At 60.7% G+C, this 55178-nt stretch carries 59 protein-coding genes and 1 pseudogene (2 of these 60 running past the window's edge); 24 read left to right on the top strand and 36 right to left on the bottom strand.

All coding sequences use genetic code 11. The annotated features are described in order from the left end of the window. Positions 1-125, top strand: the end of a protein-coding gene (locus AACY42_RS01045) for a response regulator transcription factor (protein WP_003204939.1). The gene continues 502 nt to the left of window position 1, outside the view; only the last 125 of its 627 coding nucleotides appear in the window; the start codon falls outside the window, past its left edge; its stop codon occupies positions 123-125. Between the two features lie 55 nt (positions 126-180). Here AACY42_RS01045 and AACY42_RS01040 read toward each other — a convergent pair whose 3' ends face one another. The 8 genes from AACY42_RS01040 to metG form a co-directional block, all read right to left on the bottom strand. After that, the gene (locus tag AACY42_RS01040) at positions 181-363 is read right to left on the bottom strand and encodes a PA3496 family putative envelope integrity protein (RefSeq protein WP_339475430.1); all 183 of its coding nucleotides are present in this window, start codon (positions 361-363) and stop codon (positions 181-183) included. Positions 364-470: 107 nt separating this feature from the next. Beyond that, complete coding sequence (gene nth / locus AACY42_RS01035; protein ID WP_339475428.1) at positions 471-1109, bottom strand: endonuclease III; 639 nt, start codon at positions 1107-1109, stop codon at positions 471-473. Continuing rightward, a complete protein-coding gene (locus AACY42_RS01030) occupies positions 1106-1639 on the bottom strand; it encodes an Rnf-Nqr domain containing protein (RefSeq protein WP_339475426.1) in 534 nt (177 codons plus the stop codon). The genes nth and AACY42_RS01030 overlap by 4 nt, the downstream gene beginning before the upstream one ends. Beyond that, on the bottom strand, positions 1632-2243 hold the full coding sequence (locus tag AACY42_RS01025) for an RnfABCDGE type electron transport complex subunit G (protein WP_339475424.1): 612 nt from the start codon (positions 2241-2243) through the stop codon (positions 1632-1634). The genes AACY42_RS01030 and AACY42_RS01025 overlap by 8 nt, the downstream gene beginning before the upstream one ends. Next, positions 2240-3226, bottom strand: a complete 987-nt coding sequence (locus AACY42_RS01020) for an RnfABCDGE type electron transport complex subunit D (RefSeq protein ID WP_339475421.1) — start codon at positions 3224-3226, stop codon at positions 2240-2242. The genes AACY42_RS01025 and AACY42_RS01020 overlap by 4 nt, the downstream gene beginning before the upstream one ends. Further along, the gene (gene rsxB, locus AACY42_RS01015; RefSeq protein ID WP_339475418.1) at positions 3213-4232 is read right to left on the bottom strand and encodes an electron transport complex subunit RsxB; all 1020 of its coding nucleotides are present in this window, start codon (positions 4230-4232) and stop codon (positions 3213-3215) included. Before rsxB ends, AACY42_RS01020 begins: the two co-directional genes overlap by 14 nt. Beyond that, positions 4229-4801, bottom strand: a complete 573-nt coding sequence (locus AACY42_RS01010) for an Rnf-Nqr domain containing protein (protein ID WP_339475415.1) — start codon at positions 4799-4801, stop codon at positions 4229-4231. The genes rsxB and AACY42_RS01010 overlap by 4 nt, the downstream gene beginning before the upstream one ends. Positions 4802-4931: 130 nt before the next feature. Then, the gene (gene metG, locus AACY42_RS01005) at positions 4932-6977 is read right to left on the bottom strand and encodes a methionine--tRNA ligase (protein WP_339475412.1); all 2046 of its coding nucleotides are present in this window, start codon (positions 6975-6977) and stop codon (positions 4932-4934) included. 358 nt (positions 6978-7335) lie between these two features. Between metG and apbC the strand changes: the two genes are divergently transcribed. Beyond that, positions 7336-8430: an iron-sulfur cluster carrier protein ApbC gene (gene apbC, locus AACY42_RS01000; protein ID WP_339475409.1), complete on the top strand. Its 1095-nt coding sequence runs from the start codon at positions 7336-7338 to the stop codon at positions 8428-8430. Between the two features lie 63 nt (positions 8431-8493). Here apbC and AACY42_RS00995 read toward each other — a convergent pair whose 3' ends face one another. Further along, positions 8494-9252, bottom strand: a complete 759-nt coding sequence (locus tag AACY42_RS00995) for an SDR family oxidoreductase (RefSeq protein ID WP_339475405.1) — start codon at positions 9250-9252, stop codon at positions 8494-8496. Between the two features lie 165 nt (positions 9253-9417). On the opposite strand from AACY42_RS00995, the gene AACY42_RS00990 reads away from it, so the two are divergent. From AACY42_RS00990 to groL, 4 genes are all read left to right on the top strand, one after another. Then, entirely contained in the window at positions 9418-10149 is a 732-nt protein-coding gene (locus AACY42_RS00990; RefSeq protein WP_339475402.1) for a HugZ family pyridoxamine 5'-phosphate oxidase, read from the top strand. Positions 10150-10215: 66 nt separating this feature from the next. Next, positions 10216-10692, top strand: coding sequence for an FxsA family protein (locus AACY42_RS00985; RefSeq protein ID WP_339475399.1), 477 nt, complete (start codon positions 10216-10218; stop codon positions 10690-10692). A gap of 244 nt (positions 10693-10936) precedes the next feature. Then, complete coding sequence (locus AACY42_RS00980) at positions 10937-11230, top strand: co-chaperone GroES (RefSeq protein WP_003204913.1); 294 nt, start codon at positions 10937-10939, stop codon at positions 11228-11230. A 50-nt stretch (positions 11231-11280) separates the two neighbouring features. Then, entirely contained in the window at positions 11281-12924 is a 1644-nt protein-coding gene (gene groL, locus AACY42_RS00975; protein WP_339475396.1) for a chaperonin GroEL, read from the top strand. 121 nt (positions 12925-13045) lie between these two features. On the opposite strand, the gene AACY42_RS00970 is transcribed toward groL, so the two are convergent. Then, positions 13046-13789 (bottom strand): phosphatase PAP2 family protein, encoded by a 744-nt coding sequence (locus AACY42_RS00970; protein ID WP_339475394.1) that lies wholly within the window; start codon positions 13787-13789, stop codon positions 13046-13048. 302 nt (positions 13790-14091) lie between these two features. Between AACY42_RS00970 and colR the strand changes: the two genes are divergently transcribed. From colR to AACY42_RS00945, 5 genes are all read left to right on the top strand, one after another. After that, entirely contained in the window at positions 14092-14775 is a 684-nt protein-coding gene (gene colR, locus AACY42_RS00965; protein WP_025215158.1) for a two-component system response regulator ColR, read from the top strand. Next, entirely contained in the window at positions 14765-16042 is a 1278-nt protein-coding gene (locus AACY42_RS00960) for a sensor histidine kinase (RefSeq protein ID WP_339475392.1), read from the top strand. The genes colR and AACY42_RS00960 overlap by 11 nt, the downstream gene beginning before the upstream one ends. 128 nt (positions 16043-16170) lie before the next feature. Beyond that, on the top strand, positions 16171-16839 hold the full coding sequence (locus tag AACY42_RS00955) for a class I SAM-dependent methyltransferase (protein WP_339475713.1): 669 nt from the start codon (positions 16171-16173) through the stop codon (positions 16837-16839). A 4-nt stretch (positions 16840-16843) separates the two neighbouring features. Further along, positions 16844-17554, top strand: a complete 711-nt coding sequence (locus AACY42_RS00950) for a lipopolysaccharide kinase InaA family protein (RefSeq protein WP_339475390.1) — start codon at positions 16844-16846, stop codon at positions 17552-17554. A 2-nt stretch (positions 17555-17556) separates the two neighbouring features. Beyond that, the gene (locus tag AACY42_RS00945) at positions 17557-17784 is read left to right on the top strand and encodes a hypothetical protein (RefSeq protein WP_072408671.1); all 228 of its coding nucleotides are present in this window, start codon (positions 17557-17559) and stop codon (positions 17782-17784) included. 70 nt (positions 17785-17854) lie between these two features. Here the strand turns inward: AACY42_RS00945 and AACY42_RS00940 are convergent, their stop codons facing one another. From AACY42_RS00940 to AACY42_RS00890, 11 genes are all read right to left on the bottom strand, one after another. After that, a complete protein-coding gene (locus tag AACY42_RS00940) occupies positions 17855-20881 on the bottom strand; it encodes a multidrug efflux RND transporter permease subunit (protein WP_339475384.1) in 3027 nt (1008 codons plus the stop codon). Between the two features lie 13 nt (positions 20882-20894). Next, positions 20895-22043 (bottom strand): efflux RND transporter periplasmic adaptor subunit, encoded by a 1149-nt coding sequence (locus AACY42_RS00935; protein WP_339475382.1) that lies wholly within the window; start codon positions 22041-22043, stop codon positions 20895-20897. A gap of 156 nt (positions 22044-22199) precedes the next feature. Further along, positions 22200-23297 (bottom strand): DUF1513 domain-containing protein, encoded by a 1098-nt coding sequence (locus AACY42_RS00930; protein ID WP_339475379.1) that lies wholly within the window; start codon positions 23295-23297, stop codon positions 22200-22202. A 2-nt stretch (positions 23298-23299) separates the two neighbouring features. Continuing rightward, the gene (locus AACY42_RS00925; protein ID WP_339475377.1) at positions 23300-24364 is read right to left on the bottom strand and encodes an imelysin family protein; all 1065 of its coding nucleotides are present in this window, start codon (positions 24362-24364) and stop codon (positions 23300-23302) included. A gap of 28 nt (positions 24365-24392) precedes the next feature. Beyond that, a complete protein-coding gene (locus AACY42_RS00920) occupies positions 24393-25820 on the bottom strand; it encodes a di-heme oxidoreductase family protein (protein WP_339475375.1) in 1428 nt (475 codons plus the stop codon). Between the two features lie 252 nt (positions 25821-26072). Then, a complete protein-coding gene (locus tag AACY42_RS00915; RefSeq protein WP_339475372.1) occupies positions 26073-27413 on the bottom strand; it encodes a sensor histidine kinase in 1341 nt (446 codons plus the stop codon). A 65-nt stretch (positions 27414-27478) separates the two neighbouring features. Further along, complete coding sequence (locus AACY42_RS00910; protein WP_339475370.1) at positions 27479-27916, bottom strand: Spy/CpxP family protein refolding chaperone; 438 nt, start codon at positions 27914-27916, stop codon at positions 27479-27481. Positions 27917-28168: 252 nt separating this feature from the next. Continuing rightward, positions 28169-28846, bottom strand: coding sequence for a response regulator transcription factor (locus AACY42_RS00905; RefSeq protein WP_339475368.1), 678 nt, complete (start codon positions 28844-28846; stop codon positions 28169-28171). A 7-nt stretch (positions 28847-28853) separates the two neighbouring features. Next, on the bottom strand, positions 28854-29264 hold the full coding sequence (locus tag AACY42_RS00900) for a translation initiation factor 2 (RefSeq protein WP_339475366.1): 411 nt from the start codon (positions 29262-29264) through the stop codon (positions 28854-28856). A gap of 107 nt (positions 29265-29371) precedes the next feature. Next, entirely contained in the window at positions 29372-29671 is a 300-nt protein-coding gene (locus AACY42_RS00895; RefSeq protein ID WP_339475364.1) for a YciI family protein, read from the bottom strand. Between the two features lies 1 nt (position 29672). Beyond that, positions 29673-30269 carry a septation protein A gene (locus tag AACY42_RS00890; RefSeq protein ID WP_339475362.1) on the bottom strand — a complete coding sequence of 199 codons (597 nt, stop codon included), beginning with the start codon at positions 30267-30269 and terminating at the stop codon, positions 29673-29675. An 87-nt stretch (positions 30270-30356) separates the two neighbouring features. Here AACY42_RS00890 and AACY42_RS00885 point away from each other — a divergent pair, with 87 nt between their 5' ends. From AACY42_RS00885 to rluB, 5 genes are all read left to right on the top strand, one after another. Next, positions 30357-31220, top strand: a complete 864-nt coding sequence (locus AACY42_RS00885; protein WP_339475360.1) for a PHP domain-containing protein — start codon at positions 30357-30359, stop codon at positions 31218-31220. Positions 31221-31233: 13 nt separating this feature from the next. Beyond that, a complete protein-coding gene (locus AACY42_RS00880; RefSeq protein ID WP_339475358.1) occupies positions 31234-31863 on the top strand; it encodes an L-threonylcarbamoyladenylate synthase in 630 nt (209 codons plus the stop codon). Between the two features lie 132 nt (positions 31864-31995). Further along, positions 31996-32694, top strand: coding sequence for a segregation and condensation protein A (locus AACY42_RS00875; RefSeq protein ID WP_339475711.1), 699 nt, complete (start codon positions 31996-31998; stop codon positions 32692-32694). Positions 32695-32705: 11 nt separating this feature from the next. Then, positions 32706-33653: an SMC-Scp complex subunit ScpB gene (scpB, locus tag AACY42_RS00870; protein ID WP_339475356.1), complete on the top strand. Its 948-nt coding sequence runs from the start codon at positions 32706-32708 to the stop codon at positions 33651-33653. A 309-nt stretch (positions 33654-33962) separates the two neighbouring features. Beyond that, positions 33963-35165 carry a 23S rRNA pseudouridine(2605) synthase RluB gene (gene rluB, locus AACY42_RS00865; protein WP_339475354.1) on the top strand — a complete coding sequence of 401 codons (1203 nt, stop codon included), beginning with the start codon at positions 33963-33965 and terminating at the stop codon, positions 35163-35165. A gap of 205 nt (positions 35166-35370) precedes the next feature. On the opposite strand, the gene AACY42_RS00860 is transcribed toward rluB, so the two are convergent. Then, positions 35371-36336: a leucyl aminopeptidase gene (locus tag AACY42_RS00860; RefSeq protein WP_339475351.1), complete on the bottom strand. Its 966-nt coding sequence runs from the start codon at positions 36334-36336 to the stop codon at positions 35371-35373. 92 nt (positions 36337-36428) lie between these two features. After that, the gene (locus AACY42_RS00855) at positions 36429-36566 is read right to left on the bottom strand and encodes a hypothetical protein (RefSeq protein WP_003178782.1); all 138 of its coding nucleotides are present in this window, start codon (positions 36564-36566) and stop codon (positions 36429-36431) included. 937 nt (positions 36567-37503) lie between these two features. Between AACY42_RS00855 and AACY42_RS00850 the strand changes: the two genes are divergently transcribed. Beyond that, positions 37504-38922, top strand: coding sequence for an amino acid permease (locus tag AACY42_RS00850; protein WP_339475350.1), 1419 nt, complete (start codon positions 37504-37506; stop codon positions 38920-38922). A 318-nt stretch (positions 38923-39240) separates the two neighbouring features. Then, positions 39241-39654, top strand: a complete 414-nt coding sequence (gene arfB, locus AACY42_RS00845) for an alternative ribosome rescue aminoacyl-tRNA hydrolase ArfB (RefSeq protein WP_013694088.1) — start codon at positions 39241-39243, stop codon at positions 39652-39654. Here the strand turns inward: arfB and AACY42_RS00840 are convergent. The 4 genes from AACY42_RS00840 to AACY42_RS00825 all read right to left on the bottom strand — a co-directional run bounded on the left by AACY42_RS00840 (position 39651) and on the right by AACY42_RS00825 (position 42529). Further along, on the bottom strand, positions 39651-40850 hold the full coding sequence (locus AACY42_RS00840; protein ID WP_339475346.1) for an MFS transporter: 1200 nt from the start codon (positions 40848-40850) through the stop codon (positions 39651-39653). The genes arfB and AACY42_RS00840 overlap by 4 nt on opposite strands. Before the next feature lie 102 nt (positions 40851-40952). Then, a complete protein-coding gene (locus tag AACY42_RS00835; protein WP_339475344.1) occupies positions 40953-41183 on the bottom strand; it encodes a hypothetical protein in 231 nt (76 codons plus the stop codon). A 37-nt stretch (positions 41184-41220) separates the two neighbouring features. Continuing rightward, complete coding sequence (locus AACY42_RS00830) at positions 41221-41364, bottom strand: hypothetical protein (protein WP_339475342.1); 144 nt, start codon at positions 41362-41364, stop codon at positions 41221-41223. 142 nt (positions 41365-41506) lie between these two features. Then, positions 41507-42529, bottom strand: coding sequence for a transporter (locus tag AACY42_RS00825; RefSeq protein ID WP_339475340.1), 1023 nt, complete (start codon positions 42527-42529; stop codon positions 41507-41509). 247 nt (positions 42530-42776) lie between these two features. Here AACY42_RS00825 and AACY42_RS28505 point away from each other — a divergent pair. Then, positions 42777-43517: pseudogene (locus AACY42_RS28505) on the top strand (HAMP domain-containing protein); the annotation flags it as partial. Between the two features lie 117 nt (positions 43518-43634). Then, the gene (locus AACY42_RS28500; RefSeq protein WP_445261532.1) at positions 43635-44402 is read left to right on the top strand and encodes a methyl-accepting chemotaxis protein; all 768 of its coding nucleotides are present in this window, start codon (positions 43635-43637) and stop codon (positions 44400-44402) included. Positions 44403-44481: 79 nt separating this feature from the next. On the opposite strand, the gene AACY42_RS00815 is transcribed toward AACY42_RS28500, so the two are convergent. After that, the gene (locus AACY42_RS00815) at positions 44482-44787 is read right to left on the bottom strand and encodes a PepSY domain-containing protein (protein WP_339475337.1); all 306 of its coding nucleotides are present in this window, start codon (positions 44785-44787) and stop codon (positions 44482-44484) included. A 124-nt stretch (positions 44788-44911) separates the two neighbouring features. Further along, positions 44912-46039, bottom strand: coding sequence for a glycerophosphodiester phosphodiesterase (locus AACY42_RS00810; RefSeq protein WP_339475335.1), 1128 nt, complete (start codon positions 46037-46039; stop codon positions 44912-44914). 243 nt (positions 46040-46282) lie between these two features. Here AACY42_RS00810 and AACY42_RS00805 point away from each other — a divergent pair, with 243 nt between their 5' ends. After that, positions 46283-46609, top strand: a complete 327-nt coding sequence (locus AACY42_RS00805; protein WP_339475332.1) for a DUF2025 family protein — start codon at positions 46283-46285, stop codon at positions 46607-46609. Positions 46610-46795: 186 nt separating this feature from the next. On the opposite strand, the gene AACY42_RS00800 is transcribed toward AACY42_RS00805, so the two are convergent. Both AACY42_RS00800 and AACY42_RS00795 read right to left on the bottom strand, forming a co-directional pair. Further along, positions 46796-47110, bottom strand: coding sequence for an antibiotic biosynthesis monooxygenase family protein (locus tag AACY42_RS00800; RefSeq protein WP_339475330.1), 315 nt, complete (start codon positions 47108-47110; stop codon positions 46796-46798). Further along, the gene (locus AACY42_RS00795; protein WP_339475328.1) at positions 47107-47817 is read right to left on the bottom strand and encodes a CTP synthase C-terminal region-related (seleno)protein; all 711 of its coding nucleotides are present in this window, start codon (positions 47815-47817) and stop codon (positions 47107-47109) included. The genes AACY42_RS00800 and AACY42_RS00795 overlap by 4 nt, the downstream gene beginning before the upstream one ends. A 14-nt stretch (positions 47818-47831) precedes the next feature. Here AACY42_RS00795 and AACY42_RS00790 point away from each other — a divergent pair, with 14 nt between their 5' ends. After that, positions 47832-48779, top strand: a complete 948-nt coding sequence (locus AACY42_RS00790) for a LysR family transcriptional regulator (RefSeq protein WP_339475326.1) — start codon at positions 47832-47834, stop codon at positions 48777-48779. A gap of 3 nt (positions 48780-48782) precedes the next feature. Here AACY42_RS00790 and AACY42_RS00785 read toward each other — a convergent pair whose 3' ends face one another. After that, on the bottom strand, positions 48783-49391 hold the full coding sequence (locus AACY42_RS00785; protein WP_339475324.1) for a TetR/AcrR family transcriptional regulator: 609 nt from the start codon (positions 49389-49391) through the stop codon (positions 48783-48785). 189 nt (positions 49392-49580) lie between these two features. On the opposite strand from AACY42_RS00785, the gene AACY42_RS00780 reads away from it, so the two are divergent. Continuing rightward, the gene (locus AACY42_RS00780; RefSeq protein ID WP_339475321.1) at positions 49581-50639 is read left to right on the top strand and encodes an MBL fold metallo-hydrolase; all 1059 of its coding nucleotides are present in this window, start codon (positions 49581-49583) and stop codon (positions 50637-50639) included. A 17-nt stretch (positions 50640-50656) separates the two neighbouring features. Here the strand turns inward: AACY42_RS00780 and AACY42_RS00775 are convergent, their stop codons facing one another. Next, positions 50657-50974 (bottom strand): helix-turn-helix domain-containing protein, encoded by a 318-nt coding sequence (locus tag AACY42_RS00775; RefSeq protein WP_339475319.1) that lies wholly within the window; start codon positions 50972-50974, stop codon positions 50657-50659. Positions 50975-51055: 81 nt separating this feature from the next. Continuing rightward, positions 51056-51832: an AraC family transcriptional regulator gene (locus tag AACY42_RS00770; RefSeq protein ID WP_339475316.1), complete on the bottom strand. Its 777-nt coding sequence runs from the start codon at positions 51830-51832 to the stop codon at positions 51056-51058. A 112-nt stretch (positions 51833-51944) separates the two neighbouring features. Here AACY42_RS00770 and AACY42_RS00765 point away from each other — a divergent pair, with 112 nt between their 5' ends. Continuing rightward, entirely contained in the window at positions 51945-52760 is an 816-nt protein-coding gene (locus tag AACY42_RS00765) for a sulfite exporter TauE/SafE family protein (protein ID WP_339475314.1), read from the top strand. A gap of 49 nt (positions 52761-52809) precedes the next feature. On the opposite strand, the gene AACY42_RS00760 is transcribed toward AACY42_RS00765, so the two are convergent. Together AACY42_RS00760 and AACY42_RS00755 are read right to left on the bottom strand one after the other, a co-directional pair. After that, a complete protein-coding gene (locus AACY42_RS00760) occupies positions 52810-53802 on the bottom strand; it encodes a hypothetical protein (protein WP_339475312.1) in 993 nt (330 codons plus the stop codon). A gap of 311 nt (positions 53803-54113) precedes the next feature. Next, positions 54114-55178, bottom strand: partial view of a methylaspartate mutase gene (locus tag AACY42_RS00755; protein WP_339475310.1) — the 3' portion only. 141 nt of this gene lie beyond the right edge of the window; only the last 1065 of its 1206 coding nucleotides appear in the window; the start codon falls outside the window, past its right edge; its stop codon occupies positions 54114-54116.

The following is a 55178-nucleotide window of genomic DNA, read 5'->3' as shown; positions in this document are numbered from 1 at the left end:
TCGCCGATGGAATGTTCTTGAGCAACAAGACCGTCAGTACCTACAAGACGCGCCTGTTATTGAAACTCAATGCCCGTTCGCTGGTCGACCTGATCGAACTGGCGCAGCGCAATGGGTTGGTGTGAGGTTTCGGGTCACGCGTACTCAGTAAAAAGCCTCCATCAGGGAGGCTTTTACGTGTCAGAGGTCAAAGTCATAATCGGCCAGTTGCTTCTGCAGGCGACGCTCTTCCAGCAGGTTATCAATGGTGCGGCGCTTGCTCAGGTTGGTTTTCGCCACTTCCGCGACCACAGGTTCGACGTCGTCGGCCTCAGCGGCGATGAATTCGTCTTCTACATCCAGTTGTTCTTTGCCAGCACTCATGGGTTCGACTCCAGGCTAAGACTGCCATTGGCGCTCCTTATATCGATAAACCACGGGCGGGTAAAAAAGATTTTTTCAATCGAAGGATCGATAAAAGCAATGGCGCCTCAATCGTCGGAGGTCTTGTGCTTGTATTCGCATAAATCTTCGATTCGGCAGCTGCCGCAGCGAGGCTTGCGCGCCAGGCAAACGTAGCGCCCGTGAAGGATGAGCCAGTGATGGGAGTCCAGCAGGAAATCCTTGGGAACAAATTTCATCAGTTTATTCTCGACCTCCACCACGTTTTTACCGGGGGCCAGCCCGGTGCGGTTGCTGACGCGGAAAATGTGGGTGTCGACCGCCATGGTCAACTGCCGAAACGCGGTATTGAGCACGACGTTGGCGGTTTTGCGGCCGACCCCCGGAAGGGCTTCCAGCGCCTCACGAGTCTGAGGGACCTCACTGCCGTGGCGCTCGATCAGCAGGCGGCAGGTTTCGATCACGTTTTTGGCCTTACTGTTGAACAGCCCGATGGTCTTGATGTAGTCGGACAGTCCTTCGACGCCCAAGGCGTAGATCGCCTCCGGCGTATTGGCCACCGGATAAAGTTTGGCCGTGGCTTTATTGACGCCGACGTCGGTGGACTGGGCTGACAGGATGACTGCGATCAGCAACTCGAACGGCGAGGAATAGGCCAGTTCGGTTTTCGGTTCCGGGTTGTCTTCGTGAAGGCGACGAAATATTTCCAGGCGTTTTGCGGCGTTCATGGGCGCGGCGTTTCCTCAACGGATGAATGGGGTTTGGCGACCGTCCAGGCCTGCCGGGCCGCCAACAGCAGCCCGAGCAGAATGAACCCGCCTGGGGCGAGCAGGGCCAGGGGCAGGCCGCTGCCAATCAGCCCACGCATGGCACCCAGACTGATCATCAAAAGGCCAAACTGCCCGGCCAGTCTGAGGCGTCCGGGCCAGCGAGACTCAACGAAGAAACCCTCATGCTCCAGTGCTACGCAGCTCAGGGCGGTCCAGCCAACGTAAAGGCTCAACGGTCGATACAACTCCAGCGCCCAAGCCTGGGCGACAAGGCCAATGCAGGTGGTCAGGGTCGCGGCCAATACGATGGAGGCGAGCAGCCGTTGACCGACTGTCAGGCGTTGCCGGACAAGCCCCATTGCCAAGCCATGGCTGAAAAGAACCAAAGCCCAGGCCAGCCATAACCCCAGCGCGCCAACCAGCGAATCGCTCGCGCCGACCAATGGGACGAGCAGCAGGCCGTGTGTCAGCCCCCATGGCTTATTCATTCGCAGCCACCCCCATCAACTGAGCCTTGTGCTCGTCGAAGTAACGCAGCGCATCGTGAACAGCCTGGAGGACCGCCCGGGACGTCACTGTCGCGCCTACCAGTTGATCGAACTGCCCCTGGTCCTTTTTCAAGGCCCAGCCGCTGTCATCAGGCGCCTGGCGTGATTTACCCGTGAAGGTTTGCAACCAGGCGTTCGGCCAGCCGGCAATCGCCGCGCCCAATCCGGGTGTCTCGGATTGGCGCAGGGTCTTGACGCCCAGCAACCGGCCCTGTGGATCGATGGCGACCAGCAATTCGATGCTGCCTTCATAGCCCAGCGCTTGGCTACGCAGCAGCACGGCGCTGGGTTGGCCGCTGCGAGTCGCCAGGTAGCCACCCAGCAGCGTGCTATGGGCCAGGGGCACCGAGGCTGTGACAACGGGGTGCGTCAATGGCTGGTTATCATAGTGGTCGGTGGGCAGCACCTCGAGCAAGGCCCTGTTCGCCAGCGTTTGCTGCTGGGCCTCGATGCGCCCGGCCGTGCCGAGGTGGGTGAGGTAAGTGGCACCGATACCCAGGCCGATCAACAAGGTCAGGATTGCGACGCCGAGGGGATTGTTCATGTCAGTGGCCGCCGTTGTCGCGCTTCGGCAAACCGGTCCAGCGCCGGCACGCCGAGGTTCATCAACAACACCGCGAATGCCACGCCGTCCGGGTAGCCACCCCAGGTGCGTATCAGATAGACCAGCAATCCCATGCCCGCGCCAAACAGCAGGCGAGCGAGAGGCACCTTGGCACCCGAGACCGGTTCGGTCGCGATAAAAAACGCGCCGAGCATGGTTGCGCCGCTGAACAGATGAAACAGCGGCGAGCCATGGGAGTCCGAACCCGAACCGTTCCAACACAGCAGGCTGGCGATGGACAGGCTCACCAGCATGCCCACGGGTGCATGCCAACTGAACACCCGTTGTTGCAGCAGAAACAGACCGCCCGCCAGGAAGGCCAGGTTGACCCATTCGACACCCCGGCCACCGAAACGCCCGAACGCCGGATTGTCGGCGAACAGTTCATCGACGGTCAGGTTCGTGTTGATTCGCAGGCTGTCCAGTGCGGTCGCCCCGGCCCAGGCGTCGGGCTCCGGATGAACGCCGAATACCTGCTGCAGGCCTTCAGACAGGCCCATGCCATGGAGGGCCGGCCAGTGGCTCATCTGGGACGGAAACGCCACCAGTACCAGGGCATACCCGAGCATCGCCGGGTTGAACGGGTTGCTGCCGACGCCGCCCCACAGGTGCTTGCCCAACAGCAAGGCGCAGGCGGCCGCCGTGACGGTCAGCCACCAGGGGCAATAGGCCGGCAGGGCCAGAGCCAGCAGCGTGGCGCTGACCAGGGCGCTGCCATCGTTCAGGTCGGGCTTGAATGGTCGGCGTCGCAGACGCAGCACCAACGCTTCGACTGCTAGCGCCGTAACGCCGGACAACAGCAGGTTGAGCGCCACGCCCCAGCCATGGAACCACAGCAACGCCAACACGCCGGGCAGCGTCGCCAGCAACACTCGCATCATTGCTTGGCGCAACCGGTCGTCCATGGGCTCAAGAGGCGGCATGGGCGTCCACCTGGCGTTCGGCATCCGTCACCGCTTGTTCCAATGCCTGCAGTTGTTCATCCGATGCCGTAGCTGCCCGGGCTTTGCTGAGTTCAGCGCGACGCATCGCCAGTTGGATCTTGGCCCGCTTCAGCTCGGCGCTTTGCGTCGGTGCAGGGGCTGGCGCGGTCGCGGGTATGGCATTTTCCAGTTGGCTCAGGGCCTGCTCGGCCGCTTCGAACTGGCGTTGCAGCACGATCAGTTGCGATTGCTGCTCGAAGGTTGGCGGGTGGCCGAACGCTTTCAAGGATTTGTTCAACTGCGCCCGGCTCATGGCCAGGTCGACCTTGGCTTTTTTCAAGGCGGCATCGGCCGTGGCGTTTTTTTGCGCACGCACGCGCTCCAGTGCCGCTTGTACGGGGTCGAGTGCCGGGTCCTGGGTTTGAGCCTGGGCCTGCGCTGCTCGTTGGGTTCGAGCCAGGCGTTCAGCCTGGCGCTGCTCTTCTTCGCGGCGCAGGCGGACATTGCGTTGTTTGAAGCGGCGCCGGGCATGATTGCGCTTGGCGGTTCGCGCCTGCTGTTCTTCGGCGCTGAAGGCCAGGTCGCCGACGATCGGCAGCACGTTTGCCGTCGGCAGCGGGTGCATTTCAATGCAATCGACCGGGCAGGGCGCCACGCACAGATCGCAGCCTGTGCATTCGTCGATGAGGACGGTGTGCATCAGCTTGGCGGCGCCGATAATCGCATCCACCGGACAGGCCTGGATGCATTTGGTGCAGCCGATGCATTCGGCTTCACGGATAAAAGCGATTTGCGCTGGGGCCACGCCGCGGCTGGTGTCCAGCTCCAGCACCGGTATTTTCATCAGCTCGGCCAGGGCGGCGATGGTTTCGCGGCCCCCGGGCGGACATTTATTGATCGGCTCGCCCTGGGCGATGCCTTCGGCGTAGGGCTTACACCCGGGATGGCCGCACTTGCCACATTGGGTCTGCGGCAGCAGGGCGTCGATACGTTGAATCAGGCTCATGTTTTGACCAGCCCGCGCAATCCGAGAAAGGCCACCGCCATCAGTCCGGCGCTGATCAACTGAATCGGCAGGCCCCGAAAGGGCAAGGGAATATCATTATTAAAGGTGCGCTGGCGCAGATCGTCGAACAGGCTCAGCACCAGCCAGAACCCCAGCCCGGCACCCAGACTCAGGGCAATGGCATGGCTCAGGCCTCGCTCATCCTGGCCGTTGAGCAGCGTGACGCTCAGTATGCCGGCATTACCCAGCAACAGCGGCCACAACCCCTCGAACGACATTGCCGGCCGCCAGCGTGCCAGCAGGCGCAGCAAGGGGCCAATTAGCAAAACACTCAAGGACAGCCAGGCCAACAGGCGCAGCGAGACCAGGTTTGTCGGCGCCAACAGCCCATGATCGATCAGATAGCCCAGGGTGCCAACGATCAGCATCAGGCATGCCGTCGCCAGCCCCAAGGCGTGTACCTGCGTCCTGCCATTGGCCGCCAGCAGCGGATTGACGCCCAGCGGCCAGTGCAACACCAGGTTGTTGATCAGGGCAGCGCTGAACAGCGTGAGGACGATTTCGGTCATGGGCGTGTTGGCGACAAAGGGCCTGTTACAAGATTAGGCATTATCTGGCACGCCGGGGGCGTGGGCCAGATATGAAAATCCCACAGTCACCTGCAAGGCAACTGTGGGATCGGTGCCGCAAGCGCTCGTGTTACTTGATCCGCTGGCCCGGCTTGGCACCGCTGTCAGGGCTCAAGAGGTAGATTTCCTCGCCGCCAGGGCCTGCCGCCATCACCATGCCTTCGGAGATACCAAAGCGCATTTTTCGCGGCTTGAGGTTGGCGATCATCATCGTCAACCGACCTTCGAGCTTGGCCGGGTCCGGGTAGGCACTCTTGATGCCGGAGAACACGTTGCGTTGTTCGTCGCCAATGTCCAGGGTCAGGCGCAGCAGCTTGTCGGCGCCTTCGACGGCCTCGGCCTTGACGATCAGCGCCACACGCAGGTCAACGGCGGCAAAGGCGTCGAATTCGATTTCCGGCGACAGCGGGTCCTTGGCCAGTTCGCCGTTCCCGGCAGGCGCGCCGGTGTCGGTCTGGCTGGCGGCCAGGTCTTCCTTGGAGGCGTCGGTCATGGCTTGCACCTTGGTGGCGTCGATACGGGTCATCAACGGCTTGAACGCGTTCAACTGATGGTTGCTCAGCAGCGTCTGATGATCATTCCAGGTCAGCGGCGCGACGTTGAGGAACGCCTCGGCATCGGCGGCCAGCAGCGGCAGCACCGGCTTGAGGAAAATCACCAGTTGGCGGAACAGGTTGATGCCCAGGGCGCAGATCGCCTGGACTTCGTCCTGTTTGCCTTCCTGCTTGGCCAGGGACCAGGGCGCCTTGTCGGCGATCCAGGCATTGGCGCGGTCGGCCAGGGCCATGATTTCGCGCATGGCACGGGCAAAGTCGCGGGACTCGTAGGCCTCGGCGATGCTTGGCGCCGCCGCCAGGAAGGCGTCGGTCAGTTCCGGCGCGGCGTTGCCAGCGACCAGGACTCCGGCGTTGCCCTTGTGGATGAAGCCGGCGCAACGGCTGGCAATGTTGACGACCTTGCCCACCAGGTCGGAGTTGACCTTCTGTACGAAGTCTTCGAGGTTCAGGTCCAGGTCGTCGACGCCGCGGCCGAGCTTGGCCGCGTAGTAGTAGCGTAGGTATTCCGGGGACAGGTGGTCCAGGTAGGTCCGGGCCTTGATGAAGGTGCCGCGGGACTTGGACATTTTCTGGCCGTTGACGGTCAGGTAGCCGTGGACATTGATGCCGGTCGGTTTACGGAAGCCGGCACCTTCGAGCATGGCGGGCCAGAACAGCGCGTGGAAGTTGACGATGTCCTTGCCGATGAAGTGATACAGCTCGGCGCTGGAGTCCTTGCTCCAGAACGCGTCGAAGTCCAGCTCCGGCGTGCGGTCGCACAGGTTCTTGAAACTCGCCATGTAGCCGATCGGGGCGTCCAGCCACACATAGAAATACTTGCCGGGTTCGTCGGGGATCTCGAAGCCGAAGTACGGCGCATCGCGGGAAATGTCCCACTGTTGCAGGCCGGCATCGAGCCATTCGGCGATCTTGTTGGCGACGGCGTCCTGCAGGGTGCCGCTGCGGGTCCAGGCTTGCAGCATCTGCTGGAAGTCCGGCAGCTTGAAGAAGAAGTGCTGGGAGTCCTTGAGCACCGGTGTCGCCCCGGAAATCGCCGATTTCGGGTCCTTCAGGTCGGTCGGTGCGTAGGTGGCGCCGCATTTTTCGCAGTTATCGCCGTACTGGTCTTCAGTGCCGCATTTCGGGCAGGTGCCCTTGATGAAGCGGTCGGCCAGGAACATTTTCTTTTCCGGGTCGAAATACTGGGTGATCGAACGGGTGGCGATGTGTCCGGCGTCACGCAGTTTCAGGTAGATCTGGCTCGACAGCTCACGGTTTTCTTCGGCGTGAGTGGAGTGGAAGTTGTCGAAGTCCACCAGGAACTCGGCAAAGTCGGCGCTGTGTTCAGCCTGGACGTTGGCGATCAGTTGTTCCGGGGTGATGCCTTCCTTTTCTGCGCGCAGCATGATGGCCGAACCGTGGGCGTCGTCGGCGCAGACATAAATGCATTGATTGCCGCGATGCTTCTGGAAGCGCACCCACATATCGGTCTGGATGTACTCCAGCATATGGCCGAGGTGAATCGAACCATTGGCATAGGGCAGGGCGCTGGTGACGAGGATCTTGCGTGGCTCGGACATGGGGCTCGGCTACTTGATGAAACGGAGGTCGGCCACTATAAAGCGCTGGGAAATATATTTCACCCTGCCGGCCTGTTTCCCACCGAATCCGTGGCGAGGGAGCTTGCTCCCGCTGGGCCCTGTAGGAGCTGGCGAAGCCTGCGATCTTTTGATCTTTGATCTTTCGCTTGGGATTCAATTGGCTGGGGAAAGATCGCAGCCTCGTTGCACTCGACAGCTCCTACACAGCTTCTACAGGGTCGAGCGGGGGCAAGCTCCCTCGTCACAAGAGGGTTCGTCGCCCTTAATCGGGTCGCCACGCGGGAGCGCGCGGCGTAGGATAGCGGCCTGTTTTCAAGTCTTGCTATCGGAGTTGCCCATGAGCGCCGTCAATCGCGCAGCGGTAGAAACCGTCCTTCGCCAGTACACCGACCCTTACCTGAACCAGGACCCGGTCAGCGCCGGATGCGTGCGCGCCATCGACATCCAGGGCGATCGCGTCAGTGTCCAGTTGGAAATCGGCTACGCCGCCGACCTGTTCAAGAGCGGCTGGGCGCAGATGCTGCAAATGGCGATCGAGGCCCTGGACGGGGTGAGCGCCGCCAAAGTCGACATTACCTGTGTGATCGCCGCTCACAAGGCTCAGGCTCAGGTCCCGGGGCTGGCGAACGTCAAGAACGTGATCGCTGTGGCCTCGGGCAAGGGCGGCGTGGGCAAGTCCACTACCGCGGCCAACCTGGCCCTGGCGCTGGCCCGTGAAGGGGCGAAGGTCGGGATTCTCGATGCCGACATCTACGGTCCGAGCCAGGGCATCATGTTCGGTGTTGCCGAGGGCACCCGGCCGCAGGTCAAGGACCAGAAGTGGTTCGTGCCGATCCAGTCCCATGGCGTGGAGGTCATGTCCATGGCCTTCCTGACCGACGACAACACGCCGATGGTCTGGCGTGGGCCGATGGTTTCCGGTGCCTTGCTGCAACTGGTCACGCAAACCGCGTGGGGCGACCTGGATTACCTGGTGATCGACATGCCACCGGGCACCGGCGATATCCAACTGACCCTGGCGCAGAAAGTCCCGGTGGCCGGTGCGGTGATCGTTACCACGCCTCAAGACCTGGCCTTGCTGGACGCGCGCAAGGGTGTGGAGATGTTCCGCAAGGTCAACATCCCGGTGTTGGGCGTGGTGGAGAACATGGCCGTGCACATCTGCTCGAACTGCGGGCATGCCGAGCACTTGTTCGGCGAAGGCGGCGGGGAAAAACTGGCGAGCCAATACGGCGTCGAATTGCTGGCTTCGCTGCCGCTGTCGATGCTGATCCGCGAACAGGCCGATGGCGGCAAGCCGACGGTCATCGCTGAACCGGACAGCCAGATCGCCATGGTCTATCAGGAATTGGCCCGCCACGTGGGCGCGCGGATCGTGTTGCAAGAGGCTGCGTCACCGGCGATGCCGAACATCACTATGAGCGACGATTGATCGACTGAACTGCAATTCCATGTGGGAGCAAGCCTGTGCTCCCACATTTGTTATGCGCTGGGTTTAGATCCGCAACCCGCCATCCATCTCCAGGATCCGACCGGTGTAATAGTCGTTCTCGAAAATATACGCCGCCGAATGAGCAATCTCCTCAGGTTTGCCCATGCGCTTGAGCGGGATCCCCGAGGTCATTTTTTCCAGGGCCTCGGGCTTCATGCCCAGGGTCATCTCGGTTTCGATGAAACCCGGTGCGATGCCGGCGACACGGATGCCGTAGCGTGCCAGTTCCTTGGCCCAGGTCACGGTGGCAGCGGCTACACCGGCCTTGGCCGCCGAGTAGTTAGTCTGGCCGACGTTGCCGGCGCGGGAGATCGACGAGATATTGATGATGGCGCCGCTGTTCTTCAGCTCGACCATTTTCGCCGCCACTTCACGGGTGCACAGGAATACACCGGTGAGGTTGACGTCGATCACGGCCTGCCACTGGGCCAGGCTCATCTTGGTCATTTCGCCGTCCTTGACCTTGAGCAGCAGGCCGTCACGCAGGATCCCGGCGTTGTTGATCAGGCCGTGGATCGCGCCGAAGTCCTCGGCGACCCGGGCGACCATGTCGCTGACCTGCTCCTCACTGGCAACGTTGCACAGGTACGCCTGGGCTTCGACGCCCTTGGCTACACACGCAGCAACCGCCTGGTCGAGTTTTTCCTGGTTGAGGTCCACCAGGGCGAGCTTCGCACCTTTGCCCGCGAGATACTCAGCCATGGAGCGGCCCAGGCCCTGGCAACCGCCGGTGATAATGATTACTTTGTCAGTGAGTTGCATGCTCATGTCCAGGTGGCGCAGCGGTGGAGGGGGACCTTTTGGGAGGTCTCTCGATTTGCAACGGTGTAGCCCGACTGCACGCGAGAACTGTCCCATAGGCGTACCGGAACATTACTCCAGTCTCCTGACCGTTTTCTAGACGAATTTCATAAAAGGAGTCATAAATTGAGCGTTGAAGCTGACAAGCACGCCCGGGAACTGCTGCTCAAGGAGTACCGTGGAGTGCTCGCCACTCATTCCAAATCCATGCCTGGCTTTCCGTTCGGCTCCGTGGTGCCCTATTGCCTGGACGAACAAGGCCGACCACTGATCCTGATCAGCCGTATCGCCCAGCACACTCATAATCTGCAAAAAGACCCTAAGTGTTCGATGCTGGTGGGCGAGCGGGGCGCCGAGGATGTACAAGCCGTGGGGCGCCTGACCTACCTGGCCGAGGCCCGCCAACTCGAAGACAGTACCGCCATCGAGGCTGCCGCCGAGCGTTACTACCGCTATTTCCCTGATTCGCAGAACTACCACAAGGCCCATGATTTCGATTTCTGGGTGCTCGACCCGGTGCGTCATCGCTACATTGGCGGCTTTGGCGCTATCCACTGGATCGACCAGCTCACCCTGGCCAATCCTTTCGCCAACAAAGCCGAAACCAGCATGATCGAGCACATGAATGCCGATCACGCCAAGGCCATTGCCCATTACGTGGAGCTGGCCGGCCTGCCGAAAAGCGAACCGGCGCAATTGGTGGGCATCGACAGCGAAGGCATGCACCTGCGTATAGGCCAAGGCCTGTACTGGCTGGCTTTTCCGACGCCTTGCAACACCCCGACACAAGTGCGCGAAGCCTTGGTTTATCTGGCTCACGCCGAGCAATGGCCGAAAAATGCCGAGCTCGACGCTTGAATTCACGAAAGGGCGACGTCATTTAGGGTTTCATAGCAAGGCATTCTTGCGTTGAGGAACCATTTGATGCGCCCTTTTTTGTTGCTCTTTCTGCTGTTCCCGGTGTTGGAGCTGTTCGTATTCGTCAAGGTCAGCGGTGCGATCGGGTTTTTCCCGGCGCTGCTGCTGGTCATTCTCGGCTCGATGCTCGGCGTGCTCGTGCTGCGCATTGCCGGCCTGGCCACGGCGTTGCGTGCCCGTGAAAGCCTGAACCGTGGCGAGCTGCCCGCCCAGACCATGCTCGAAGGCCTGATGCTGGCCCTGGGTGGCGGCCTGTTGATCCTTCCAGGTTTTATCAGCGACGTGCTGGGCCTGGTCATGCTGTTGCCGTTCACCCGTCGGTTGCTGGCCAATAAAATGCGCCAGCGCGCCGAAGAGCAGGCGATGCGTCAGCGCGCCTTCGCCGATGACCTCCAGCCCCGCGGCGGTCCGGCCCCGCGCGAGCCTTTGGGCCGCGAGCCCAACGTGATCGAAGGCGAATTCGAACACCGCGACTCCAAGTAAAATCCTCACCACGGCGCCATCGGGCGCCGTGTTCGTTTTGGCTGCGTGAAGTAAAAAAAATTCTACCCCCACCCTTGTAATTCACTTGTACGCCCTTATGTAACGGTCACCGCAAGGTTTCCGGTGGCGACACCGGACAGACTTCCGCGGTTCGACTGACGAACCGCACCCGGCTCTGCCGGCTTTGTTAAACCCGCCGGGACTACACCGGCCGATGAAAACCAAAAATTAGGAGAGATCGACAATGAAGCTTCGTCCTCTGCATGACCGCGTCGTCATCCGTCGCAGCGAAGAAGAGAAGAAAACCGCTGGCGGTATCGTCCTGCCAGGTTCGGCTGCTGAAAAAGCCAACCACGGTGAAGTTCTCGCTGTAGGCCCAGGCAAGGCACTGGAAAACGGTGAAGTGCGTGCACTGGCCGTGAAAGTGGGTGACAAGGTTGTGTTCGGCCCTTACTCCGGCAGCAACACAGTGAAAGTCGACGGCGAAGACCTGCTGGTGATGAGCGAGAACGAAATCCTCGCTGTCCTGGAAGGCTGATTCCCCCGCTCATTTTCCCGTTACTACAAAGTATTTAAGGATTATCGATCATGGCTGCTAAAGAAGTTAAATTCGGCGATTCCGCCCGCAAGAAAATGCTCGCCGGTGTCAACGTCCTGGCTGACGCAGTAAAAGCGACCCTGGGCCCTAAAGGCCGTAACGTGATCATCGAGAAGAGCTTCGGCGCTCCGACCATCACCAAGGACGGCGTTTCCGTAGCCAAAGAAATCGAGCTGAAAGACCGTTTCGAAAACATGGGCGCGCAGCTGGTCAAAGACGTTGCCTCCCGTGCCAACGACGACGCCGGTGACGGCACCACCACCGCGACCGTTCTGGCTCAATCGATCGTCAACGAAGGCCTCAAGGCTGTCGCTGCCGGCATGAACCCGATGGACCTCAAGCGCGGCATCGACAAGGCGACCATCGCCATCGTCAAAGAGCTTAAAGCCCTGTCCAAGCCATGCGCTGACACCAAGGCCATCGCTCAGGTCGGCACCATCTCGGCCAACTCCGACAACTCCATCGGCGACATCATTGCCGAAGCCATGGAAAAAGTCGGTAAAGAAGGCGTGATCACCGTTGAAGAAGGCTCGGGCCTGGAAAACGAACTGTCGGTTGTAGAAGGCATGCAGTTCGACCGTGGCTACCTGTCGCCGTACTTCGTCAACAAGCCGGACACCATGGTTGCCGAGCTTGAGAGCCCGCTGATCCTGCTGGTCGACAAAAAAATCTCCAACATCCGCGAAATGCTGCCAGTGCTGGAAGCCGTTGCCAAAGCCGGCCGCCCACTGCTGATCGTGGCTGAAGACGTTGAAGGCGAAGCCCTGGCGACCCTGGTCGTGAACAACATGCGTGGCATCGTTAAAGTCGCTGCCGTCAAGGCACCAGGCTTCGGCGACCGTCGCAAGGCCATGCTGCAGGACATCGCCGTACTGACCGGCGGTACCGTTATCTCCGAAGAGATCGGCCTGAGCCTGGAAAGCACCACCCTGGAGCACCTGGGTAACGCCAAGCGCGTGATCCTGTCCAAGGAAAACACCACCGTCATCGACGGTGCCGGCGTCGAGTCTGATATCCAGGCTCGCGTGACTCAGATCCGCGCACAAGTGGCCGAGACTTCGTCCGACTACGACCGTGAAAAACTGCAAGAGCGCCTGGCCAAGCTGTCTGGCGGCGTTGCAGTGATCAAGGTTGGCGCTGGTTCCGAAGTTGAAATGAAAGAGAAGAAAGCCCGCGTTGAAGACGCCCTGCACGCTACCCGCGCAGCCGTCGAAGAAGGCGTGGTACCTGGCGGTGGCGTGGCACTGGTTCGTGCCCTGCAAGCCATCAGCGAACTCAAAGGCGACAACGATGACCAGAACGTGGGCATCCAGTTGCTGCGTCGTGCTGTTGAAGCACCGCTGCGCCAGATCGTTGCAAACTCCGGCGACGAGCCAAGCGTTGTGGTCGACAAGGTCAAGCAGGGTTCGGGTAACTACGGTTACAACGCTGCTACCGGCGAATACGGCGACATGATCGAAATGGGTATCCTGGACCCAGCCAAAGTGACTCGTTCGGCTCTGCAAGCGGCTTCGTCGATTGCCAGCCTGATGATCACCACCGAGGCGATGATCGCTGAAATCAAGGAAGACGCTCCAGCTGGCGGCGGTATGCCAGACATGGGCGGCATGGGTGGCATGGGCGGCATGATGTAAGCCAGCCTTACCCCTGTAGCGAAAAACCCCGCCTGCGAAAGCAAGCGGGGTTTTTTTTGCCTTGGGTTTATCCCAGCATTGAGCTGGACCCAACTGCCACAGGGTTTGTCCGGGGCGCTTTTCAGGCGTCGACGGGCTGGCTCAATGCTACGCGATCAGCCATGACGGCCGGTCGGTACAGGATGTAGTAGTAACACCCCAGGCAGATCAGCCAACAGAACACCGCCGTCCACACATTGTGGGAAAAGAAGTGCGCCCCTTGCATCATCCGACCCACGGAGAAGACTGTTCCCAAAGTAAAAGCGAATACTAGGACCTGACGGGCCAGGCGCGGGCGGCGGTCGCGCAGGACGAAGAACAGCGCAAACAGCGTGAACCCGGTGGCGGCGTGACCGCCGGGCCAGCATCGACCGGGTTTGTTCGTGGCCGGACGTGGGCTCAGCAGCTCGCTATAGGTTTCCTTGCCGCCGAATTCTTTCAGGCTCCAGGGGCATTGCACCGCCGTCACCGCTTTCATCGGCGTGACGAAGGACGTCGCCAGTGCCAGGGACAGCACCAGGCAACCGAGTTCGCGCTTGAACGGTTTGAGCCGGGTGATGAAGAACGAGCTGATGAGTCCCACGACCGCCAGCACGGAGAATACGATAACCACCTGTTTGGCTCGATCGTGCAGGATGTCTTCCAGAAAAAAACTGTGCCGACCGATGAATCCACCCGACATCGGGTCGTAAAACAGCTTGGCCACGTCCATGTCCAGCGTGGTCAACTCCAGCAACACCAGCGTCGCTGCGACAACGGCAGGCAGGCCCAGGGCAACCCAGAAATTCAGGGGTCTGGAAGCAGGGCGGATGGCGGTGGAGACCATGGCAGTACCTTTGGTGGAGGTTTTCGTAAGCAACGCGTCGCGCAGTCTGGTCTGCGTTGCGTCGGGGCGGTGTGAATGTTGGGTGAAAAACTCGTCAATGCCCGCACAGTCTTGCTCCTGGGCTCACTCAACCTTTGTGGGCGCTTGCTCGCGAAAGCGTCGATCCAGCATTGATGCCGGCTGACCCACCGCTATCGCGAGCAAGCTCGCGCCTACAGCCGATACAATCCTAGCCGTAAGCCAGACTTGGCCGTAAGCTGCGCGGGCCAAGATGGCCGTTAACTGTGTACGCAGAGGTGCCCATGCGAATTTTATTGGTCGAAGACAACCGAGACATCCTGGCCAACCTGGCCGATTACCTGGGGCTCAAGGGCTACACCGTCGATTGTGCCCAGGACGGTTTGTCGGGGTTGCACCTGGCCGCGACCGAACACTACGACCTGATCGTGCTCGACATCATGCTGCCGGGCATCGACGGCTACACCTTGTGCAAGCGCCTGCGCGAAGACGCCCGGCGTGATACGCCGGTGATCATGCTCACCGCCCGGGATCAGTTGGACGATCGTCTGCAGGGCTTCAAGTCCGGGGCCGATGACTACCTGATCAAACCGTTTGCCCTGTCGGAGCTGGCGGCGCGGATCGAAGCCGTCATGCGTCGGGCCCAGGGCGGTGGCCGCCGAGCCTTGCAGGTCGGCGACCTGAGCTACGACCTCGATACCCTGGAAGTGACGCGTGAAGGCAAGCTGCTCAAGCTCAACCCTGTAGGCCTCAAGCTGCTGGCGGTACTGATGCAGAAAAGTCCTCACGTGCTGCGTCGAGAAATCCTCGAAGAAGCGTTGTGGGGCGATGATTGCCCGGACAGCGACAGCCTGCGCAGCCACGTCCATCAACTGCGCCAGGTAATCGACAAGCCGTTCGACAAACCGTTATTGCACACCGTACATGGCGTCGGCTATCGCTTGGCCGAGGGTCGGGATGGAGTTTAAGCAGAGCCTCGCCCAACGGATCATCATCGCCTTTGCGCTGATGAGCGCATTGGTGGCTGGCGCTTTCGCCATGGGTATCGTAGCGACGGTCCACTTGGTTGAAGAGAAACTGATTTCTGCCGGGCTTGGCGGCGATCTGCAACGCTTGCTGTTGATGGACAGTGTCTCGGACTGGAACCATCGCCCGGAACCCGACCAATTGTTTTATTTCAGCGGTGGTCCAGGTGACTTCGAGTTGCCCAAGGACCTGCGCCATCTGGAGCGTGGTTTCCACGAAGTGTTTCGCGAGCAGTTGTCGTATCACGCCATGGTCGAGATCGTTGACGGTCGGCATTACGTGTTGCTGCAGGACCAGAGCGACTTCGAAGAGCGCGAGCGGGTGCTGTTCGCCGTGGTGCTGGTGGGCTTTGTGCTCAGCCTGGCACTGGCGGTATTTTTAGGCTGGGTCCTGGCACGCCGGGTGATAGCGCCGGTGGTTCGCCTGGCCCGGCAAGTGCGCCATCGCGATCAGCTCCTGGGTTTGGCTCCGCCGCTGGCCCCGGATTATGCTGCCGATGAAGTCGGTGAACTGGCCGTGGCATTCGACGCAACACTGGGGCGCTTGCGCCAGGCCCTGAGCCGTGAACGACTGTTCACCAGCGACGTGAGTCACGAGTTGCGCACGCCCTTGATGGTCCTGGCGACTTCTTGCGAACTGCTGCTGGAAAACCCAGCACTGGACCCGCGCGGCCGCACGCAGGCCGAGCGTATCAATCGGGCCAGTGAAGAAATGCGCGAACTGGTGCAAACCTTCCTGATGCTCGCCAGGGCCCAGCGCGAAGACAACGGCATGTCGCCTCGGCTGAGCCTTGCACCGGTGGCTGAAAATCTCCTCGGGGTGTGGCGCGACCCCATCGAATCCAAAGGCTTGACGCTGATCTTCGAACCGGGGGAAACCCTCGACACCCTGTATAACGCCACGTTCCTGACCGCCGTCATGGGCAACCTGCTGCGAAATGCCTTGCACTACACCGACCGGGGGTTCATCCGTCTCTCGTTGTCTGCTACCGGCTTCGTGGTCGAGGACAGCGGCGTAGGCATCCCGGAGGAGAAGCGCGAGGCGATGTTCGAGCCATTCGTGCGCGGCAACGAAAAGCGCGGCGAGGGGCTGGGGTTGGGGCTGTCACTGGTGCAACGGATTTGCGAGAACCAGGGCTGGACGGTGAGTCTCAGCACGATGGAGCCCAATGGTTGCCGTTTCGAGGTGGAGCTGAATCCGAAGGCATGATCGCTCAGGTTGGAAAAATCCTGTAAAGACTCGGTCATTTACATGACAAAGTTTTCACAACGAGATGACCTGACCCTGACATGTTGATTCATAAGGTGGGAGCTATTCACTCATGGAGGCTCCCATCGATGCCCGACCCTATCAAACTCGATTTCTCCGAAAAGTACGATGAGCAGCATGCCCAGAGGTACTTCGATAAACATCGAAGCAGCTTGAGTCGCCGTCTTTCCAACCGGCGAGACCAGCAACTGGCACGACGCGCATTGGCACTCGTGGGTGATCCAGGCTTGGTGTTGGATTTGCCGTGCGGTGCCGGGCGCTTCTGGCCCTTGTTGGCCGAAAAACTGAACCGGGTCATCATTGGCGCGGACAATTCCGAGGCCATGCTCAAGACCGCAATGGAGGCTCAACCGGCCGATGTTGTGAAACGGGTACAACCCTTGCACACTTCTGCGTTCGACATCGCCTTGCCTGATAACGCCGTCGACAGCATTTTTTGCATGCGCCTGTTGCACCACATTGGTGAACCCGCGCATCGACGGGCGATTCTTAGGGAATTCCAGCGTGTCAGCCGCGACAGCGTGATCGTTTCGTTGTGGGTCGATGGCAATTTCAAGGCCTGGAAGCGCAAGCGCCAGGAACGCACTCGTGGGCAAAAAGGCTACCAGAATCGATTTGTGTTACCGGTGGCTACAATAGAGGAGGAGTTTCGGCAGGCAGGGTTTCGCATTCAGGAACGACTGGATTTTCTACCGCTCTATGCCATGTGGCGAGTTTATGTATTACGCAAGAGGTAAAGGCATGGGTGTGCAGGCAGTAGAGGGATCAACGGTTTTCCCCGGTGACTTTGAACATTTCTGGAGTCAGCAGGGTGAGTGGGTGGAAGAGCCCAATGTACGTCGCGGCGGTGAAAGCGGCGTACAACGTATCAAGAGCAAGGACGGCAAACTGCTTTATGCCAAGCGTCAGACCGGACATATTTATCGCAGCTGGTTGCACCCATTCGGTAGACCGACGGTGCTGCGCGAGCAAGACGCACTTCTGGCGTTGACCCGATTGGGTGTTCGCGTCCCCCAGCTCATTTTCTGTAGCGCCCAGCGGGACCCGGTTCACAAGTGGCGTGCGCTGCTGGTGACCCAGGCACTGGAAGGATTTGAAGAGATCGAGCACTGGTATGCCGGGGGAGGGCGCGAGCGCCATGGCGAAGCCGTGCATGATCAAATCCTCCTGGCGCTGGCTGAAAACCTGGCGCGCATGCACAAGGGCCGTTGGCAACATGGCTGTATCTACATCAAACATGTCTTTGTACGCGTGACCGGGGAAGGCGAGGCGGCCAAGGCCGAAGTGGCTTTGCTCGATTTTGAGAAGTGTCGCCAGCGCCTGACCGCCCAGCGTGCAGCCTCCCATGACCTGAAGCAGTTGCGGCGCCACTCGTCGTTTAGCGACGTTGACTGGAAAAAACTCGTCTACTTTTACGAGGCGGCGTTTGGCAGCGCTATCAAAGGTTTATAGCGATGAAATTAGAAATTGCTAGAGGTTTGTTTTTAGTTGGAGCCCTGGCAGTTGCATCGATGGCGGTGGCTGTGTGGGAGCAGCCACGCTCGCAGATCCTCAGTGCGTCCAGTGCGGGGGCGCATTGTCCCCTGCCGCGCGTGGCCAAGGCCAGCGAGGCGATCCGACCGGACGATGATCTGCTGCTGTTCATGTTCAGCCTGTCCCAAGGGATGAGGCCGCAGAGTTGAGCGACATGAAGCCAAGATAAAGGCCTCGCTTGTGCGAGGCCTTTTTTTTTGGATTCCAAACCACACAGCGTCAGGCCTTGTCCGGCTTGGCCAGCAGCGTGTAGACGCAAGGCAACACGAACAACGTGAACAAGGTGCCAATCGACATTCCGGTAGCGATCACCGTGCCGATGTCGAAACGGCTCACCGCCCCGGCGCCTGTGGCGAAGATGAGCGGCACCATGCCGAACACCATTGCAGCGGTGGTCATCAGTACTGGCCGCAGACGAATCGACGCGGCTTGTTCCACGGCTTCCCGAGGTGTCAGGTTCTGTTCCCTGCGCAGCTGGTTGGCGAATTCGACAATCAGGATCCCATGCTTGCTGATCAGGCCAATCAGCGTCACCAGCCCCACCTGGGTATAGATGTTCATGCTCGACCAGCCGAGGAACAGCGGAATCAAGGCGCCGCAAATCGACAGCGGCACGGTCACCAGGATCACCAGCGGGTCCCGGAAGCTTTCGAACTGCGCGGCCAGTACCAGGAAGATGATCGCCAGTGCCAGGGCAAAGGTCACCCACAACGCGCTGCCTTCCTGTACGAATTGGCGCGACGCCCCGGCGTAATCGAAGGCGAACCCCACCGGCGCTTCCTCCCGGGCGATCTGGCGGACGGTCTCGATCGCCTCGCCCATGCTCACGACAGGGAAGCCCGAAATCGTCACCGCATTGAGCTGCTGGAACTGGTTCAGTTGTCGCGGTCGCGCCCGGTCGCTGACCTTGATCAGGGTCGACAGGGGGAGTGATTCACCTTTGGCATTTTTCACGTAGTAGTTGTTCAACCAGTCCGGGTTGTCCCGGAAGGGGCGTTCGACCTGGGCAATGACCTTGTAGCTGCGGCCTTCGAGGGTGAAGCGGTTGATCTCGGCCTCACCCAGCAGTGTCGCCAGGGTACCGCCCAGGTCCTGCATCGATACGCCCATCTGGGCGGCCTTGGCGCGATCGATATCCACCACGACTTCGGGCTTGTCGAACGCCAGGTCAATGTCCATGAAGGCGAACTTGCCGGATTCCAATGCGCGCTTTTTGACCCGGTCGGCAATTTCCAGCAGCGTCGCATAGTCCTTCGGCGAGTTGATCACGAACGCAAACGGCAGGCCTTCGCCGGTGCCCGGCAGCGAGGGCAGGTTGAAGCCGAAGATCTGCAAGCCCGGCACGCTTTCCAGCTTGGCCTGGACCTCTGGCAGGATTTCCATTTGGGTGCGGCTGCGTTCGTTCCAGGGCTTGAGCAGGAAGCCACCGATGCCCGACTGCACGCCGTTGTAGCCGTTGATCTGGAACGAGGAGTAGTACTCCGGGAACTCCTTGAAGATGGTAATGAAGTGATCGGTGTACGTGTTCAGGTAGTTGAGGTTGGTGGGTTGCGGGGCGTTGGCCATCATGAAGATGATGCCCTGGTCCTCGTCGGGGGCCAGTTCGGACTTGGTGAACATGATCAGCACCGGGATCAGCAGCAGGACAATCACGGCGAACACCAGTACCACCGGGCGGGTGTTGAGCGTGCCGTGAAGCATGCGCTGGTAACGGCGCTTCAGGCGCTCGAAAACCATGTCCAGCCGATGGGCCAGCCCCGAGGGGTTCTCATCGTGGCGCAGGAGCATGGCGCACATCATGGGTGACAAGGTCAGGGCGACGATCCCGGAGATCACCACCGCGCCGGCCAGGGTCAATGCGAACTCCTTGAACAAAGCGCCCGTCAGGCCCTCGAGCAAGCCGATCGGCGCGTAAACCGCCGCCAGGGTGATGGTCATCGAGACCACCGGCATGGCGATTTCCCGGGCTCCTTCTATCGCGGCGTCGAACGGGGTCTTGCCTTCCTCGATGTGCCGGTGAATGTTTTCCACCACCACGATGGCGTCGTCCACCACCAGACCGATGGCGAGCACCATGGCCAGCAGGGTCAGGAGGTTCATCGAGTAGCCCATCAACTGCATGAAGAACATCACGCCGATCATCGACAGGGGGATGGTCACCACCGGGATGACCACCGAACGCAGGGCACCGAGGAACAGGAACACCACGACAATGACGATCAGCACCGCCTCGAACAGGGTTTTCACCACCTCGTCGATGGAGGCCTGGATGAACAGGGTAGCGTCGTAGGCGATCTCGGCCTTGAGGTTGGCCGGGAGCTGGGCCTCTATGTCCGGCATGATCTTGCGCACTTCCTTGATCACATCCAGCGGGTTCGCGCCGGGCGTGGCCTTGATCCCGATGTACACCGAGGGTGTGCCACCAAAGGAGCTGATGCTGTCGTAGTTCTCGGCGCCCATTTCCACGCGGGCCACGTCCCGCAGCAACACGCGGCTGTCGCCGTCGGTCTTGAGCGGGATCGCGCCGAAGGCCTCGGCGGATTTGAGTTCCGTATTGGCGTTGATGCTGGTGACCACATACTCGCCTTTCACTTCGCCGGCAGCGGAGAGGAAGTTGTGCTGACGCACGGCATTGGTCACGTCGGCGGCAGTCAGGCCGAAGCCGGCGAGCTTGACCGGGTCCAGCCACAGGCGCATGGCAAAGACCTGGTTGCCGAGGATCTCCGCCTCAGCCATGCCAGGCAGGGTCGCCAGTTTGGGCTGGATCACCCGTGACAGGTAATCGGTGATCTGTGGGTTGCTCAGTTCCTTGCTGAAGAAGCTGATGTACATCAGTGCCGAGGCATCGGCGGCCTCGCGGCTGAGGACGGGGTCCTCGGCATCCTGGGGCAGTTGGTTCTTGACCTCGTTGGCCTTGGCCAGCAGTTCGGTAAAGAGCCGGTCGCTGTTGGAGCCGATGCGGGCATAGACCGAAATCACCGAGAAGTTCTGGCGGCTGACCGAGGTCATGTAGTCGATGCCCTCGGCACTGGCCAGGCTTTGCTGCATCGGCTGGGTGATGTAGCCCTGGATGGTTTCGGCGTTGGCCCCGGGGTAGGCGGTGGTCACCGTGATCAGGGCGTTCTCCATTTGTGGATACTGGCGCAAGGGCAACTTGCTCCAGGCCTGGAAGCCCAGTAGCACGATCAACAGGCTGACCACGGTGGCGAGCACCGGACGGCGGATGAACGGATCGGTAAAAGCCATGGGGGTTCCTTGATCAGTCCGCGCGCGGCGGGCTGTTCTGTTCGGTCAGGGTCTTGTCGTCGCTGATGGCGATCGGCGTACCGTTATCGAGCTTGAGCTGGCCGGCGATCACGACTTGCTCGCCGCTCTGCACGCCTTTGGTAACCAGCACCTGTCCGTCGCGTCGCTCGCCGGTTTCTACGAAACGCCGTTCAGCGATCAGGACCGGCTGGCCCTTGTCGTCGTTCTCGACATTGCCGTCGGCGGTTTTCTTCTGGCTCACCACGTACATGGAGTTGCCGTAAAGGGTGTAGGTCACGGCGCTTTCCGGCACGACGATGCCGGCGGCCCCGTCCGGCAGGATCACCTGCAGGTTGGCGAACATCCCGGGCAGCAGCTTGCCGTCGGGGTTAGCCAGGGTGGCGCGCACCAGTACGTTGCGGGTGCTGTCCTCGACCTTGGGGTTGATCGCGCTGATGGTGGCGACGAAGTTTTGCTCGGGATAGGCCGAGACGCTGACGTTGACCGACTGGGCAACGGCGAGCCTGGGCACGGTTTGCTCAGGGACGTAGAAGTCTACGTAAAGGCTGCTGAGGTCCTGCAGGGTGGCGATCACCGTGCCGCTGGCCAGGTAGTCGCCCACGTCCACCTGACGAATGCCGATGGTGCCGCTGAAGGGTGCCAGAATCTGTTTTTTGGCCAGCGAAGCCTTGAGCTGGTTGACCGTGGCCCGGCTCTTCTTCAGTTGCGCCGAAAGCCGGTCGAACTCGCCCTTGGAGATCGCCTGGCTGCCCACCAGTTGTCGGCCGCGACCGAAATCCAGTTGCGCCAGGCCAAGGTCGGCCTCGGCGGTTTCCAGCAGGGCGCTTTCGACTTCACTGTCCAGTTGCAGGAGCGGCTGGCCGGCCTTGACCTTCTGCCCAGACTGGAACTGCAGCTTTTGCACGGTCCCGGCGATTTCCAGGCTCAGGTCCACGCCTTGCAGCGCCTTGAGGCTGCCAACGGTGGGCAGACGAGCCTGCCAGGGTTGCTGGGCGGCCGTGGCCACGGCCACGTTCACCGGCGGTTTGGGTGCAGAAAACATCTGGATCTGCTGGTAGACGGAGAAGGCCTTGTAGCCGGCGAGCAACAGCACCACCAGCAGGACAACACCCAACATGATCAGCATGCGGCGTCGCAGCATGTTCCACTTCCTTGGAAAAGAGCTGAGAGAAAATACAGATAGACGGGCACATTACTCCGAGTGTGCGGGCTATTCCAGATCTTGGCGGGCGCGTGGCGCGGGGGATTTTTTTGAAAAAACAGGGTGCTCGGCACCGAGGGTGCTTTGCTCCCTGGCTCAGGCCAGATGCAAATGGTTGTCCCAGAGCCCTGCCGGCAGATCCAGTGGTTTTGCAACCAGTTGTGTCTGTCGGCAATCGTAATAGCGGCAACGCCCTTGGCCCGACGTCACGACAAACCCGTCACCCACCGCGCCCACGCCGGCACAGTCCGGCAGCGGCGCATCCAGGCGTACTTCGCCGCTGTCCAGGTCCCAGATGAAGAAGCGGTTGCCACGAGGAGCGGTCAGGGCCACCAGGCGCAGATCGCTGTGCACGGCGACGCTGGCGGTGTAGTGCCCCATGGCCTGCAATTGATCTTCGGGCACCGGGAACGCATGGAATGGCTGGCCCGGCCGCTTGATCGCCAGCAGTTCCGAGGACTCGTGGGCCGCGCCCATGAACTGCTGGCCGGAGACGATGGTGCCGTCGCTGGCGATGCCCAGGTGGCGCACGCTGTTCATCGACTGGGTGAGGGTTTCCTTGCTCAGCAGGGTGGCGTCACGTTGCATCAGTACCAGGCTCGGCTCCATGGCGTCGAGGTTCATTTCGACCCGGCTTTCGGCCTCGGTGCGAATGCCGCCATTGGCCACCACCAGCGTTTCGCCATCGGGCATCCATGAGACTTGGTGCGGACCGATACCGTGGGTGGACATCTCGCCGCTGTGCACCAGCCGCTCGCCTTCGAAACGGTACACGCCCAACAGGCCGCGTCCCGGGTCGGTGGTGTCGTTCTCAGTGGCATACAGCCATTCGCCGCTTTTGTGGATCACCGCGTGGCCATAGAAATGCCGGTTCGGCAACGAGGTGATGGTTTGCAGCAGCGTCCCGTCGCGCAGGTTGATCAGGTAGCTTTCGGTACCTGGGCGACGGGCGACGAACAGCGCAATCGGCTGGGTCGGATGATTGATGATGTCATGGCAACGCTGGCCGACCTGGGTGGCGAACACCCGGGTGCCATCCAGCCGATAGCCGACGGCGTAGTGCTTGCCGTCGCCATCGTCCCGTGCCGAAAGCAAGAGTGGGTGTTTGTCCTTTTGCTTGAACAGCGTCCAGCCGCCCAGAGTGACGGCGCCGAGCAGCAAGCTGCCCAGTGCCAGGACCTGACGTCGAAACATGATCAGTCACCGTCGTTGGCATTGAAGCCCAGTTGAATACCCAGCGCCTTGGCCAGTTCACCTTCGTGCAGGCGATGGACGACGTTGAGGCTGTCATACAAATCGTTGAGTTGCTGGCGCCCGGCATCGTCGTTGAGCATTTCGGTCAATGAGCGCTGACTGCTGGTAAACAGTTTCAACGAGGCATCGTAGGCGGCGTCGATCTTGTCCGCCAACGGCTTCTGGTCGCTGGGCAGCAGGCCGCGCAGGCCCTTGTTGTCCACGCCCACCCAGACGGTCCTGGCCGCGCTCAGGCTGGCCTCCAGGCCTTGCAACGACGACTGGCTGCGCCAGGCATCGGCCTGGAACGGCTGTGGTACGCCTTTGCTCTGGCGGCCCATCGGTGTGCCGAGTTTTTTCTTCAGCGTATCCAGGGCGGTGACCTGGACGCGCAGCAGATCGGCGATGGCCTCGTGGGAGTCGGCGTAGCGCTGGTTGGGGAATTTGCTCATCTGGGCGAGCATGCCGTCGTGGGTGTTCCAGCGCGACAGGATCTCTTCGGCCAGTTGTTTCTGGCGTTCGCCGATGGCGCTGAGTAGCGGGCAATACTTGGCTTTTTGCGCACTGTCGGCCATGTCGATCTTGGCGTCGAACAGCAGGTATTCATAGGCCGAGAGGCCCTGGACCACGACACTGGACTTGGCCAGGCCGGCGGCGTCGATCTGTGGCTCGCCGTTGACCAATTGCTCGACCTGACGGCCCACCAGGTTTTTCTTGTCCGGCCAGAACTGCACCTGCCAGGCGCGGTTGCCCTCGGCCAGCGGACCGATCAGCAACGGTTGCAGTTCGGCCCAGGCTTTTTGCGCCTTGAGGAAGTTGGCGCGGGCAGTTTCCAGGTTTTCCTTGCCTTGGCAGAACGCCAGGGCGCTGGTCGCCAGTTGCCGGTCGGCCTCGACCCAGCGGCTGTAGGTCGGCAGGATCACTTGCTTGGCGATAGCCGCCGAGGTTACGGCTTGTGGATCCTGGGGCGAGCAGGCAGCGAGGGCGATGGCGGCGAGGCTGGTGAACAACAGCTTGGGACGGAACATGTCGTGCTCCCACTTCTGGAAAGGGCGTTTAAAGGGAATTCAGGAAGGCCAGCAAAGCAGTGCGCTGCTCGGCATTGAACGCTAAAACCTGGCGCTGCGCCGCGTGTGCTTCGCCACCATGCCACAGCACGGCTTCGAGCAGGTTGCGGGCCCGTCCGTCATGCAGGAACTGGGTGTGGCCGTTGACGGCTTCGGTCAGGCCGATGCCCCACAGTGGCGGGGTTCGCCAGTCACGGCCGCTGGCCTTGAATTCGCTGCGGTTGTCCGCCAGGCCTTCGCCCATGTCGTGCAACAGCAGGTCGGTGTAAGGGCGGATGACCTGGTTCGCCAACTCCGGTTCGGCGGCGTTGGCGGAGGTGGTGTATTTCGGTGTGTGGCAGGACTGGCACCCGGCCTGGAAGAACAGGTTCTTGCCCGCCAGCACCTGGGGTGAATTCACGTCGCGTCGGGCCGGTACGGCGAGGTTTCGACTATAGAACAGCACCAATCGCAGGATGTTGTCGCTGACTTCCGGTTCGCCGTTCGGGCCATTACCGCTGGGCGCACGCTTGCAGTCGAGCTGGGTCTGGGTGCAGTCGTCGAAGGGCCGCAGGCTTGTCGTCAGGCCCATGTCGCCGGCGAACGCGTGGACGTTCTGCTGGTTGAGGTTGGGCTGTCCGGCCTTCCAGCCGAACCGTCCCAGGGCGGTTTTTTGCTGGACGTCGTCCCAGACCTGATTGGGACGCCCGGCGATGCCGTTTTTCTCCCGGGCCTGGTTTTCGGCGTTTGCCAGGATGGCTTCGTCGGGGATGGCCTCGAGCAACCCCAGGCCGATCATCGGCGGGGCGACGCGGGCGGAAAAACGCGTGTCCGGGTGCATTGGCCCATAGGCCAGCTGGGTGATCTGCAGATCCGGCTTGCGCAGTTCCACGACGGTGCCGTCCTTGAAACGCACCGGGACCGGCGTGTAATCGACCCGCACCTTGCCTTCGGGGGCAACGCCGGGTACGGACATGTCCTGCAACTGCCCGCCGTAAACCGGTTCCGGCACGACCCCCAATTGTTCGATGAGCTTGGCATAGGGCGGTGCGTCGGGGATCGACAGGCGCACCAGCATCGATACCGCGCTGATCGCGTCTGGTGCTGGCGGGTGGCCGCGACCGTCCTTGATGTGGCAGTTCTGGCAGGCGTTGGTGTTGAACAGGGGGCCGAGGCCGTCGCGGGCAGTGGTGGTCGAGGGGGCGATCACCCAGGGGCTGCGGAAGAAACTGTTGCCGACGCTGAAATCCACACGTCGCGAGGGCGGCAGGTTGGCCGAGGGCAGGGAAAAGGCGTTCTGATCCGTCTTGCGTACCGTCGCGGCGCCACCGGAACGGGCTTCACCCGGTTCGGCCTGGGTAAAACGCGGGGCATCATCGCAGGCACTCAGGCCCAGGGCCATGAACAGCGCACATAAACGAAGAGGCAACGACGGCATCGGGCGTCCTGGGAGATGAGTGAAAACGAGGGCGCAAAGTCTAACAGGGCGGGGCAGTTTGAATAAGAGGAATTATCGTTTGGTTTGAAGGCAGACTGCATGATTCTGACGCCGCGTAGAAACGGTGTAGGAGGTGTGGGCCCTGTGTAGGAGCTGTCGAGTGCAACGAGGCTGCGATCTTGTCCCAGACAATTGAATCTGGAGCGAAAGATCAAAAGATCGCAGCCTTCGGCAGCTCCTACAGTGGGGGGCTTACGGCTGGATCACAGCCCCCGGCACCAACGGCAATTCCAGCGTCGCGATGAACCCGCCGCCAGGATGATTATCCAGCACCAACGCGCCGCCATGGCGTTCGGCGGCTCGGCGTGCGATGGCCAGGCCTAGGCCATGGCCGGCGGCGGTCTGGCCGGGCGCGCGGTAGAACGGCTCGCCCAATTGCCCGAGGTGTTCGGCCTCCACGCCTGGCCCGTGGTCGCGCACGCTGATCAGGATTCGTTCGCCCTGGCGCACCGCGCGCATCTCGATCGATTGCCCGGCCGGATTGAAGCGCTGGGCGTTGCGCAGCAGATTGTCCACCGCTCGCTCGATCATGGTCGGCCAGCCCTTGAGTGTCAGGTCCGCCTCGGTTTCGAGTTGCACGGTTTGTTCCGGTGAGGCCAGTCGCGCATCTTTTTGCAGGGTGACCAGCAAGCCGTTGAGTTCCACCTCTTCGGCGCCGGCGTTGTCGGCATCGACCCGGGCCAACACCAGGATTTCACTGATCAGCGCTTCCAGGCGATCGCATTCGCGGGTCAGGCGCGGCCAGAGCCTTTCACGCTCCTCGGGGCTGGCCCGCTCAGCCAATGCCAAGGCAATGCGCAGCCGGGCCAGGGGCGAGCGCAGTTCGTGGGACACGTCGCGCAGCAGTTGTCGCTGGCTGGCGATCAAGCTTTGCAGGCGCGCGCCCATGCGGTTGAAGTCAGTGGCCAGTACGCCGAACTCGTCCCGCCGGTTGGCCAGCTTGGCGAGGCTGTTCTGCTGATAGGCGGCCTGGCCCAAGTCATGCACCGCGCCGCGCAGGCGACTCAACGGGCGGGTGATCGAAAGCGTCACCAACAGGCTGAACAAGGTCAGCACCACCAGCGCGATCCCCAGTGCACTGAGGGGCCAGAGCAGGCTGTCGCGATGCCAGGCGTCCAGTTCGGGATGGGGGATGCGGTAGATGAACAAATACGTGTCACCGGTTTTGGCGCTGGTGACCTCGTCGGTCAGCCGCCGCCAGGGCAGGCGTCGCTCGTTGCTGTTCTGCCGAGCCTCGAAGGCTGCGGCGCGATGCGGGAAGGTGCCGCGCACCACGGGGTCGCCGCTTTCATTGAACACTTGGACGTCGACGTGATACTGACGCTTGCGCTGTTGCAGGATGTCCTGGGCGGCGTCCTCACCCTGGCTTTCGTAGGTTTGTGTCCACTCTTCGGGCAGGGTGTTGAGGCCTGGATGGCGGCTGAGGATCCAGGCGTCCTGATTGAGCATGTGGCCCATCAGGAGCGAAAGCCCTGCAACCAGAGCGATGGCCAGCCAGAAACTGGCCAGGATGCGCCAGAACAATGAACGCACGCTAAATCCTCGAAAACAAAGAAAGCCCAACGGCGACGTGCCGTTGGGCTGGGGGCTTCAGTGCATTATTGCGCTTTTTGCGGCTGTTGCGCTTTCCAGGCCTTGAACTCAGCCCACTCGGCGCGACGCTCGGCCCGTTTCTTCTGGATCACGTCGAACTCTTTTTGCTGCTCAGGCTTCAACAGCCCGCGGATCTGGGCATCGACCTTCTGATGCCGGGCTTGCATTTCGTCCTGCATGGCTTTCTGGTCGGCTGGCGACAGCTTGGCCAGGTACTTGTCTACCAGTTCGCGTTGTTCGTGGCGCTGTTCGCCCATGATCTGGCGAATCTGCTGGCGCTGTTCACGGCTCAGGTCCAGTTGGCTGTACGGACCTTTGTCGTGCATCTGGCCGCCGTGGCGTGGGCCGTCCATAGGTCCCATCGGGCCGGTACCTTCGGGCATGGCCATGGCGACGGTTGGCAGGGCTGCAGCGAACATCAGAGCGATAAGGGTCTTGCGCATGGTGTGTCTCCTTGTCTCATTCCCGGTCAGTTCCGGATGTGTGCAGATTACGGAGATCAAGGTCAGCGGCGGTCAGGGGGGCGTAAAGCTTGAGTAAAGACGTTTTGGTGCAGACCTGACAAATCTGCTGGGAAGGACACTCAGTCCTGTGGGAGCAAAGCTTGCCCGCGATGAAGATAACGCGGTCTCTGGGGGAACCGAGGCGCCTGCATCGCGAGCAAGCTTTGCTCCCACAGCCCAGCGGCGCAGTGCTTAGGGGCTGTAGTAATAGCCACGGCTACGCAGCGCCACGATGCGCGGGCGGCCGTCGGGGTGGGGGCCGATTTTTTTGCGCAGGTTGCTCACGTGCATATCGAGGCTGCGGTCGTACAGGGTCAGCTTGCGGCCCAGAGCGATCTGCGCCAGTTCCTGCTTCTCCAGCGGCTCGCCCGGCTGCTTGAGCAAGGCTTCGAGCAGGCGACTTTCGGAAACGGTGAGGGCCTGTTCCTGTTCGTCGATGCTGACCACGCCACGCACCGGGCTGAAAGTCAGGTCACCCAGTTCGATCTGGCTGGACACGGCCGTCGGGTGACTGCGGCGCAGCACGGCGCGCAGGCGGGCGGTCAGTTCGCGTGGGTCGCAGGGTTTGGCCAGGTAGTCATCGGCGCCCAGCTCCAGGCCGAGGATCCGGTCCAGCGGTTCACCCCGGGCCGACAGCATCAGCACCGGCAGCTCCGGGTGATCGCTGCGCAATTGCTTGAGCAGTTCCAGGCCACTGCCGTCGGGCAGCATCACGTCCAGTACCACGGCTGCCGGGGCAGTTTCGGCCAGGGCCCTGCGGGCACTTTGGCCATCGTGACAGGCCCGGACCTGAAAACCCTCCTGGCTCAACCAGCTTACGAGGAGCTCGCACAGCTCCTGGTCATCGTCTATCAGTAACAGCTCGCTCATGACTCACTCAATTTAGCCATTGCCGACGTTGTCTACGTCCACCGCTGGCAAAGATACCGCAGAGCAGGGCCAATAGCGCTACCCCGGCACCGATGACAAACCATTGCTGTTGATCGGTCAACAGGCGTGGCAGCGGGCTTGCCTGGGCCTCCTTGAGTTGCAGCTTCAGGCGCTGGTTCTCCTGGCGCAGTCGCGCCAGCAATGCGCTCTCGCGTGAGCTGTCGGCGCTTTGTAATTGCTTGCTCAATGCTTCACGCTGGCGCTCGCTTTCTTTCAAACGTTGCTGCAGTTCGGCGATCTGGCTGCCGGCGCTCAGGGACAAGGGCGCCGAATGACTGCCCTCGGTGCTCTCCTCGCCATGGGCGGGTGCCCCGATCGCCAACGTGACCAATAACAGGCACAACGGACTTTTGCGCATTGCAACTCCTGAATTCCAATCGAGATTAGACAGGTTGTCGGCAGGCAAACGAGAACAATGAGCAATTGAACGCAACGAGCCGCGAAGGCTCATCGCGCCAGGGGTATTTACGGCATGACTTGCTTGAATGGCTTGACCACGACATGGGCATAGACGCCGGCCGCAACGAACGGGTCGGCCTCGGCCCATTGCTGGGCAGCGGCCAGGGAGTCGAATTCGACCACCATCAGGCTGCCACTGAAACCGGCGGCGCCAGGGTCATTGCTGTCCACCGCCGGATGCGGGCCGGCCAGCACTACGCGGCCTTCGTCCTGGAGTTTTTGCAGGCGCTCCAGGTGCGCGGGGCGAGCGGCCTGGCGTTTTTCCAGGGAGTTGGCGACGTCGGTAGCAATGATTGCGTAGAGCATGTCAGTCCTCGGTTTTTGGCGTGGTGGGGTCGGCATCATGCAGATGACGGGACAGGTAGATACCCTGGCCAATCAGGAACAACAGCGTCAAGCCCAGGCTACCGAAGACCTTGAAGTCGACCCAGTAGTCCTGAAACGTGAAGGCAACGAACAGGTTGGCGGCGCCGCAGAACAGGAAGAACGCGATCCAGGCGATGTTCAGGCGGGTCCAGATCAGGTCCGGCAGGCTCACGGCATGGCCCATGATGCGCTTGATCAGCAGGCGGTCACCGACGAAGTGGCTGCCGATGAAGGCCAGGGCGAACAGCCAGTTGACCACCGGGGCCTTCCATTTGAGGAAGGTTTCGCTGTGGAACGCCAAGGTCAGGCTGCCGAAGACAAGGCAGGCGATCAGGGTCAGCCACTGGCTCTTCTCCAGTTTGCGCTGGGATACGAACAGCGCGCCGTAGACCACCAGGGAGCTGATGATCAGCACTGCCGTGGCGCTGTAAATACCGCCTACAGTCAAGGAATGACCGGCGAAGTCGACGGCCCGGGGATCAAGTTTGTAGACGATGAAAAACAGCAGGAGCGGGATGAAGTCGATGAATTGTTTCACAGTGGCAGCCAGAAGCAGGATGTGGCGGCATAATAACAAACATCCTTGGCCGCGATAGGGCCAGCTGATTTGAGGTAACAAACTCTCGTGAATGTTGATTTGCACTGCCATAGCACGGCCTCCGATGGCGCCCTGGCGCCCGCGGTTCTGGTGGCGCGGGCGTTCGAGCACGGCGTGCGAGTCCTGGCCCTGACCGATCACGACACCCTCGAAGGCCTCGACGAGGCCCGCAGCGCCGCCACGGCGCTGGGCATGCAGCTGGTCAATGGGGTCGAGTTGTCCTGTACCTGGGGCGGGGCGACCATCCATGTGCTGGGCTACGGTTTCGATGTGAATGCGCCCGCGCTGGTCCAGGCCATCGCGCAACTGCATGACGGGCGCTGGCTGCGGTCCGAAGAGATCAGCCGCAAGCTGGCCCTCAAGGGCATGCCCGGTGCGCTGGACGGCGCCCGGCAGATCCAGCAGGAACTGGGCGACAGCGGCAACGCACCGGCCCGGCCACACTTCGCCGACTGGATGGTGCGCGAAGGGTTCGTCAAGGACCGCGCCGAAGCGTTCCGCAAATGGTTAGGGGCCGGCAAGCTGGGGGACGTCAAGCAGCACTGGCCGACGCTGGAAGACACCGTCCAGACCCTGCGGGCCGCTGGCGCCTGGGTCAGCCTGGCACATCCATGGCATTATGACTTCACTCGCAGCAAGCGCCGCCGCCTGGTTGCCGACTATATTCAAGCGGGGGGGCATGCCATTGAGGTGGTCAACGGCCATCAGCCTGCCGAGCAGGTCGGTAGCCTGGCAATCCTGGCCCGTGAGTTCGGCCTGCTGGTCACCGCCGGCAGTGATTTCCATGGCCCTGGGGGCTGGTCCGAGATTGGCGAATACCGCCCGTTGCCGGAAGATCTGCCACCACTCTGGTGTAGATTCAAACATGATCCCGTTACCGCCGCCGTCTGAACAGGTAGAACACGTGAGTCAATTTTTCCAGATTCATCCGGAAAACCCGCAAGCGCGCCTGATCAAACAGGCCGTGGAAATCATTCGCGGCGGAGGCGTGGTGGTCTATCCCACCGACTCCTCCTACGCCATCGGTTGCCAGATCGGCGACAAGAATGCCGTGGAGCGAGTAAGACGCCTGCGTCAACTGGACGACAAGCACAACTTTGCGCTCATCTGCAGTGACCTGTCGCAGTTGGGCCTGTTCGCCAAGATCGACACCGGCACCTTTCGCCTGCTTAAGGCGCATTTGCCGGGGCCGTACACATTCATTCTCAACGCCACGCGAGAAGTCCCGCGGCTGTTGCTGCACCCCAAAAAACGCACCATCGGCCTGCGGGTGCCAAGCCATCCCATTGCCCTGGCGCTGCTGGCGGAACTGGGTGAGCCGCTGATGAGCGTCACGCTGATCATGCCCGGCGAGACCGAGCCTCTGACCGATCCCTATGAGATGCGCCAGATTCTCGAGCATCAGGTGGACTTGATCATCGACGGCGGTTTCGGCGGCATGTCGGCGTCTACGGTGATCAACCTGGCCGATGACGAGCCCCAGGTGGTGCGCGTCGGTTGTGGCGATCCGACGCCGTTCATGGTCGAGGCCTGAATGTCCGCCGTGGAAACCGCCGTGGACAATGCCGACAGCCAGGCCGGCGCGCAGCAGGAGCTGCCGTTCGCCATGGTCTATGGCCAGGCGGTCATGGAAATGCCCCTGGACCTGTACATTCCGCCGGATGCGCTGGAAGTGTTCCTCGAAGCTTTCGAGGGCCCGCTTGACCTGCTGCTGTACCTGATCCGCAAACAGAACATCAATATCCTCGACATCCCCGTGGCGGAGATCACCCGTCAGTACATGGGCTACGTCGAGTTGATGCAGTCGGTGCGCCTGGAACTGGCGGCCGAGTACCTGGTGATGGCGGCCATGCTCGCCGAGATCAAGTCAAGGATGCTGCTGCCGCGCTCGGCAGCGGTCGAAGAGGAAGAGGACGACCCGCGGGCCGAGCTTATCCGGCGCTTGCAGGAGTACGAGCGTTTCAAGGTCGCGGCCGAAGGCCTCGATGGCTTGAACCGGGTCGGGCGCGATGTGGTGGTGCCCAAGCTCGATGCCCCCGAGGCGCGGGCGCGAAAGCTGCTGCCAGATGTGAGCCTGGAAGAGTTGCTGGTGTCCATGGCCGAGGTCCTGCGCCGAGGTGATATGTTTGAAAGTCACCAGGTCAGCCGCGAAGCGCTGTCCACCCGCGAGCGCATGAGCGATGTGCTGGAGCGGCTCAAGGGCGGCGGTTTCGTGCCGTTCGTCGAGCTGTTCACCGCCGAGGAAGGGCGCTTGGGGGTCGTCGTGACGTTTATGGCGGTCCTGGAATTGGTCAAGGAATCCTTGGTCGAGCTGGTGCAGAATGAGCCGTTCGCAGCGATCCACGTGCGGGCACGAGCCGAATAACGAGCAAATCAATGAATCTGACTGAACCCCGCGAGCTGGCCCCCTTGCTTGAAGCTTTCCTGCTGGCCTCGGGAAAGCCGCAATCGATGGAGCGCCTGTTCGAACTCTTCGAAGAAGGCGAGCGGCCTGAGCCCGCCGTGTTCAAGAAGGCCCTGACGCTGTTGGGCAAATCTTGCGAGGGGCGGGCCTTCGAACTCAAGGAAGTGGCGTCCGGTTATCGCCTGCAGATCCGCGAGAAGTTCGCACCATGGGTCGGGCGCCTGTGGGAGGAGCGGCCGCAGCGCTACTCCCGCGCCATGCTCGAAACCATGGCATTGATTGCCTATCGCCAACCGATCACCCGCGGCGAGATCGAAGATGTGCGCGGCGTGGCGGTCAACAGCCATATCGTCAAGACGCTGTTGGAGCGCGAGTGGATCCGTGTCGTAGGCTATCGCGATGTGCCGGGCAAACCGGCGATGTTCGCCACCACCAAGGCCTTTCTCGATCACTTCAACCTGAAGAACCTGGATGACCTGCCGCCGTTGGCCGAACTGCGGGAGCTGGAACCCGAACCGATGCTGGCGTTCGACGATGCCCCGGTGCCCCAGGGGCTGCAGGAACTGGCTGACGCCAGTGCCGAGCCTGAGGAACCGAAGGAAGAGACCAGTTTCCACTCGTTGTTGCTGGAGCTGGACACCATGGAGGAGGGCTTGAAGACCGATTTCGACGACCTGCTACGTGAGGGGCCGGGGCCGGACGGCGAGACGGATGAGTTGCCGGAGCCTGACAGCGAGTCGGAGCCTGAGCCTGAGCCCGAACCTGAAGAGGACATCCTCGGCGTTGCCGAAGCCCGGGAAAAACTGCTGGCCGCCGTCGCCGCCCTCCAACCGCCGGAACCCGAACTGAGTGACGAAGAAGCCGAAGCCCGCGCCCTGGCCGAAGCGATCGAAAACGAACGGCGTCAGTTCGACGATTGATCCAGCTGACACCACAACACCCCTGTGGGAGCGAGCCTGCTCGCGATAGCGGTCTGTCAACTGACATTGTTGTGGATGTGAAATCGCTATCGCGAGCAGGCTCGCTCCCACACTAGATAATGAATTCCACCCCGTTACGCGCCACCGGTCGGCGGAAAAAGCGCCGGGCGCGCGTCGATCAGCTAGTCTCTGATGCGCAATCGCCTCAACGAGCGTATGATTCGCGACCCTTTGGCGATCCCTTCGTCAAAGACCCGTTTTCAAAGCGTCAGGCCAAGCCTGGCTCGACCACACCGGGAGGTGCCCAGAATGAAAGACCAAGACCAGAACGACAGCCAGGAAATTGGCCCAGCAGGCGAGAAGCTGCAAAAAGTCCTCGCCCGTATCGGCGTCGGTTCGCGCCGCGACGTGGAAGCCTGGATCACCCAGGGCCGAATCAAGGTCAACGGCAAAGATGCCACCTTGGGCCTGCGTGTCGACATGCACGACGCCATCACCATCGATGGCAAGGTGATCAAGCGCGAAGAGGCCGCCGAAACGGTGCGCCGCGTGATCATGTACAACAAACCCGACGGCGAGATCTGCACCCGTGACGACCCGGAAGGCCGTCCGACCGTGTTCGACAAGATGCCACGCCCCAAAGAAGGCCGCTGGATCAACATCGGTCGCCTGGACATCAACACCACCGGTTTGCTGATGTTCACCACTGACGGTGAACTGGCTAACCGTTTGATGCACCCGTCCTATGAGATGGACCGCGAATACGCCGTGCGTGTGCGTGGCGAAGTCGACGACGAGATGATCGAGCGCCTCAAGGCTGGCGTTGTGCTGGAAGACGGCCCGGCGCGTTTCACCGACATCAAGCAGGCTCCCGGCGGTGAAGGCTTCAACCACTGGTACCACTGCGTGGTGATGGAAGGCCGCAACCGTGAAGTGCGTCGTTTGTGGGAATCCCAGGGGTTGGTGGTCAGCCGCCTCAAGCGCGTGCGTTTCGGTCCGGTGTTCCTCAATTCCGACCTGCCGATGGGCCGCTGGCGCGAAATGAGCCAGTACGAAGTCGACATCCTGGCGGCCGAAGTGGGCCTCAAGCCGGTGGCAATGCCGCAGATGACCGCCAAGAGCAAGGACAAGCTGGAACGGATGCAGCGTAAATCCTCGCGTCCGATGGGCAAGACCGAGCGCGTGCGTACGCTGCGTCCGGCTGCCGAAGGCGCGCCGACGGGGCCGCGTCCTTCGCGCGAGCCGCAGATCGAAGGCGAACGCCCGGCCCGCAAGCCTGCCCCGCGTCCGGCCAACGGTCGGACTGAACGTGGTGAAGGGCGCGGTGCTCCGGCTGGCCGAGGTACGCCAGTCGCCGATCGCCCGGTCGACACCAAGCGTCCGGCCAAGCCAGCACCGAAAAAGCGTCCGGGTATCGTCCTGGCCGACCGCGACACGCCATCGGGCAAGCGCCGTGGCGCACCGGCAGGTTCGGGACAGCGTCCTGGGTTTGGGCGTCGTAAGCCGGAGTGATCGGCAACCGCCCATGAAAAAAAGCCAACTTTCGAGTTGGCTTTTTTTTGCGCTGGCTTTAGTGATGGGGCGCAAGTGAGTCCGCCTTCGCGAGCAGGTTCGCTCCCACAGTTAGATCTTTAGTGAATGGGAGATGCGTGTTCGGCGCCGTTCCATTGTGGGAGCGAGCCTGCTCGCGAAGAGGTCAGTAGCATCACCGCCATCTCTAAAGCACAAACCGCCCATCAAACATCGGCTCATTATCCAGCGCCAACATCCCCTTCTCGAAAATCAGATCCAGGTGATGGCTGCCCTTGGCCCCGCCGCCGAGCCCCAAGTGCAGGCCGCAATGACGCTCCTCGAAACCGGCATTGCGGGCGTACAGGCTCTTGACCCCTTCGTTGGTGCCAATCCCCAGCTCCTCGATGCGGCGGTTGGACGGGTTGGCGTCCAGGTATTTGTTGAAGTCGTGTTCCAGGCCTGGCACGTCGGTGGCGATTTTCTGGATGGTGGAGTCTTCGATCCACAGCTCCAGCGGCGATTGCAGCACACCATATTTGCGTGCGAACGGGATGGTGCTCAGGAACGTGCCGACGAAATTCACTCGGCCATTGATGGTGTCGCTGTGGGTGGCGATTTCGCCGGGGGCCAGGTCGTAGTTGCCGAGGCCGTTGATGTCGGTCCACTTCTTAACGCCGCCCAGGGCGGTGTCGAAATACGAACCGTGGTCATCCTGGAAACTCAAGCTCGTCGCCTGGGACATGCGCCGGATCAGGTGGCTGTTGAGCCCGGCGATACGCTGGGGAATCACGCTGAAAGTGTCGTAGAAGTAGTCGCCGTAGTCCTTGAACAGCAGCGATTTTTTCCAGTTGTCGGCCATCACGCCTTGCAGTGCGCGGACAAAGTCCGGGCCGTCGGGACGAGGGTTGGGCAGGGTGGAGGAGTCGTAGAAGAAAATATACAGATCGCTGTCGGCAATGGCCTTGGACAGGCGCTCCGTGGGCTCAAGGTCCAGGCGCATGACGCTGAACCGGAAGGGCGAGTCGCTGCCCGCCTGTTCGGCAATGGCACTGGTCAGCGCTTCATAGTCAGCGGTATGGCCGAGCAGCACCTTGGCGGGCTGGATGCCGACCAGGGCGGGATGGTGTTCGAGGTAGTAAAGGAAATGTGAGATGGCTCGTTGTGTGTCCATGCTTATTCTTCCCTGACAAGTGCATTAAACGTCCCTGGCAACCGGCAAAAGTGGCGGAGTCGACCGGCCGGATCGCCTCCGCCGGGCGCTGCCTACAGAGGCCACATCGCCGTGCCGAACGGAACGACGGCATCGGCCTGCATCATTTCAACGGCGGCTTCATGGGTTGGGGCTTCAAACCATTCGTCCAGTTGCAGTTCGGTTTCCAAGTCTTTGTCCAGTGCTTGCATAGTGAATCTCCTAGATGACTTTTACGGAAATCAGCGGTTCGGTTCGGCAAGTGAAAACAGACCGGCAACGGCACCGCAGAACTTGTCGGCACGATGCCTTGGCAAGTCGCTGAAAACCTAGTCGAGGGTTTTTTGGATTGCAAAAAATAATTTCATTATTTTCGTTTGAACTTTTTGTTCCATTTTTGGTGACAACATTACTCATTCAAAAACAGCTGCCTGGGTGTTTTTTTTAATAGGTAGCTACCTACCGTCAATTTGCAGTCAGCCCGCAAAAGATTGCTGCATGGCAACTCTTCGTTACGTGTTGTAAAGAAATGCTGACGAAAAATGCCCATCGCGGTGGCCGGAAACCGGGTCGCTCCGGGGTGTAAGGAAAATCTTCCGCAAGACCTGTCCAAGCGGGCTTTCAAAGGCTCTGGCCCGCTTGTTTCCAGTCGACCAGAAGGGTGAGATGCGCCTCATGCCTGTCGTGCAGGTGAATAACAAGAAGGAGGCGCAATGAACGCCGTAGCTCACATGCTTTTCTCCCGTCGTGGCGTTTTTCACGCTACACCCTTCAGGGACTCGCGAGAGTCTGGACACTTTTTTGCAGCCGCCCGGCAGGTTCGAGGCGGCCCCATGCAATCCCGGCAAATGACACGCTGATCCGGTGGTGTCTGGCAGCAGGGGGTCAGCGGTGTACAATGCGCCGCGTTTTACTGTGACCCTTCGCGTACCCACGCACTTTCAAGGTTATCCGCCTTGTTCACTCCGCCACGCCACAAGCGTGTCGGGTTCGATTTCGTCACAGATAAAAACAAACAGGTGACGCATGACCGTTGTAAAAACGCTGAATTCCTGGTGCCTGCGCTGGGGTTTGATCGGCGCTGCTTGAGATCCGATTCGAGCGGCAACGTCTAACGAACATCATCAAACCTTGCGTGAGACCCTTTTCATGAGTGGACAAAACTCGCATTCGGGCGAGCTGAAACGCGGCCTGAAAAATCGCCACATTCAACTGATCGCCCTCGGTGGCGCGATCGGTACCGGACTGTTCCTCGGCTCGGCGGGGGTGCTGAAATCAGCCGGCCCGTCAATGATCCTTGGCTACGCCATCTGCGGTTTCATCGCCTTCATGATCATGCGCCAGTTGGGCGAAATGATCGTTGAAGAGCCGGTGGCCGGTTCCTTCAGCCACTTTGCCCATAAGTACTGGGGCGGTTTCGCCGGTTTCCTCTCGGGTTGGAACTGCTGGATTCTCTACATCCTGGTGGGCATGTCCGAGCTGACTGCAGTCGGCAAGTACATCCATTACTGGGCCCCGGACATCCCGACGTGGGTGTCGGCGGCGGCGTTTTTCATCCTGATCAACGTCATCAACCTGGCCAACGTCAAAGTCTTCGGCGAGGCCGAGTTCTGGTTTGCGATCATCAAGGTCGTGGCCATTGTCGGCATGATTGCCCTGGGCAGCTATTTGCTGGTCAGCGGCCATGGCGGGCCGCAAGCGTCGGTGACCAACCTGTGGTCCCACGGCGGGTTCTTCCCCAACGGCGTCAGCGGCCTGGTGATGGCCATGGCAATCATCATGTTCTCGTTCGGTGGCCTGGAAATGCTCGGTTTCACCGCCGCCGAGGCCGACAAACCGAAAACCGTGATCCCCAAGGCCATCAACCAGGTGATCTACCGGATCCTGATTTTCTACATCGGTGCGCTCGTGGTGCTGTTGTCCCTGACGCCTTGGGACAGCCTGCTGACCACGCTCAACGCTTCCGGCGATGCCTACAGCGGCAGCCCGTTCGTGCAGGTGTTCTCGATGCTGGGCAGCAACACCGCGGCGCATATCCTCAACTTCGTGGTGCTCACCGCCGCGCTGTCGGTGTACAACAGCGGCACCTACTGCAACAGCCGTATGTTGCTGGGCATGGCCGAGCAGGGCGATGCGCCTAAGGCCTTGTCCAAGATCGACAAACGCGGCGTGCCGGTGCGTTCGATCCTCGCCTCGGCGGCGGTCACACTGGTGGCGGTGCTGTTGAACTACCTGGTCCCGCAGCATGCGCTGGAGTTGCTGATGTCGCTGGTGGTCGCGACCCTGGTGATCAACTGGGCGATGATCAGCTACTCGCACTTCAAGTTCCGCCAGCACATGAACCAGACCCGCCAGACGCCGCTGTTCAAGGCGCTGTGGTACCCGTACGGCAACTACATCTGCCTGGCGTTCGTGGTGTTCATCCTGGGCGTGATGTTGTTGATTCCCGGCATCCAGATATCGGTCTATGCGATTCCGGTGTGGGTGGTATTCATGTGGACGTGCTACGTGATCAAGAACAAGCGCAGTGCCCGGCATGAACTGGCTGTGGCGGCTGCTGCCAAGTAAGCAAGCCTGAAATACAACAAACCCGGCCAAGTGCCGGGTTTGTCGTTTCAAGCCAGGCACAAATCCTGTGGAAGCAAGGTCTGTGGGAGCACGGCTTGCCCGCGATGCAGTCACCGCGATTTGTCGATAGACCGCATTGTCGTTCATCGCGGGCAAGCCGTGCTCCCACAGACCAGTTCCACAGACCAGTTCCACAGACCAGTTCCACAGACCAGTTCCACAGACCAGTTCCACAGACCAGCTCCATAGGTCGGGCTCTCACAAGCCTCATTCCAGCGGTTTCGGTTATCCTGTGGGTCCTGATACCGGACACTTTCCATGCTGGCGATTTCCAACACCGTGCACATCCCGGACGCCGAGATCGAGCTGACGGCCATTCGCGCCCAGGGGGCAGGGGGGCAGAACGTCAACAAGGTCTCCAGCGCCGTGCATTTGCGTTTCGACATTCCGGCCTCGTCGCTGCCCGAGTTCTACAAGGAGCGGCTGCTGGCCCTGCGCGACAGTCGCATTACCAGCGACGGTGTATTGATCATCAAGGCCCAGCAATACCGCACGCAGGAACAGAACCGGGCCGATGCCCTGGAGCGCCTGACTGAACTGATCCTCAGCGCCACCAAGGTCGAAAAGAAGCGCCGCCCGACCAAGCCGACCCTGGGTTCGAAAAAGCGTCGCTTGGAATCCAAGACCAAACGCGGCTCGATCAAGGCCGGGCGCGGCAAGGTGGACTTCTAGCTTTTCTCCCGTTCCTGGCGATGCCTCGGCGCCTGTCGGTACAGGTAGACGCTCAATGCCAACCCGCCCAAGGCCGCCAGTGCGGCGAACAGAAAGATCGAGGCAAAGCCGAAGCCCGCGGCAATCGCACCGGCCAGCGGTCCGGTGATCCCCAGCGACAAATCAATGAACAGCGAATAAGCGCCCACCGCCGCGCCGCGGCTGGAGGCCGGCACCAGGTTGACCGCTTCCACGCCCAGCGCCGGAAACACCAGGGAGAAGCCCAAACCGCTCAACGCCGCGCCCGCGAGGGCCCAATGGGCATCCGGAGCGAGCCACAACAGCAGCAGGCCCAGGGTTTCCACCGACAGGCAGGCAATCGCCACGCGAAAGCCGCCCAGACGGTTGATCAGGTTGCCGAACAGCAGGCGCGCGCCGATGAAGCTGGCGCCGAACAAGCTCAGGCACAGCACGGCGTTGTCCCAGTGCTGGGTGGCGTAGTACAGGGTGATGAACGTGGCGATGGTGCCAAACCCGATGGAGCCCAGGGCCAGGCCGCAGCCGTGTGGCAGCACACGTCCCAGCACGTGCATGAACGGCAGGCGTTCGCCAATGACGATGGGCGCGGCGGTTTTGCGCCAGGCCAATGCCAACCCCAGCAAACCGAGCAAGATAATGCTCACGCCCATGCTCCACAGTCCCAGCGCATTGACCAGCCACACCCCCAGCGGTGCGCCAATCGCCAACGCGCCGTAACTGGCGATACCGTTCCAGGAAATCACCTTGGCGGTATTCGCCGCGCCGACCCGGCCGATGCCCCAGCCAATCGAACCGGAGCCCACCAGGCTTTCCGCGCTGCCGAGCACCAGGCGACCGATCAGCAGGCTGATCAGGCTGAACGTTGGCAGGTGGGCTGTCCAGGCAGACACCAGCATGAACACGCCGCTCAGCCCGCAGCCGGCGAGGCCGAACATCACCGCACGCTTGCTCCCCAGGTTATCGATGATCCGCCCTGCATAAGGACGACTGAGCAGGGTGGCCAGGTATTGCACGCTAATCACCAACCCGGCGATCACCGCGCCGAAGCCCAGTTCGCCGTGGACGAACCCGGGCAACACGGCCAGGGGAATGCCGATATTCAGGTAGCCGATAAAGGTGAACAGGACGATGGAAACGACTTGCAGCGTGACCGCCAGGGGGCGCTGGGAATCTGACATGGGAAAGAGGTCCGCGGAGCAGCAGGATAGATAGGCTGCTTATGATAACGGCGAGCGCGGGGTCAAGGCGGGGAAAAGTAAAACTATTTGCCCAATGGTGGCTCAGCTGTCGCTCTCACCGCTGACCAAGTGTGTGGTGACCAGTGCGGCGATGGCGTTTTCTTCGCTGCCAAAGCGCGCCAGCAGGGCCGCTTGTTTCTCGGCCGGAAGGCGGGTCCAGATCTCGACCATTTTCTCGGCAGTGCCGATCAGCACACTGGCCTGGGCTTCGCTGAATGGAGGGGTGTCATTGGTCATAGAGGGCTCGGGATTCAGGCAGTGTGGAAAACGCATCTTAGCGCTTTCCACACGGTCTGGTGGTGCGGGTCAATCAGTCTTCGCTGTCGGCCTGGCGGCGTTCAGTGGCTTCTTTGGGCTCGGGTTGCTGGACGTCTGCTTGCCCCCCGGCTTGTAGCGTGGTCGTCTGCTCAGTGTCGTGCAGGCTAGGGAAGGGGAGATTAGGGATCTCATGCATATCGCGCTCCTCGCAAAGTCTGTGGATAGATCTGGTAGATCCGCGCTTTTACAAAGCCTTTGCAGGATACAGCAGGAGAAATGACAAAAAGACTTTTAAATCCCGTCGGGCCGACAAAAGGGATTGTCTAGACACGTCATGTTCAATAGTCACGTCGCTTGCGAAATGCCCAGCGGCCGGCAATCAACGTGAAGGTCGCCACCAGTGCCACCAGGATCCAGAAGCCTTCGGGATCGCTGGCCAGCGGTACGCCGCCGACGTTCATGCCGAAGAAACCGGCAATGATGTTGATGGGCAACGCCAATACCGTCACCACTGTCAGGGTGAACAGGGTGCGGTTGCTTTGTTCGTTGAGGTTGGCGGCGATTTCTTCCTGGAGCAGCTTGATCCGTTCGCTCAACGCGGTGAGGTCGTTGATGATCAGGGCGAACTCCTCGGTGGATTTGCGCAGTTCCTTGACGTCTTCTTTCTGCAACCATTGCGGCGGACGGTTGAGCAGACGTAGCAATGAACCCGGCTCCAGGGCCAGCAAGCGCTGCAGGCGCACCAGTACCCGGCGGTTGCTGCCCAGCTCGGCGCGGTTGGTGGACAGCCGCGAGGACAGCAACTGATCCTCGACCTGGTCGACACTCAGGCTGGTCTTGCGCACGATCTGGGTCAGCACTTCGCCCTGATCGCGTAGCAAGTGCACGAGTAACTCCACTGGCGAGCGAAAGCATTCGCCGGCCTTCACCGACGAGCGCAGCTTGTCGACCGAGTGCAGGGGTTGCAGCCGCGCGCTGACGATCAATCGACTGTGCACGCAAACCCATAATGTGGAGACATCCGAGGACACCAGGTTGCTGAGGTTGAACACGACATCGTTCACCACGGCCAGCAACGCCGAGTCGACATGCTCGATGCGGGTCGAGCGCGAGCCTTCGTGCAAGGCTTCGAAAAACTCCTGGGGCAGGGCCAGGTGACTTTTCATCCAGCGCTCGCAGGCGGCATGAGCCAGGTTCAGGTGCAGCCAGAGGAACTCATCCGAGTCTTGCGGGTGTTGCAGGCACCGTAAGGCCTGGGCCGAATCGATCTCCTGCCCGCGTGCGCCGGGGCGGAAACGAAACCCGTAAAGCAGGCCAAACAGGTCCGGATCACGGTGGCTTTGGTCGATGCTGTGGTTCATGACGTCTCGCTGGCGGGAAGTGCCCGTCGCGCCTACAGGCTCACTTGAGCGCCATCTTCGCAAGTTTTCTTGATGGTTTTGTGACCGTTCCATTCGCACCGCCAAGCTGGCGCTACCGGCAGTCGCCAAGGTTCAAGAATGTCCCAGGCAGGCCGATGGTATGTGCGTACCCCTCCCTGCGATGCGGTGTGTTGCGACATGGAGGTCGGGACGTCGTTCCGTTGTTTTTGCTTAGAGATTGCTCCCTATGATTTTACAGAAGTCCCTTAGAGCCCAGATTCTTGCCCTGTTGAGCGGCAGCCTGCTGGCGATGTTGCTGATCGCTCTGGCGTCCTTTCATTTCCTTTCCAATGGTGTCCAGAACTATCGCAACCTGATCGATGGACCATTGCGTGCCTCGCAGTTGATTGACGAGGCCAACCTACAGTTCAAGGTGCAGGTGCAGGAATGGAAAAATGTCCTGCTGCGCGGCAAGCAGACGGCGGACCTGGATAAATACTGGAGGCAGTTCGAGGAACGTCAGCGTGAGGTCCAAGACATCCTTGGCCAATTGAGCGGGCATGAAGGTGTGCCGGCGCCAATCAAGACCCGCATCGTGGCCCTGCGCGATGAGCATCGTCAGTTGGGCGCGGCCTACCAAAAAGGCCGTGACGCATTTGTCGCCTCCGGTGGCGATTCGGCGGCGGGCGATGCGGCGGTAAAGGGCATGGACCGTGCTGCCAGTGAACAGATGAGTGCGCTGGTGGTGGAGCTGCGCAAGCTGGGCATCGAGGAGTCGACGCTGATCAGCGCCGGCGCCGATCGCACGATTATGCTGGGCACCGTGATCATGCTGGTGTCGGGCGTGCTGATTGGGTTGTTCAGCCTGTGGCTGGTCAATCGCAACCTGGTTCAACCGATCCGTAAACTGATCGACTACGTGACCCGACTCAGCCATGGGCATTTCGCCGAGCGTGTGACGAGCAACCGTCAGGACGAGCTGGGCAATCTGGCGGTAGCGGCCAACACGTTGCGCGATTTCCTTGCCGAAACCTTTAGCCGCCTGCAACGCAGTGCCACGGAACTGGACGGTGCCAGCGGTGAGCTCAATGCCATTGCCCGCTTAATGGGCCAGGGCACCAGCGAGCAATTCGAACGCACCGATCAGGTGGCGACGGCGATGACCGAAATGTCCGCCACAGCCCAGGAAGTGGCACGCCATGCCGTCGATGCCGCGCAGGCGGCCGATGATGCCGATCAATCGGCGCAGCAGGGCGGGAAGGTCATGCAGGGGACCATCCACACCATCACCCGGATGCGCGGCGAGATCGCCAACACGGCCAAGGTCATCCGTCAGTTGGAAACCGACAGCGGGCGCATCGGCAAGGTGTTGGAGGTGATCCGCGGGATCGCCGAACAGACCAACCTGTTAGCCCTCAATGCTGCCATCGAAGCCGCGCGGGCCGGGGAGGCGGGGCGCGGTTTCGCGGTAGTCGCCGATGAGGTGCGCAGCCTGGCCCAACGCACGGCCTCGTCGATCATCGAGATCAACCAGATTATCCAGACCGTACAAACGGGTGCGGTGGACGCGGCCCATGCCATTGAGAGTGGGCAGTCGCGCAGCGAAGAAAGTGTGGAGCAAGTGACCCAGGCCGGTGTGATGCTCGAACGCATCACCCAGGCTGTCGAAGCGATTCGTGACATGAACCGCCAGATCGCCACCGCAGCCGAAGAGCAGACTTCCGTGGCCGAAGACATTTCCCGCAACCTGACTGAAATCACCTGCATTGCCAGCACTAACCTGGACAATGTGCAGCGTACCGAAGCCGCCAGTCGGGATTTGCACGGTTTGTCGGGACAGTTGAATGAAGTGACGGCGAGGTTGAGTGCCTGACGGTCGTTCGCGACAGGTATCGATAAATGCAAAAGAGCCGCGCAACCCTAAGGTTGCGCGGCTCTTTTTTACTGATGGATCAAGTGTCTTGCTTGTTGCTCAAGACTTTGCCGGTCGAGGCATCGAAATCAACATCGAACTCTTTGCCGTCGGCTGTTTTCAATTCGACTTCATATTCATAACCGTTGAAGTGGTTATCCAGGTCGGTGTCGGTGATGGTGGCGCCCGGGTGCAACTTCAGGGCTTCTTCGTTCATCGATTCAAGGGACTTGATCTTGTCGTCCTTGACCAGTTGAGAAATTTGATCGACGCGAACATCCGCCTGGGCCAGGCCAGCAGTCAGGGTCAAGGCAACAGCGGTAAACAGGGCAGTCAACGTTTTCATGAGATCTTTCCTTGGTGTCGTTAAGGGTGAGTCGTTTTAAGTGGGTTCAGATTAACTGTGGCAACTTAATTCACCCTTAATTCGAAAAAACCTGAAGCAAGTTGCCTGGCAACTGTCTTGCGACTCAGTAGCCGTTCTTTTCCAATAGTTGCACCACGCTGCCTGTCTCGGGACGCTGGAGGTACTTGAGCAGTTCACTGGCACGGTTGGTGAAGATGCCATCGACGCCGGCATCCATCACTTTCTTGAAGTCCACAGGTTCATCCGCGGTGTAGACATGTACCAGCAAACCTTGGTCATGGGTGTACTGGTTCATCCATGGCTGCACCAGGTCCGCGTAACTCTGGCTGCCGCCGTGGGTCAACATCGCCGAAGGACCGGTGCCGATGGCGCCGTGGGCCTTGGCATACTGGACCCACTGCTCGAATTCAGCCTTGTCCTTGGGTTCTTGCTTGGCGTAATAGGCGGCCTTGTCCGTTTCGCCGGACTGGGCAAAAGGTACCTTGGACTTGGGCTCGATGTTGCCTTCGCCCACCCACAACAGCAGGATCTTCGGCACCTTTGGCATCTCTTTGTGCAGCAGTTCGAGACTGCTCTTTTCAAAGGTCTGCAAGACCACTTTGCCCTTGCCCTGGCCGACCCCCGTGGCCCGCTTGGCCAGTTTTGACCCGGCCGGGCTCAGCCAACCACGGTCCTGCAATTTGTCCTTCAGGTCGCGCTCGATATCGGGGAACAGCTTCGGCTCCTTGGTTTCGATGTACAGCCCGGGTTTTTGCTGCGGGTTGCCCTCGGCGATATTGATCACTTCATCGAGGGTCAGGATTTTCAAGCCCACGAACGAAGGCCGCGCGCGGTCCGGGTAAGCGGTGTTGAACCAACTGCCGGCATCGAGGGTTTTGAGCTCCGCCATGGTGAATTCGTTGGCGGTGCTGTCCTTGCGCTCGGGGAATTTGACCGCGACATCCGTGGTGCGCAGCAAGCTGTCGTCATGCAGGACGAACAGCACGCCGTCCTTGCTGCGTTGCAGGTCCAGTTCCAGGTAGTCGGCGCCCAGGTCGCGGGCCAGCTTGTAGGCGGCAGCGGTTGCTTCCGGCGCGTCGAACGAGGCGCCGCGGTGAGCGATCACGGCGGGATGAGGAATCCCCTGGAGGGCCGCCAAAGCCTTGGGGCTCGGGGCCTCGGAGGCCTGTGCCTGACCGAAGCCGAGCAACAGGCTCAGCATCAACGCACTGCGGATGAAGGTGACAGGCATGCTCGAGATCCTTTCGTAGGTTTTGCAAAGAGCTATCTTTTAGCAACTGAACGCAGGCGGCGCTATCGTCATATCGACATAAATATGTGTAAAGCAGATTTTTCCCACGCATTTTCGGGATGCTTTGCAGTACCCTTGGCGCACCAGTTTCCCCGGCAGAGGGAAACCTGAAACCATCGTTCACTTGCCTTGTGTGTAAACCATTGATCAGACGTCCTGCGAGACGCATCCGTGAGGTTTACCATGCGCACCACTTCGACATTCATCTGCCAGGCCGCCGACCAGCTCAAGGGCTTTGTTGGCCTGAACCGCAAGACCGGCCAATACATCGTACGTTTCAGCGAAGACGCCTTCGGCATGGACGTGGCCGACGACGGCATCATCCCTACCTGCGAATTTGTCTGGGCTCCCGTGGCGGACGGCACCATGGCCCTCAAACGCGAGCGGATCCAGTTGCTGCTGGACCAGCACATCGACGACCGGATCAACCTCTGCGAACCCTTGCGGGTGTACATGGCCCGCAGCGACCTGCCGGAAATCGTGGCGGTGCGGCAGTTGGTGGCAGGCTGAGCCTCAATCTTGAATTGAACAGAGATCCTGTGGGAGCGAGATTCAGTGTGGGAGCAAGGCTTGCCCGCGATGGCGGCGGCACATTCAACATCGCAGCAAGCTGACCCACCGCTATCGCGAGCCAGCTCAGCTCCCACAGGGGATTTGTGGTAACCGCCGGCCCTCCACAGGTTTTGTATCCTGGCATCAGGTTTGGCGGCGGAACGCATAATCGCGTTCGACCTTGCACACCCTCGTGTGGCAATGGGCATACCAGGTGGAGCGGCCGCGCTCGCGGATCGCGCTGTGTTCGGGATGCTGCTTCCAGGCCAGGATCGCTGCTTCGCTGTTCCAATAGGACACGGTGATGCCCAAGCCATCTTCGCCGCGCGCCGATTCGACGCCGAGAAACCCCGGCTGCTCTCGAGCCAAGACCAGCATGCGCTCGGCGGCTTCGGTGTAACCTTGGTCCCCCTCGGTGCGCAGGGAGGTGAAAATCACGGCGTAGTAGTGGGCGCTCATGGCGTTGTCCTGGCGCATGCTTTGACAAACGCGCTGACCAGCGGCGGCACGCGCCCTTCCAATGCGGCACGTTCAGGTTGGAACAGCGTGGCGACAAAGAACGGATGGCCCTGCAGCTCCACTGCGCGCAGGCCGCCGGCGGAGTCCCGGGCCACGGCGTGCAGGCGCTGATTGAGTAAGTCCTTTTCAAAATCCGGGTTGACCCCGAAGCGGCAATGGTAGCCCTCGAATACCATCTGGGTTCCATAAGCCTTGGTAATCAACGAGTCCGCATCGAGCTGGAGACTGTCGATGGTTTCGATCAAGGCACAGCTCAGCGGCGTCAGCAACGCCCGTTCAGCCTCGGGATCGTTTTCGCCATGGGCGGCATCGACCCACCCCCTCACGTTGCGGGCGTATTCCAGCACGGCATGTTGAAAACCACCGCAGGTGCCTAGGAAAGGGCGACGCTGTTCGCGGGCAAAACGAATCGCCTGCAAGGCGCCGGTTTCGTTTTGGTAGGGACTGCCCGGCACGCACCAGATACCGTCGAAGCCCTCTAGCACAGCGTTGTCGGCGATCAGCGGCGTTGCCAGCCAGTGGACGCGAATGTCATGGCCGGTTTGCCCACCGGCCAGTTCAAGTGCGACGGGGATCGCGCGGTGAGCGGTGATGTGTGGGTCGTGGTCGCCGACCAGGGCGATGTGTAAAGGACGCTGTTTTTCCATGAGAGACTCGCCGCTTGTTGATTCCTGGTCGCCACTATAGATTGGCGTTCACGCAATCAATATTGGCGTTTATCCAAGTGATCAATGCAGCAGCGCACTATCGTCTGGACTATTCCGACTTGTCCCTGATCCTGGCACTGGTCCGTGGTGGCTCACTGGCCCGGGCCGCTCGGTTGCTGCAGGTAGACGTGTCCACGGTATTTCGTTCGGTACGTCGACTGGAGGCGGCCCTGGGCCAGCCCTTGTTTGAAAAAAACCGTTCCGGGTACTTGCCCACGAGCCTGGCCCAGGCACTGGCCGAACAAGCCGAGCGCGCCGAACAGGCGTTGGAGGCGGCGCGGGTGGGTGTGGAGCAGGGCGGTGAGGTCATCAGCGGGACGGTGCGCCTGACGTGCAGTGACTCGGTCCTGCAAGCCTTGTTGCTGCCTGCACTGGCGCGCTTCATGCCTGCGTATCCGGCGCTGGCCCTTGAGCTGAGCACCTCGAACGACTTCGCCAACCTGAGCCGCCGCGATGCCGACATTGCATTGCGTCTGACCCGTACACCGCCGGAACATCTGGTCGGTCGAAATCTGGGCAATGTGGCTTACCGGGTATGTGCCAGTACCACGTATCTGCGCTCGGTGGATGCGAATGACCTGGCCGCCATGACGTGGATCGCACCGGACGATTTCCTCCCGGATCACCCTACGGTAGCCTGGCGCCGCCAGCATCTACCCGGCGTGGTGCCCGCCTATCGCTGCAACAGCATGCTCTCGGTCACCGAACTGGTGCGAGCCGGCTTGGGGGTGGCGGCGCTGCCGGACTTTCTGGTCGAGGAACACCAGGGCCTGATGCCCTTTGGCGAACCGCTGGAGGGTTATGACACGGCCCTGTGGCTCCTGACCCGTCCGGACTGCCGGGCCTTGCGTTCGGTGGTGACCTTGTTCGAGGAGTTGGGGCGCAATCTGCGGTGGGGCTGACCCTCAGACTTGGTAACGGCTCAGGAACATGTCGAGGGCAGATTCGATCACCCGAGTCTGCTCATCCTGGGGCAGGCTGGGTTGCCCCATCGAAACCTGCGGCCAGAAGGCGAACGTCTTGAGCAGCCCATGCATTTGCTGGGCGGCAAATGCCGGCTCCCCGGGTTTCAACCGGCCATCGGCCTGGGCTTGGCGAATCCAGGCCGTCAGGCCTTCTTCACGCTGGCCCATGCGCGACACCATGTCCTGGGCTCGCTCGGGGGAATGAATGGTCGCGGCGATGGCGATGCGCGCCAAGTCGAGAAAGTTCTCGTCCGCCAGCATGTTCAGTTTGGCTTGCAGCAACGTTTGAAGCTGTTCCCGCAGCGGCTTTTGCGGGCTGTAGGGCATGTCCTGTTCTGCGGTAATGCTGTTCCATAACCGGTTGAGAATTTCGGCAAACAACGCTTCCTTGCTCGGGAAATGGTTATACACCGTGCGCTTCGATACGCCGGCAGTCGCCGCGATCTTGTCCATGCTGGTGATCTCGAAACCGCTGCTACGGAATTCAGCAATCGCGGCCTGGAGGATGGCTTCGCGTTTTCGCTCGGTAAGGCGCTGCGGTACGGTCATGGGCAATTCGTCGGTTGAGATGATAGAGCTTACACTCGGCAGTTTACTTGCTCCCGGGATTCATGCAATCTAGAAACTACACCGAGTGGTGTAGTTTTGAGTCAAGCGGCTGAGCGTGCATGCAACGGCCATCCAGCGTCCCACAACGGCGAAGCGCAATTGCGCCGACGCCCTTGGAGTTATCGCACCATGACCATTCCCTCTCTTTCGACCGACAATCCGTCCACCCAGGACGCATCCCGGCATGAACAGGGCAAGTATCGCAATCATGCCTTCACCCCTCGGGAAGGCTTTGGCACCACCCTGCGCATCATCTGGAACATGATCTTCCACAAGCCGCGCACCACTCGGCCTTCGGGCGCCATCGAGGTTCAAGCGCTGACGCGCGCCGCGCTGCTGGCGGCGCCGAACAACAGCGTATTCCGTCTCGGCCATTCCACTCTATTGCTCAAGCTGCGGGATAAATTCTGGCTGACAGACCCGGTGTTCTCCGAGCGTGCCTCACCTGTGCAGTGGGCCGGCCCTAAGCGTTTTCATCAGCCGCCCATCAGCCTGGAGGAATTACCGCCGATCGAAGCAGTGATTCTTTCCCACGATCATTACGACCACCTCGATCGTCAGGCCATCCTCAAGCTGGCGGCCAAGACTCGCCACTTCCTGGCCCCCCTTGGCGTGGGCGACACCCTGATCAAATGGGGCGTCGACGCCAACAAGGTACGTCAGTTGGACTGGTGGCAAGGTACCGAGGTGGACGGTATCGAGTTCGTTGCGACACCTTCCCAGCATTTTTCCGGGCGCGGCCTGTTCGACAGCAACAGCACCTTGTGGGCCTCATGGGTGATGATTGATGGCGCCACACGAATTTTCTTCAGCGGCGACACTGGATACTTCGACGGTTTCAAACGCATCGGCGAACGATATGGCCCCTTTGACCTGACGCTGATGGAAACCGGTGCCTATGACGTCGATTGGCCCCACGTCCACATGCAGCCAGAGCAGACCCTGCAGGCTCATATCGATCTCAAGGGCCGTTGGCTGCTGCCGATCCACAACGGTACGTTCGACCTGGCGATGCATGCCTGGTATGAACCTTTCGATCGCATCCTGGCCCTGGCCTGGGAACGCAATGTTCACATTGCCACGCCGCAAATGGGCGAAGCATTCACCCTGACGCAGCCGCAACGTGGCCGCGCCTGGTGGCTAGACGTGGAGCCCTCGGCGTACCAGGATCAGGCCGGTATCGCCTAGCACTCACAGGGTTGGCGTTATTCAATCATTGCGTAGTCGGAGCGCCCCATTGGGTCCGGTGTCGCGCCCTTGATGTTCATGCCCCGCCCTGGTGCGAAGCCGGGGAAGAACACCAGGCCCTCGGCCTCCAGGCGAAAGGCCAGGGCCAGGCGAGTGACATCGAGCAACTCGCCACCGGTCTCGAAGCGGCGGATGGCCTGGACCGAAACGCCGGATTGGTGGGACAGTTCCTCGACACTCCAGCCCAGCATGGCTCGGGCCTGTGCACTGTGAGCAGGGGTGAATTGATAGACAGCGATGCGTTCCAGGGTGGTTTTGATTGCGAGAGAGGCCATGGGGTGCTCCAAAGCTGTTGGATTTAAAAATACTGTGTTTTTGTACAGTTGTTTTGAATCCCGATCAATCTCATTTTTTGATCAATGACCGGCGGTCTTCTCCAGCCAGGCGCTCGGGGCGTGACCCAGTACGCGACGAAACATCGTGGAGAATGCCGCGGGGCTGTCGTAGCCCAGATCCAGGGCTATGCGCGTCACCGAATCCCCTTCGGCCAGACGGGCCAACGCCGCCATGACACACGCCTGCTGCCGCCACTGGCTGAAACTCAGCGTGGTTTGCCGACTGAACAGGCGATTGAATGAGCGCAAGCTGACAGGTAACTGCGCCGCCCATTGCACGGGCGAGGCATGGGCGTCTGGGCGTTTCAGAAATGCCTGGCACAGACCGAGCAGGCGCGGGTCTTGGGGCAGTGGAAGGTGCAGGGGCAGATGGGCGCTGCGCAGCAGCTCGTGCAGCAGCAGATCGATCAGCGCACAATCGCGCCCAGCCTCGTCGTAATCCGGTGCAAGTTCCACGGCTTCCATCAGCAACTGGCGCATCAGGGGCGACACGCTGATGACCTGGCAACGGGTGTCCATGGCCGTTACCGCAGACGGTTCGATATACAAACTTCGCGTGCTGACGCCCAGCATCAGCACCTCATGGGCAACCCCGGGCGGGATCCACACCGCCCGTTGCGGCGGCACCACCCAATTGCCGTCCGCGGTGCTGACCTGCATGACTCCGGTGGCGCCGTAGAGCAACTGCGCACGCCGGTGGGTATGGCGCGGCAACCGATGACCGTCGGGGTAATCCGTGCCGATAGCCACCACTGGCCGTGGCGTGTCGTCCAGCAGGTCAATCGAAACATTGCGCATCGAGCGGTATCCAACGATTGGCGTAAACGCAAACATTATTGGCTTACTTGCTGAAGCAGGCCAAGCCCCATCGCTCTATCGTCGGCCTCTCTCAATTAACGGATGCTGCGCGATGTTCTACCTCTTGCTGGCACTTTTCGGCTGCATGACTGGCGTCACCGCCGTGTTGTTCGGCTTCGGCGGCGGATTCGTCGTGGTGCCCTTGCTATACCGCATGCTCACCGCCAGCCACGGCGCTGACGACCCTATCGGCCAATCGGCGATGCACATCGCCGTGGCCACCTCGACCTGCGTGATGATCGTCAACGCGCTGATCGCCACCGCCAAGCATCACCGCGCCGGTAACCTCATTCGCCACTACCTGTGGCCGTTGGGCGGCTTCATCGGCCTGGGCGCTATCGTCGGAGCTGTTGCCGCGATGTGGGCGAGTAGCGAAGTCATTCGCTATGCCTTCATCGTTTATCTGGGCGTAGCCATTCTGGACTGCTTGTTCAGACGCGGTTTTCTGACACAGTCTGACGCTGTAATCCCACGGCGATTGGGCAGGGCAGAGGTATCGGCAGGCGGCATCAGCATCGGCGCCATCGCCACTTTTCTGGGCGTGGGTGGAAGTGTCATGACGGTGCCATTGTTGCGCCGTTGCGGGCTGAATATGTCGCGCGCAACGTCCATGGCTAACCCGCTGAGTTTGCCGGTTGCGGTGGCCGGGACGTTGACTTACATGGCCATGGCCGGGTTTACCGAATTTGATTTGGGGCCGTGGTTTGTCGGTTACGTCGACTTGATGGCCTTCGCTGTGCTGACACTCGGCGCGTTAGTGGGGATTCGTCTGGCAACGCCATGGATCGGACGGATACCGGATGGGCTTCACGCTTGGGTCTATATTGGATTGTTGGTCAGTGTGATGCTGGGCATAGCTATAAAATAAATCGCTGCATGGTGTTGCTCGATAGCGCTACAGCTAGCCTGAGGCGAAGTCACTTATCGGCCAATCCCGGGGCCTCCCGAATAATAAAGTGATCCAAGTTCTCGATATTGGCACTGAACACCCCGAACGTTTCTTCGGGGTTCTTCTTGCTCGGCACCTGCTTGAACTCCGGCGTCACGCCATAAAAGAAGCAATACAACGGCGCGTCACTGTCGACGGCATGCTTGATCTCTTCCAGGAACGCTTTGCGCTTGCGGTAGTTATCGATCAGCTTCTTGCTCAGGTAAACGTTGACCGAGTAAGGCTTCTTCTTCGCCTCGTCCGGTTGTTTGAACCAGACCTTGGGTTCGAAATCGATGCGAAAGCTTTGCGTGTAATCCTTGATCTCCTTGATCTTGCCCCAGTAGATCAAGCCCTTGTTGTCCTGCAAATACTCGATCTTCTTGAAGAACGATCCATAGGGCGCCGTGTGTTCGACAATCTTCAACAGCTTGCGCTTGAGCAGGTCCTTGTCCGCGAAGTTCGACACAAAACACTCCACCGGGTGGGCGAAGACGCTGGTCTTGTCGGGTGTCGAGTCTTGGACGGAATGAGCGTCATCACCGTGGGACGATAGGGTGGGCGACGTAGGCCGAGTCGCTGTTTCAACATCCTTCGGCAGATCGGACGGTTTACGCACGTACTGACGTCGAGTCAGCAACAGCTCCGATGGAAAATGCTCTTCACGGTCGTCATCCGTTTCCACCTCGCCACTCTGCGCACCCAACCCCGGCGTTTTCGGACTGACGTAAGGACAGCCCTCGATATGCCGGGTAGTTGGCTGATTCTTGAAATGTGGCGTGCGGATGTAATTGACGTTCTTGGCGTTGAACGTCGTCAGCCGATTGTCCTCATCAAACGCCGCCCGACAGGCATCGTTGGGGCACTGAAAGCGCTCCTTGACCGAATCGAAGGCCATGGTCTCGTCGAAATTCAGATCCCGAACGTCATAGATCGAAAGCTTGGCATCGAGGCTGAGGCAGTAGGCGGTGTCGAATTTCATCGGGGCTCGGGTCCATGAGAGGAAGTGTATTAATACCGAAGGACGCGGCGGGCTGCACCCAAAGTTTCAACACACCACAAACCCCCTGTGGGAGCGAGCCTGCTCGCGATTCCCAAAACCAACCCCGCCATCAAGCCTGCCACCCACCTGCGCCCTGATATCAACCTGTGGCGGGGGGCTTGCTCCCGCTGGGCTGAAGCAGTCCCCGTTCGCAGCCGTGCAGGTCTCGTCGAACGCTCGCATAGTGGCCTTGTCGATAGCGCTGATTTTCAACAGCGCTTCAACCTGGTAATGACGGCCTCGATCCAGCATCAAAGCACGCAGTCATAGGTGCGGATGTTCTGCCTCAGCGCCGCCAGAAACGAGAAGGCATTTTCCACCCGCTCGCCCTGGAACCCGTGGTAATAGTTTTCCGGCGTCAGTACGGTGCCGGCGCCGCGTTTGTTGTCGGGGTGCAGGCAGTAGGGGATCGAAAGAAAACTACTGTCGAAGGCGCCGAGCAGGGCTTCGGACAAGTTGCTGTCGTGGGCCAGCGCGCCTTCGATCAGGCGTTTCGCGCCGCGCAGGACGCGCCCGTGTTCCTGGGAATCGAACGGAATCTGCGGTAAGACGCCGTTGGTGTTCAGGCAGTAGTCGCAGTACTCCAGCGCCGCGATATTTTCCTCTATCCGAGGAATGCGCCTTGATTCCACCGGTGTCTTGATGATCACGCGCTGCACACCCGTGGCGCGGATCATGGCCAGCGCATCGCCAGTGATTCGGCAAAAACCGCCAAGCGAGCGCGGGAAGAACCCCATGAACACATAACCGACAAAGTGATAGCTGCCCGGTGCAAAATATTCGGCCGCGAGTTGTTGGAGGGCCGTCACCGCCGCACGATCCTGCACCGGCGAGGTGCCTTGGGCGTAGGAGAACGACAGCGTCTTGATGCCATGGGCGCGCAAGAACAACCCTTCAAGAATATTGAGCGCCATCAGGATCACCGGGTCGCACATCTGCCCCATCATGCAGCCGGCGAAGCTTTCGATGTGACTGTTGTCGACGCCGCTGGACAGCACCTGACAGGCTTTCTCCCAGTGACCGAACGCCTCGCGCAACGGCGTGCGACTGTACGGCAGGCAATAGGAAATCGGCCCGCCCTCGGTGGTGGGCAGACCGACTTCGACCATGCGCTTGAAAATGTGCAACGGGTCGGGTGAACCATGACGAACCTGCACCGGCAGGCGGTAGTGCGCATCAATCTGATCGATCATGGCACGGGTCTGCGCCAGCGGATGGTTGACGATCGGATAACCGTTGAGCATCGATTCGCTGTCGATGGCCCGTTGCGCGGCCTCAAGATTGTTTACTCGGGTGAACGCATCAAGCGTGATGGT

The sequence above is a fragment of the Pseudomonas sp. RL_5y_Pfl2_73 genome, assembly GCF_963970515.1.
GTDB lineage: Bacteria > Pseudomonadota > Gammaproteobacteria > Pseudomonadales > Pseudomonadaceae > Aquipseudomonas.
The sequence above is the reverse complement of the archived record's forward strand: the minus strand, read 5'-3'. Positions and strand labels throughout refer to the sequence as shown.

Excerpts from the sequence above, each read along its gene's own strand:
- AACY42_RS01040 (WP_339475430.1), bottom strand. The coding sequence starts at position 363 with ATGAGTGCTGGCAAAGAACAACTGGATGTAGAAGACGAATTCATCGCC.
- nth (WP_339475428.1), bottom strand. The coding sequence starts at position 1,109 with ATGAACGCCGCAAAACGCCTGGAAATATTTCGTCGCCTTCACGAAGAC.
- AACY42_RS01030 (WP_339475426.1), bottom strand. The coding sequence starts at position 1,639 with ATGAATAAGCCATGGGGGCTGACACACGGCCTGCTGCTCGTCCCATTG.
- AACY42_RS01025 (WP_339475424.1), bottom strand. The coding sequence starts at position 2,243 with ATGAACAATCCCCTCGGCGTCGCAATCCTGACCTTGTTGATCGGCCTG.
- AACY42_RS01020 (WP_339475421.1), bottom strand. The coding sequence starts at position 3,226 with ATGCCGCCTCTTGAGCCCATGGACGACCGGTTGCGCCAAGCAATGATG.
- rsxB (WP_339475418.1), bottom strand. The coding sequence starts at position 4,232 with ATGAGCCTGATTCAACGTATCGACGCCCTGCTGCCGCAGACCCAATGT.
- AACY42_RS01010 (WP_339475415.1), bottom strand. The coding sequence starts at position 4,801 with ATGACCGAAATCGTCCTCACGCTGTTCAGCGCTGCCCTGATCAACAAC.
- metG (WP_339475412.1), bottom strand. The coding sequence starts at position 6,977 with ATGTCCGAGCCACGCAAGATCCTCGTCACCAGCGCCCTGCCCTATGCC.
- apbC (WP_339475409.1), top strand. The coding sequence starts at position 7,336 with ATGAGCGCCGTCAATCGCGCAGCGGTAGAAACCGTCCTTCGCCAGTAC.
- AACY42_RS00995 (WP_339475405.1), bottom strand. The coding sequence starts at position 9,252 with ATGCAACTCACTGACAAAGTAATCATTATCACCGGCGGTTGCCAGGGC.
- AACY42_RS00985 (WP_339475399.1), top strand. The coding sequence starts at position 10,216 with ATGCGCCCTTTTTTGTTGCTCTTTCTGCTGTTCCCGGTGTTGGAGCTG.
- AACY42_RS00980 (WP_003204913.1), top strand. The coding sequence starts at position 10,937 with ATGAAGCTTCGTCCTCTGCATGACCGCGTCGTCATCCGTCGCAGCGAA.
- groL (WP_339475396.1), top strand. The coding sequence starts at position 11,281 with ATGGCTGCTAAAGAAGTTAAATTCGGCGATTCCGCCCGCAAGAAAATG.
- AACY42_RS00970 (WP_339475394.1), bottom strand. The coding sequence starts at position 13,789 with ATGGTCTCCACCGCCATCCGCCCTGCTTCCAGACCCCTGAATTTCTGG.
- colR (WP_025215158.1), top strand. The coding sequence starts at position 14,092 with ATGCGAATTTTATTGGTCGAAGACAACCGAGACATCCTGGCCAACCTG.
- AACY42_RS00960 (WP_339475392.1), top strand. The coding sequence starts at position 14,765 with ATGGAGTTTAAGCAGAGCCTCGCCCAACGGATCATCATCGCCTTTGCG.
- AACY42_RS00955 (WP_339475713.1), top strand. The coding sequence starts at position 16,171 with ATGCCCGACCCTATCAAACTCGATTTCTCCGAAAAGTACGATGAGCAG.
- AACY42_RS00950 (WP_339475390.1), top strand. The coding sequence starts at position 16,844 with ATGGGTGTGCAGGCAGTAGAGGGATCAACGGTTTTCCCCGGTGACTTT.
- AACY42_RS00945 (WP_072408671.1), top strand. The coding sequence starts at position 17,557 with ATGAAATTAGAAATTGCTAGAGGTTTGTTTTTAGTTGGAGCCCTGGCA.
- AACY42_RS00940 (WP_339475384.1), bottom strand. The coding sequence starts at position 20,881 with ATGGCTTTTACCGATCCGTTCATCCGCCGTCCGGTGCTCGCCACCGTG.
- AACY42_RS00935 (WP_339475382.1), bottom strand. The coding sequence starts at position 22,043 with ATGCTGCGACGCCGCATGCTGATCATGTTGGGTGTTGTCCTGCTGGTG.
- AACY42_RS00930 (WP_339475379.1), bottom strand. The coding sequence starts at position 23,297 with ATGTTTCGACGTCAGGTCCTGGCACTGGGCAGCTTGCTGCTCGGCGCC.
- AACY42_RS00925 (WP_339475377.1), bottom strand. The coding sequence starts at position 24,364 with ATGTTCCGTCCCAAGCTGTTGTTCACCAGCCTCGCCGCCATCGCCCTC.
- AACY42_RS00920 (WP_339475375.1), bottom strand. The coding sequence starts at position 25,820 with ATGCCGTCGTTGCCTCTTCGTTTATGTGCGCTGTTCATGGCCCTGGGC.
- AACY42_RS00910 (WP_339475370.1), bottom strand. The coding sequence starts at position 27,916 with ATGCGCAAGACCCTTATCGCTCTGATGTTCGCTGCAGCCCTGCCAACC.
- AACY42_RS00905 (WP_339475368.1), bottom strand. The coding sequence starts at position 28,846 with ATGAGCGAGCTGTTACTGATAGACGATGACCAGGAGCTGTGCGAGCTC.
- AACY42_RS00900 (WP_339475366.1), bottom strand. The coding sequence starts at position 29,264 with ATGCGCAAAAGTCCGTTGTGCCTGTTATTGGTCACGTTGGCGATCGGG.
- AACY42_RS00895 (WP_339475364.1), bottom strand. The coding sequence starts at position 29,671 with ATGCTCTACGCAATCATTGCTACCGACGTCGCCAACTCCCTGGAAAAA.
- scpB (WP_339475356.1), top strand. The coding sequence starts at position 32,706 with ATGAATCTGACTGAACCCCGCGAGCTGGCCCCCTTGCTTGAAGCTTTC.
- rluB (WP_339475354.1), top strand. The coding sequence starts at position 33,963 with ATGAAAGACCAAGACCAGAACGACAGCCAGGAAATTGGCCCAGCAGGC.
- AACY42_RS00860 (WP_339475351.1), bottom strand. The coding sequence starts at position 36,336 with ATGGACACACAACGAGCCATCTCACATTTCCTTTACTACCTCGAACAC.
- AACY42_RS00855 (WP_003178782.1), bottom strand. The coding sequence starts at position 36,566 with ATGCAAGCACTGGACAAAGACTTGGAAACCGAACTGCAACTGGACGAA.
- AACY42_RS00850 (WP_339475350.1), top strand. The coding sequence starts at position 37,504 with ATGAGTGGACAAAACTCGCATTCGGGCGAGCTGAAACGCGGCCTGAAA.
- arfB (WP_013694088.1), top strand. The coding sequence starts at position 39,241 with ATGCTGGCGATTTCCAACACCGTGCACATCCCGGACGCCGAGATCGAG.
- AACY42_RS00840 (WP_339475346.1), bottom strand. The coding sequence starts at position 40,850 with ATGTCAGATTCCCAGCGCCCCCTGGCGGTCACGCTGCAAGTCGTTTCC.
- AACY42_RS00835 (WP_339475344.1), bottom strand. The coding sequence starts at position 41,183 with ATGCGTTTTCCACACTGCCTGAATCCCGAGCCCTCTATGACCAATGAC.
- AACY42_RS00830 (WP_339475342.1), bottom strand. The coding sequence starts at position 41,364 with ATGCATGAGATCCCTAATCTCCCCTTCCCTAGCCTGCACGACACTGAG.
- AACY42_RS00825 (WP_339475340.1), bottom strand. The coding sequence starts at position 42,529 with ATGAACCACAGCATCGACCAAAGCCACCGTGATCCGGACCTGTTTGGC.
- AACY42_RS28500 (WP_445261532.1), top strand. The coding sequence starts at position 43,635 with ATGGGCCAGGGCACCAGCGAGCAATTCGAACGCACCGATCAGGTGGCG.
- AACY42_RS00815 (WP_339475337.1), bottom strand. The coding sequence starts at position 44,787 with ATGAAAACGTTGACTGCCCTGTTTACCGCTGTTGCCTTGACCCTGACT.
- AACY42_RS00810 (WP_339475335.1), bottom strand. The coding sequence starts at position 46,039 with ATGCCTGTCACCTTCATCCGCAGTGCGTTGATGCTGAGCCTGTTGCTC.
- AACY42_RS00805 (WP_339475332.1), top strand. The coding sequence starts at position 46,283 with ATGCGCACCACTTCGACATTCATCTGCCAGGCCGCCGACCAGCTCAAG.
- AACY42_RS00800 (WP_339475330.1), bottom strand. The coding sequence starts at position 47,110 with ATGAGCGCCCACTACTACGCCGTGATTTTCACCTCCCTGCGCACCGAG.
- AACY42_RS00795 (WP_339475328.1), bottom strand. The coding sequence starts at position 47,817 with ATGGAAAAACAGCGTCCTTTACACATCGCCCTGGTCGGCGACCACGAC.
- AACY42_RS00785 (WP_339475324.1), bottom strand. The coding sequence starts at position 49,391 with ATGACCGTACCGCAGCGCCTTACCGAGCGAAAACGCGAAGCCATCCTC.
- AACY42_RS00780 (WP_339475321.1), top strand. The coding sequence starts at position 49,581 with ATGACCATTCCCTCTCTTTCGACCGACAATCCGTCCACCCAGGACGCA.
- AACY42_RS00775 (WP_339475319.1), bottom strand. The coding sequence starts at position 50,974 with ATGGCCTCTCTCGCAATCAAAACCACCCTGGAACGCATCGCTGTCTAT.
- AACY42_RS00770 (WP_339475316.1), bottom strand. The coding sequence starts at position 51,832 with ATGCGCAATGTTTCGATTGACCTGCTGGACGACACGCCACGGCCAGTG.
- AACY42_RS00765 (WP_339475314.1), top strand. The coding sequence starts at position 51,945 with ATGTTCTACCTCTTGCTGGCACTTTTCGGCTGCATGACTGGCGTCACC.
- AACY42_RS00760 (WP_339475312.1), bottom strand. The coding sequence starts at position 53,802 with ATGAAATTCGACACCGCCTACTGCCTCAGCCTCGATGCCAAGCTTTCG.